This is a genomic window from Caulobacter ginsengisoli (assembly GCF_030814835.1).
GTDB classification, from domain to species: domain Bacteria; phylum Pseudomonadota; class Alphaproteobacteria; order Caulobacterales; family Caulobacteraceae; genus Caulobacter; species Caulobacter ginsengisoli.
In genome coordinates, this window is record NZ_JAUSVS010000015.1 from 1 (window position 1) to 55,374 (window position 55,374).

At 69.6% G+C, this 55,374-nt stretch carries 57 protein-coding genes, 1 tRNA gene and 1 pseudogene (1 of these 59 only partly in view); 34 read left to right on the plus strand and 25 right to left on the minus strand.

Going from position 1 to position 55,374, the window contains the following annotated elements:
- Positions 1–238 precede the first annotated feature (238 nt).
- From QO010_RS22855 to bchE, 5 genes are all read right to left on the minus strand, one after another.
- Entirely contained in the window at positions 239–1,186 is a 948-nt protein-coding gene (locus QO010_RS22855) for a hypothetical protein (RefSeq protein ID WP_307352941.1), read from the minus strand.
- A 31-nt stretch (positions 1,187–1,217) separates the two neighbouring features.
- Positions 1,218–3,185 carry a MacB family efflux pump subunit gene (locus tag QO010_RS22860; RefSeq protein ID WP_307352943.1) on the minus strand — a complete coding sequence of 656 codons (1,968 nt, stop codon included), beginning with the start codon at positions 3,183–3,185 and terminating at the stop codon, positions 1,218–1,220.
- Between the two features lie 8 nt (positions 3,186–3,193).
- A complete protein-coding gene (locus QO010_RS22865; protein WP_307352944.1) occupies positions 3,194–4,345 on the minus strand; it encodes an efflux RND transporter periplasmic adaptor subunit in 1,152 nt (383 codons plus the stop codon).
- Positions 4,346–4,725: 380 nt separating this feature from the next.
- Positions 4,726–4,956, minus strand: coding sequence for a hypothetical protein (locus QO010_RS22870; protein WP_307352945.1), 231 nt, complete (start codon positions 4,954–4,956; stop codon positions 4,726–4,728).
- A gap of 31 nt (positions 4,957–4,987) precedes the next feature.
- A complete protein-coding gene (gene bchE, locus QO010_RS22875) occupies positions 4,988–6,514 on the minus strand; it encodes a magnesium-protoporphyrin IX monomethyl ester anaerobic oxidative cyclase (protein ID WP_307352947.1) in 1,527 nt (508 codons plus the stop codon).
- A 278-nt stretch (positions 6,515–6,792) separates the two neighbouring features.
- Here bchE and QO010_RS22880 point away from each other — a divergent pair, with 278 nt between their 5' ends.
- From QO010_RS22880 to QO010_RS22890, 3 genes are all read left to right on the plus strand, one after another.
- Entirely contained in the window at positions 6,793–7,218 is a 426-nt protein-coding gene (locus QO010_RS22880; protein WP_307352949.1) for a hypothetical protein, read from the plus strand.
- A gap of 68 nt (positions 7,219–7,286) precedes the next feature.
- Complete coding sequence (locus tag QO010_RS22885; RefSeq protein WP_307352951.1) at positions 7,287–8,438, plus strand: FAD-dependent oxidoreductase; 1,152 nt, start codon at positions 7,287–7,289, stop codon at positions 8,436–8,438.
- A 72-nt stretch (positions 8,439–8,510) separates the two neighbouring features.
- The gene (locus QO010_RS22890; protein ID WP_307352952.1) at positions 8,511–11,411 is read left to right on the plus strand and encodes a DUF2339 domain-containing protein; all 2,901 of its coding nucleotides are present in this window, start codon (positions 8,511–8,513) and stop codon (positions 11,409–11,411) included.
- 199 nt (positions 11,412–11,610) lie between these two features.
- Here QO010_RS22890 and QO010_RS22895 read toward each other — a convergent pair whose 3' ends face one another.
- Complete coding sequence (locus QO010_RS22895; protein WP_307352953.1) at positions 11,611–12,795, minus strand: JmjC domain-containing protein; 1,185 nt, start codon at positions 12,793–12,795, stop codon at positions 11,611–11,613.
- 131 nt (positions 12,796–12,926) lie between these two features.
- Complete coding sequence (locus tag QO010_RS22900; RefSeq protein ID WP_307352954.1) at positions 12,927–14,456, minus strand: ABC-F family ATP-binding cassette domain-containing protein; 1,530 nt, start codon at positions 14,454–14,456, stop codon at positions 12,927–12,929.
- A 113-nt stretch (positions 14,457–14,569) separates the two neighbouring features.
- Between QO010_RS22900 and QO010_RS22905 the strand changes: the two genes are divergently transcribed.
- Complete coding sequence (locus QO010_RS22905) at positions 14,570–15,496, plus strand: bifunctional helix-turn-helix transcriptional regulator/GNAT family N-acetyltransferase (protein WP_307352956.1); 927 nt, start codon at positions 14,570–14,572, stop codon at positions 15,494–15,496.
- On the opposite strand, the gene QO010_RS22910 is transcribed toward QO010_RS22905, so the two are convergent.
- Positions 15,493–15,960 (minus strand): GFA family protein, encoded by a 468-nt coding sequence (locus tag QO010_RS22910; protein ID WP_307352957.1) that lies wholly within the window; start codon positions 15,958–15,960, stop codon positions 15,493–15,495. The two genes, QO010_RS22905 and QO010_RS22910, sit on opposite strands and share 4 nt — an antisense overlap.
- A 99-nt stretch (positions 15,961–16,059) precedes the next feature.
- On the opposite strand from QO010_RS22910, the gene QO010_RS22915 reads away from it, so the two are divergent.
- Complete coding sequence (locus QO010_RS22915) at positions 16,060–17,043, plus strand: RNA polymerase sigma factor (protein ID WP_307352959.1); 984 nt, start codon at positions 16,060–16,062, stop codon at positions 17,041–17,043.
- A 14-nt stretch (positions 17,044–17,057) separates the two neighbouring features.
- Here QO010_RS22915 and QO010_RS22920 read toward each other — a convergent pair whose 3' ends face one another.
- The 9 genes from QO010_RS22920 to rsmI form a co-directional block, all read right to left on the minus strand.
- Complete coding sequence (locus tag QO010_RS22920) at positions 17,058–17,252, minus strand: hypothetical protein (protein WP_307352960.1); 195 nt, start codon at positions 17,250–17,252, stop codon at positions 17,058–17,060.
- Between the two features lie 108 nt (positions 17,253–17,360).
- Complete coding sequence (locus QO010_RS22925; RefSeq protein WP_307352962.1) at positions 17,361–17,657, minus strand: type II toxin-antitoxin system RelE/ParE family toxin; 297 nt, start codon at positions 17,655–17,657, stop codon at positions 17,361–17,363.
- Complete coding sequence (locus QO010_RS22930; protein ID WP_307352964.1) at positions 17,644–17,895, minus strand: type II toxin-antitoxin system ParD family antitoxin; 252 nt, start codon at positions 17,893–17,895, stop codon at positions 17,644–17,646. Before QO010_RS22930 ends, QO010_RS22925 begins: the two co-directional genes overlap by 14 nt.
- 43 nt (positions 17,896–17,938) lie before the next feature.
- Entirely contained in the window at positions 17,939–19,471 is a 1,533-nt protein-coding gene (locus QO010_RS22935) for a YifB family Mg chelatase-like AAA ATPase (RefSeq protein ID WP_307352965.1), read from the minus strand.
- Between the two features lie 202 nt (positions 19,472–19,673).
- Positions 19,674–20,624 carry a hypothetical protein gene (locus QO010_RS22940; protein ID WP_307352966.1) on the minus strand — a complete coding sequence of 317 codons (951 nt, stop codon included), beginning with the start codon at positions 20,622–20,624 and terminating at the stop codon, positions 19,674–19,676.
- A gap of 96 nt (positions 20,625–20,720) precedes the next feature.
- The gene (gshB, locus tag QO010_RS22945) at positions 20,721–21,671 is read right to left on the minus strand and encodes a glutathione synthase (RefSeq protein ID WP_307352967.1); all 951 of its coding nucleotides are present in this window, start codon (positions 21,669–21,671) and stop codon (positions 20,721–20,723) included.
- A gap of 15 nt (positions 21,672–21,686) precedes the next feature.
- Positions 21,687–22,502, minus strand: coding sequence for a SirB1 family protein (locus QO010_RS22950; protein ID WP_307352970.1), 816 nt, complete (start codon positions 22,500–22,502; stop codon positions 21,687–21,689).
- A gap of 12 nt (positions 22,503–22,514) precedes the next feature.
- Positions 22,515–22,889 carry a YraN family protein gene (locus QO010_RS22955; RefSeq protein WP_307352972.1) on the minus strand — a complete coding sequence of 125 codons (375 nt, stop codon included), beginning with the start codon at positions 22,887–22,889 and terminating at the stop codon, positions 22,515–22,517.
- Complete coding sequence (gene rsmI / locus QO010_RS22960; protein ID WP_307353050.1) at positions 22,886–23,758, minus strand: 16S rRNA (cytidine(1402)-2'-O)-methyltransferase; 873 nt, start codon at positions 23,756–23,758, stop codon at positions 22,886–22,888. Before rsmI ends, QO010_RS22955 begins: the two co-directional genes overlap by 4 nt.
- Positions 23,759–23,862: 104 nt before the next feature.
- Between rsmI and QO010_RS22965 the strand changes: the two genes are divergently transcribed.
- The 12 genes from QO010_RS22965 (at position 23,863) to QO010_RS23020 (ending at position 34,459) form a co-directional block, all read left to right on the plus strand.
- Positions 23,863–24,273, plus strand: coding sequence for a hypothetical protein (locus QO010_RS22965; RefSeq protein ID WP_307352974.1), 411 nt, complete (start codon positions 23,863–23,865; stop codon positions 24,271–24,273).
- Between the two features lie 9 nt (positions 24,274–24,282).
- Positions 24,283–24,840: a hypothetical protein gene (locus QO010_RS22970; RefSeq protein WP_307352976.1), complete on the plus strand. Its 558-nt coding sequence runs from the start codon at positions 24,283–24,285 to the stop codon at positions 24,838–24,840.
- Between the two features lie 94 nt (positions 24,841–24,934).
- On the plus strand, positions 24,935–25,591 hold the full coding sequence (locus tag QO010_RS22975; protein WP_307352978.1) for a hypothetical protein: 657 nt from the start codon (positions 24,935–24,937) through the stop codon (positions 25,589–25,591).
- 58 nt (positions 25,592–25,649) lie between these two features.
- Entirely contained in the window at positions 25,650–26,768 is a 1,119-nt protein-coding gene (gene zapE, locus QO010_RS22980; RefSeq protein ID WP_307352980.1) for a cell division protein ZapE, read from the plus strand.
- Between the two features lie 309 nt (positions 26,769–27,077).
- Complete coding sequence (gene sdhC / locus QO010_RS22985) at positions 27,078–27,488, plus strand: succinate dehydrogenase, cytochrome b556 subunit (RefSeq protein WP_307352981.1); 411 nt, start codon at positions 27,078–27,080, stop codon at positions 27,486–27,488.
- Positions 27,485–27,886, plus strand: a complete 402-nt coding sequence (gene sdhD, locus QO010_RS22990) for a succinate dehydrogenase, hydrophobic membrane anchor protein (protein ID WP_307352983.1) — start codon at positions 27,485–27,487, stop codon at positions 27,884–27,886. Before sdhC ends, sdhD begins: the two co-directional genes overlap by 4 nt.
- Positions 27,873–29,660: a succinate dehydrogenase flavoprotein subunit gene (gene sdhA / locus QO010_RS22995; protein ID WP_307352984.1), complete on the plus strand. Its 1,788-nt coding sequence runs from the start codon at positions 27,873–27,875 to the stop codon at positions 29,658–29,660. Before sdhD ends, sdhA begins: the two co-directional genes overlap by 14 nt.
- 12 nt (positions 29,661–29,672) lie before the next feature.
- Positions 29,673–30,455: a succinate dehydrogenase iron-sulfur subunit gene (locus QO010_RS23000; protein WP_307352985.1), complete on the plus strand. Its 783-nt coding sequence runs from the start codon at positions 29,673–29,675 to the stop codon at positions 30,453–30,455.
- 332 nt (positions 30,456–30,787) lie between these two features.
- The gene (creD, locus tag QO010_RS23005; RefSeq protein WP_307352987.1) at positions 30,788–32,185 is read left to right on the plus strand and encodes a cell envelope integrity protein CreD; all 1,398 of its coding nucleotides are present in this window, start codon (positions 30,788–30,790) and stop codon (positions 32,183–32,185) included.
- A 49-nt stretch (positions 32,186–32,234) separates the two neighbouring features.
- Entirely contained in the window at positions 32,235–32,810 is a 576-nt protein-coding gene (locus QO010_RS23010; protein WP_307352989.1) for a hypothetical protein, read from the plus strand.
- A 66-nt stretch (positions 32,811–32,876) separates the two neighbouring features.
- Complete coding sequence (locus QO010_RS23015) at positions 32,877–34,103, plus strand: NAD(P)/FAD-dependent oxidoreductase (protein WP_307352991.1); 1,227 nt, start codon at positions 32,877–32,879, stop codon at positions 34,101–34,103.
- Between the two features lie 35 nt (positions 34,104–34,138).
- Positions 34,139–34,459, plus strand: a complete 321-nt coding sequence (locus tag QO010_RS23020) for a 2Fe-2S iron-sulfur cluster-binding protein (RefSeq protein ID WP_307352993.1) — start codon at positions 34,139–34,141, stop codon at positions 34,457–34,459.
- 377 nt (positions 34,460–34,836) lie between these two features.
- Here QO010_RS23020 and QO010_RS23025 read toward each other — a convergent pair whose 3' ends face one another.
- Positions 34,837–37,155, minus strand: coding sequence for an ATP-binding protein (locus tag QO010_RS23025; protein WP_307352995.1), 2,319 nt, complete (start codon positions 37,153–37,155; stop codon positions 34,837–34,839).
- A gap of 92 nt (positions 37,156–37,247) precedes the next feature.
- On the opposite strand from QO010_RS23025, the gene QO010_RS23030 reads away from it, so the two are divergent.
- Together QO010_RS23030 and QO010_RS23035 are read left to right on the plus strand one after the other, a co-directional pair.
- The gene (locus tag QO010_RS23030) at positions 37,248–37,652 is read left to right on the plus strand and encodes a metallopeptidase family protein (RefSeq protein WP_307352997.1); all 405 of its coding nucleotides are present in this window, start codon (positions 37,248–37,250) and stop codon (positions 37,650–37,652) included.
- A 208-nt stretch (positions 37,653–37,860) separates the two neighbouring features.
- On the plus strand, positions 37,861–38,292 hold the full coding sequence (locus tag QO010_RS23035) for an SWIM zinc finger family protein (protein ID WP_307352998.1): 432 nt from the start codon (positions 37,861–37,863) through the stop codon (positions 38,290–38,292).
- A 24-nt stretch (positions 38,293–38,316) separates the two neighbouring features.
- Here the strand turns inward: QO010_RS23035 and QO010_RS23040 are convergent, their stop codons facing one another.
- Positions 38,317–38,574, minus strand: a complete 258-nt coding sequence (locus QO010_RS23040) for a DUF1150 family protein (RefSeq protein WP_307352999.1) — start codon at positions 38,572–38,574, stop codon at positions 38,317–38,319.
- A gap of 82 nt (positions 38,575–38,656) precedes the next feature.
- A complete protein-coding gene (locus QO010_RS23045; protein WP_307353001.1) occupies positions 38,657–39,100 on the minus strand; it encodes an Hsp20 family protein in 444 nt (147 codons plus the stop codon).
- 241 nt (positions 39,101–39,341) lie between these two features.
- Here QO010_RS23045 and QO010_RS23050 point away from each other — a divergent pair, with 241 nt between their 5' ends.
- From QO010_RS23050 to QO010_RS23060, 3 genes are read left to right on the plus strand one after another with little or no spacing between them, the layout of a single operon-like run.
- The gene (locus tag QO010_RS23050) at positions 39,342–40,034 is read left to right on the plus strand and encodes a hypothetical protein (RefSeq protein WP_307353003.1); all 693 of its coding nucleotides are present in this window, start codon (positions 39,342–39,344) and stop codon (positions 40,032–40,034) included.
- A complete protein-coding gene (locus QO010_RS23055) occupies positions 40,034–41,188 on the plus strand; it encodes a M48 family metallopeptidase (RefSeq protein WP_307353005.1) in 1,155 nt (384 codons plus the stop codon). Before QO010_RS23050 ends, QO010_RS23055 begins: the two co-directional genes overlap by 1 nt.
- Positions 41,189–41,782 (plus strand): hypothetical protein, encoded by a 594-nt coding sequence (locus QO010_RS23060; protein WP_307353007.1) that lies wholly within the window; start codon positions 41,189–41,191, stop codon positions 41,780–41,782. It begins immediately after the preceding gene.
- Between the two features lie 132 nt (positions 41,783–41,914).
- Here the strand turns inward: QO010_RS23060 and QO010_RS23065 are convergent, their stop codons facing one another.
- From QO010_RS23065 to QO010_RS23085, 5 genes are all read right to left on the minus strand, one after another.
- Positions 41,915–42,184 carry a hypothetical protein gene (locus tag QO010_RS23065; protein WP_307353009.1) on the minus strand — a complete coding sequence of 90 codons (270 nt, stop codon included), beginning with the start codon at positions 42,182–42,184 and terminating at the stop codon, positions 41,915–41,917.
- A 10-nt stretch (positions 42,185–42,194) separates the two neighbouring features.
- Positions 42,195–42,782, minus strand: a complete 588-nt coding sequence (locus QO010_RS23070) for a hypothetical protein (RefSeq protein ID WP_307353011.1) — start codon at positions 42,780–42,782, stop codon at positions 42,195–42,197.
- The gene (locus tag QO010_RS23075) at positions 42,779–43,081 is read right to left on the minus strand and encodes a PadR family transcriptional regulator (protein ID WP_307353014.1); all 303 of its coding nucleotides are present in this window, start codon (positions 43,079–43,081) and stop codon (positions 42,779–42,781) included. The genes QO010_RS23070 and QO010_RS23075 overlap by 4 nt, the downstream gene beginning before the upstream one ends.
- Positions 43,082–43,278: 197 nt before the next feature.
- Positions 43,279–43,354, minus strand: a tRNA-Ala gene (locus QO010_RS23080).
- A 138-nt stretch (positions 43,355–43,492) separates the two neighbouring features.
- Positions 43,493–43,963, minus strand: a complete 471-nt coding sequence (locus tag QO010_RS23085) for a TIGR02300 family protein (RefSeq protein ID WP_307353016.1) — start codon at positions 43,961–43,963, stop codon at positions 43,493–43,495.
- A gap of 129 nt (positions 43,964–44,092) precedes the next feature.
- Here QO010_RS23085 and aroA point away from each other — a divergent pair, with 129 nt between their 5' ends.
- The 12 genes and pseudogenes from aroA to QO010_RS23145 form a co-directional block, all read left to right on the plus strand.
- Entirely contained in the window at positions 44,093–45,412 is a 1,320-nt protein-coding gene (aroA, locus tag QO010_RS23090) for a 3-phosphoshikimate 1-carboxyvinyltransferase (RefSeq protein ID WP_307353018.1), read from the plus strand.
- Positions 45,413–46,057 carry a (d)CMP kinase gene (gene cmk / locus QO010_RS23095; protein WP_307353019.1) on the plus strand — a complete coding sequence of 215 codons (645 nt, stop codon included), beginning with the start codon at positions 45,413–45,415 and terminating at the stop codon, positions 46,055–46,057.
- Between the two features lie 134 nt (positions 46,058–46,191).
- Positions 46,192–47,904 carry a 30S ribosomal protein S1 gene (rpsA, locus tag QO010_RS23100; protein WP_307353021.1) on the plus strand — a complete coding sequence of 571 codons (1,713 nt, stop codon included), beginning with the start codon at positions 46,192–46,194 and terminating at the stop codon, positions 47,902–47,904.
- 536 nt (positions 47,905–48,440) lie between these two features.
- Positions 48,441–48,722: an integration host factor subunit beta gene (locus QO010_RS23105; protein ID WP_307353023.1), complete on the plus strand. Its 282-nt coding sequence runs from the start codon at positions 48,441–48,443 to the stop codon at positions 48,720–48,722.
- Between the two features lie 9 nt (positions 48,723–48,731).
- Positions 48,732–49,133 (plus strand): annotated as a pseudogene (gene mscL, locus QO010_RS23110) (large-conductance mechanosensitive channel protein MscL); the annotation flags it as partial.
- Between the two features lie 107 nt (positions 49,134–49,240).
- Complete coding sequence (locus QO010_RS23115) at positions 49,241–50,119, plus strand: hypothetical protein (RefSeq protein ID WP_307353025.1); 879 nt, start codon at positions 49,241–49,243, stop codon at positions 50,117–50,119.
- A 37-nt stretch (positions 50,120–50,156) separates the two neighbouring features.
- Entirely contained in the window at positions 50,157–50,792 is a 636-nt protein-coding gene (locus QO010_RS23120; RefSeq protein WP_307353026.1) for a phosphoribosylanthranilate isomerase, read from the plus strand.
- A gap of 16 nt (positions 50,793–50,808) precedes the next feature.
- Positions 50,809–52,032, plus strand: a complete 1,224-nt coding sequence (trpB, locus tag QO010_RS23125) for a tryptophan synthase subunit beta (protein WP_307353027.1) — start codon at positions 50,809–50,811, stop codon at positions 52,030–52,032.
- Complete coding sequence (trpA, locus tag QO010_RS23130; RefSeq protein ID WP_307353028.1) at positions 52,029–52,871, plus strand: tryptophan synthase subunit alpha; 843 nt, start codon at positions 52,029–52,031, stop codon at positions 52,869–52,871. The genes trpB and trpA overlap by 4 nt, the downstream gene beginning before the upstream one ends.
- Positions 52,872–52,883: 12 nt before the next feature.
- A complete protein-coding gene (locus tag QO010_RS23135; RefSeq protein ID WP_307353029.1) occupies positions 52,884–53,798 on the plus strand; it encodes an acetyl-CoA carboxylase carboxyltransferase subunit beta in 915 nt (304 codons plus the stop codon).
- A gap of 40 nt (positions 53,799–53,838) precedes the next feature.
- Positions 53,839–54,729 carry an acetyl-CoA carboxylase carboxyltransferase subunit beta gene (locus QO010_RS23140; RefSeq protein WP_307353030.1) on the plus strand — a complete coding sequence of 297 codons (891 nt, stop codon included), beginning with the start codon at positions 53,839–53,841 and terminating at the stop codon, positions 54,727–54,729.
- Positions 54,730–54,949: 220 nt separating this feature from the next.
- Positions 54,950–55,374: the beginning of a bifunctional folylpolyglutamate synthase/dihydrofolate synthase gene (locus tag QO010_RS23145; RefSeq protein WP_307353032.1), read on the plus strand. Its footprint extends 892 nt past the window's final position; the window shows 425 of its 1,317 coding nt (coding positions 1–425); its start codon is at positions 54,950–54,952; its stop codon lies off the right edge, out of view.

The window sequence follows — 55,374 nt, forward strand, 5'->3', positions numbered from 1 at the left end:
ACCACTCCACCGACGGCCCGCCTGACGCTCAGAACGTCAGGCGGGCGTCCCGGAAGACAGCCTCACAATAACGGCAAGCCAACAGACAAGTGGGCTCTTGGGAACACACGGGATTTCAGGATTTAGCACTGCCGGATTGGGCGCGCCTGAAACCCCGTGTGCTCCGCAGAGCCCGCTCCACCACTTCGTGGTCCCCCTCGCCCAACGGGCGAGGAATGGCGCGAGCTAACCCAACGGCCTAGTCGCCATCCCCATCATCATCCGCCGCGGCCCCGAGCAGGGCCTGGCAGATGTAGGCGGCGGGGGCGCCCACGGCGGCCAGGCCCAGGGCCCCGACCGCCGCCTGCAGGGCGTAGATCAGCAGGTAGCGCGGCGCGAAGGCGGCGTTCAGCGAGCTGAGGTCGGGCTGAATGGCCTGCATCAGGCCCTGCGGGGGGCCGCCGGCCGGGTGGGTGGCCACGGTCAGGGCGAGGATGCCGATCCACAGCACCAGCACCGGCAGGCCGGCCACGACATAGACGCCCAGGATCTTCCAGAACCGTCCCTTGGTCAGGCCCCAGCTGGAGAAGATGCGGATGCCCTTCTCGGCGACGGTCTGGGCGGCGGCCAGCGACAGCTTGACCATCAGGAAGATCATGGCGGCAGCGCCCAACAGGCCCACGACGATGGCCGGGATCTTGGCCGAGAACGGCGCGGCGGCCAGGCCCGCCTTCAGGGCGCCGGGGCCCGCGCCGATCACCAGGGCGATGGTGGCCCCGATCACCGTGGCGAAATAGGAGACGAACAGGATGATGGCGATCACGAAGCAGGAGACCACCAGCCGCAGCTCATCGGCGCCGAAGCGCAGATAGCCCAGGGCCGAGCCCTGTGGCCGCAGGATCGCCCGGTTCACGGCGCCCAGGCTGATGGCGCCGGTCACCAGGCCGAAGGGCAGGGCGAAGACGATCTGGAAGCTGAAGATCTGGCGGGTCAGGTTCATCACCGTGGCCGGATCGGCGGTGGTCGGGCCGGCCCGCTGGATTTCCTGCATGGCCATCATCTGCGGCCCGATCATCTGGGCCATGGCCGCGATGGTCGCCGTCCCGCAGATCAGCGACCAGATGAACCAAAAGACCGCCGTCATCGGGCGCTCGCGCAGCAGCCGATAGCCGGACAATGCCGCGTCCTTGAACGAAAAATCCTGCATCTAACCCTCCATGCCGCCGCCCTGCCCGCCGCTATTCACGGGCCAGGGCCTCCACCGGATCCAGCGCCGCGGCGTTGCGGGCCGGAAGCCATCCGAACACCAGGCCGATGACCGTCGCCGTCCCGAAGGCGGCCAGGATCGACCAGGCTGAATAGACCAGTTCGAAGCTCGTCACGAACAGGCTGAAGATCCAGCCCAGCCCGAGCGACAGGCCCACGCCCGCCGCCCCGCCGATCAGGCAGACCAGCACCGCCTCGATCATGAACTGGCTCATGATATCGCTGCGCCGGGCCCCGATGGCGGTGCGCACCCCGATCTCGCGGGTGCGCTCGCTGACCGAGACCAGCATGATGTTCATCACCCCGATGCCGCCGACCAGCAGCGAGATGCCGCCGATCGAGCCGAACAGCACCGAGAAGATCAGGGTGATCTGGCCCAGCTGCCGGCGCATGGTGTCGCTGGACATCACGAAGAAGTCCTGCTTGCGGTGCTGGGCCTTGAGCAGCTGGACGATGGCCTTCTCGGCCGCCGAAGCCGAGGCGCCATCGGCCAGCCGCACGGTGATCTGGGCGACGTTGGGCTGGCGCACCAGGCGGGCCATCAGGGTGGTGTAGGGCGTCCAGACCTGCAGGTTCGAGCCCTGGAAGATGGCCGCCATGCCCTCGGGCTTTTCGGTCACCCCGACCACCCGCACCGGGACGTCGCCCAGCAGCACCACCTGGCCGACGGGGTCGGTGTCCGGGAACAGCTTGGTCGCGGTGGCGTCGTCGATCACCGCCTCCTGGGCCCCGCTGGCCACCGAGGCGGCGGTGAAGCTGCGGCCCTTGGCGATGGCGACGTTCTGGACGCGGAAATACTGGTCGCTGACCCCCAGGATGGTGCCGTTGCCCGACACGGCGCCGGCCCGCACCACCCGGCCGGTGGCGACGGTGGGGCTGACGCTGTCGACATAGGGCTGGCCTTCCAGGAGGGTGACATCGCGGGGGGTGAGGCTGCGCACGCGGCCCGCCCTCTCGTCCCCCGCCCCCTGGCCCGGGAAGATGTTGACGGTGTCGGAACCCAGCGTGCCGACACTGGACATGATCGACTTCTGGGCCCCGCCGACGATGGAGAGGATCGAGACCACCGAGGCGATGCCGATGATGATGCCCAGCATGGTCAGCACGGTGCGCAGCCGGTGGGCGTTCATGGCCAGCAGGGCCTGGCGCAGGGCGTCGCCCATGCGGTCCAGGGTCGCGGTCCAGGATTCCTTGCCGAGGTCCGCCGAAATGGGATGGGCCGGGCCGCTGGCCTGCTGCGGGCCATTGGGGCGGTCGGAGACCACCTCGCCGTCGGAGAGCTCGATGATCCGCCGGGCGTTGTCGGCCACCTTGGCGTCGTGGGTGACCAGGATGATGGTGTGGCCCTCGGCGTTCAGCTCCTTGAGGATGGCCATCATCTCGGCCCCGCTTCGGGTGTCGAGGGCGCCGGTCGGCTCGTCGGCCAGGATGACCTGGCCGCCGTTCATCAGGGCCCGGGCGACGCTGACCCGCTGCTGCTGGCCGCCGGAGAGCTGGTTGGGGCGGTGGCCCAGGCGGTCGCCGAGGCCCAGGCGGGTGAGCAGGGCCGTGGCCCGCTCGCGCCGGACCTTGGCCCCGCGGCCGGCATAGACGGCCGGGGCCTCGACATTGCCGCGGGCGTCCTGGTCGGGCAGCAGGTGGTAGCGCTGGAAGATGAAGCCGAAATGCTCGCGGCGCAGGGCGGCCAGCTCGTCGGGCAGCATCTTGCGGACATTGCGGCCGGCGACCCGGTAGGTTCCCTTGGTGGGCCGGTCCAGGCAGCCCAGGATGTTCATCAGGGTCGACTTGCCCGAGCCCGACTGGCCGATGATGGCCACCATCTCGCCGGCCTCGATGGTCAGGTTTATGGCCTTGAGGGCGTCGATCGGGGTCTCGCCGGAGGGATAGCTGCGCCAGACGTTCCTGAGGCTGATCAGCGGCGGGGGCGCTTCCTCGGTCATGGGCGGGACTACTTGGACTCAGGCTTGGGGACGCCCGAGATCTTGGCGTTCCAGGCGTCGCCCACCACCACCTTCTCGCCGGCCTTCAGCCCGCTCAGCACCTGGAAGCGGGCGTTGTCGATCACGCCCACCTTGACCTTGCGCTCGGCGGTGGTCCCGTCGGGGTTCAGCACCTTGACCCGGTAGAGGCCGTCCGCCCCGCGCTTGCCCAGGGCCCCGGCGGGGCCGGTCAGCACCCGCTTGGCCTCGCCCAGCACGATGGAGACCTGGGCGGTCATCGACGAGCGCAGCCGCCCGTCGGTGTTGGGCACGTCGAAGAGGGCGTTGTAATAGATGGCCGTGTTGGCCGGGGCGGTGAGCAGGTCGCCGGCGCTCTCGGGGGCCGGCTCGACGCTGCGCAGGGTGGCGTAGTAGCGGCGGTCGGCGTCGCCCAGGATGGTGAACCAGACCGGCTGGCCGGGCCGGACATTGATCACGTCGGCTTCCGAGACCTGGGCCCGCACGGTCATGACGTCCATCCGGGCCAGCCGCAGCAGGGTGGGGGCCATCTGGACGGCGTTCACCGTCTGGCCCTGGCGGACCAGTATGGCGGCGACCACCCCGTCGATGGGGGCGATGATGTTGGTGCGGCCAAGGTCGACCTTGGCCTTGTCCACCGCGATGCGGGACTGGCGGACCACGGCCGCCGAGGTGGCGGCGGCGGCCCGGGCGATGGCGACCTGGGCGGCGGCCTGGTCATAGGCGGCCTTGGCGGCATAGCCCTGGTCCATCAGCGATTTCGACCGCGACAGGTCCAGCTCGGCCTTGCGCAGGGTGGCGATGTCCATGGCCTGGCGCCCTTCCTGGGCGGCCAGGGCGGCCTGGGCGTTCTGCAGGGTGTTGAGCTGGATGGCGGGGTCGATGACCGCCAGCAGCTGGCCCTTATGGACCACGTCGCCCAGCTGGACCTTCAGCGACTGGATCTGGCCGGTGGCCTGGGCCCCGACATTGACCACCTCGAGCGGCTGCAGCGTGCCGGCGCTGAGCACGGTGTTCTGGACATCGCCGATGGCGACCGGCTCGGTCAGGTAGCGGCCGGCCGCCTGCTGCCCACCCTTGCCGCAGGCCGCGCAGACGAGCAGCAGCCCCGCGAGGAGGATCCTGGCCACAGTCCTGTTCATGATGGAGACGCCCGAGCCCTTAACTGAACGCTGATATGGCCCCGGGCGGCGGCGGCGGCAAGTCCGCGCCGCTGCGGCCTGTGGGCGCGATCCGTCCAGCGCTGCGGGTGGGGCGGGCGTGGGATTAAACTGGGAAGGAAGATAAGGGAAAGAAGAAGCGTAAGCGGCCGGGATGCGGCATCGTCGTGGATAGCCGCATGGGCCTGCTTGCGGCGCGCTGGCTGACCCCGCGACCAATTCTATAGAGGCGCTTCGCGCCTCAAAAGACACGCCTTGAAGACGATCCGGGGCGCGTCCGGACCACAGGCGCTTACGCTTCTTCTTTCCCTTATCTTCCTTCCAAATTTAATCCCACATCGGCCGCTCCGAGGGCTTCAAAATCAGGCCTCCGGCGGATCGCCCGCCGCCTCGTCCTCTTCCGGGTCGCCGCGCTGGGCCTCGATGACGTGCTTGCTGGGCGGATCGAACACCATGCCAAAGCCCAGCAGGGCGGCCATGGCCAGGGCGCCCTTGGCCCGCTTGCCGCCGAACTGCAGGCCAATCCAGGCGACCAGCGGCGCCAGGACCAGGAAGGCCCCCAGAGCGATCAGGATTTGCAGCCAGCCCGGCATGGGATTCCTCCGACCGGGCGGATATAGGGCGTCAGGACACCTTGACCAGGGCCAGCCTGGCCGGCCGGGTCTGCATGGACTGCTCGCCGGCGTCCTGCGGCGCCCCCCAGAACTCCGCCAGGGTCGGGCCGTCCTTCACGCGGCGGTCGCGGAACAGGAAGTTCCACAGCTCGAACGGCCAGACCCGGCGGCCCATCTGGTAGTACCAGCGCTGGGCGCGGCGCACGCTGGGGTCCTTCAGGGTGAGGACACGCCACAAAGCGCGCGGGCGCAGCTGCATGACGGCCTCGGCGAACTTGACCCAGAGCAGCACCCGCCAGGGCGGCATGTGGCGGGTGGCCAGGACCTGGTGCTTGTAGTCCCAGCGGCGGCGGTCCAGCTGGATCACCGTCCGTCCCGCCGCCAGCCGGAAGAAGGGCGTCCAGCGGTGCGGGGTGACATAGAGCAGCTGCACCTGGTCGGGATCGTAGGCCAGCAGCTGGCGCAGGCCGCGCCAGTGGTCGGCGTCGGTCTCCTCCTCGAACCCGACCACCCAGCTGGCCATGGAGAGGATGCCGTGTTTCCGCAGCAGCCGCACCGCCTCGCGGTCGGTGGCCGTGGCCCCGCCCTTGCGGATCATCTGCAGGGTGGCCTCGTCGGTGCTTTCGAGGCCCAGCAGGAAGCGCTCCCAGCCGGCCTGGCGGTAGAGATGCAGGATGTCGGCGTCGCGGACGATGTCGTCGGCCCGGGTCGAGCCGACCAGGATCAGCTTGACGTTCTCGGCGATCAGCGCCTCGAGGAAGGCCTTCCAGACGCGGCGCGAGGAGGTGGGGTTCTCGTCGGCGAAATTGATCACCTCGACCCCGTGGTTGCGGGCCAGGTCCGCCAGCTCGCGGGCGAACTTCACCGGGTCGCGATGGCGCCACTTGGTCCAGAAGCCGCGCTGGCCGCAGTAGTTGCAAAGGTGCGGGCACCCCCGCGAGAACTGCGCCACCACCGCCCGCTTGCCGCCCCAGTAGCTGTAGCGGGCGTGGTCGATCAGCTCCCAGCCGATGCGGCAGGCGTCCAGGTCCTGGATCATCGGGGCCGGGCCGGTGCTGCGGGCCCGGCCCTCAGCTGTGCGGAAGGCGACGCCGGGGATGTCCGATAGCGGGCGGTTGTTTTCGAGGGCCGCCATCACGCGCCGGCCGGTCTCCTCGCCCTCGCCGATGACGATGACGTCGACCTGAGGCTCCTCGTCCAGCACCTCGCGCCAGTGATAGCTGGGAAAGACCCCGCCGTAGACGATCCAGGCGTCCGGCAAGACCTGGGCGACGGCCCGCGACAGCGCCGCAATCACCGGATGGCCCGAGGTCGAGCCGGAATGGCCGAACAGCACCGCGTCGGGGCGGTAGGTGACCACCTCGCGCAGGATCGAGGCCGTCGACATCGGCCCGAACTCGGCGTCGAGCAGCTTGACCCTGTGCCCGTCATCGATGAGCGGCCCCCCCACCGCCAGCAGGCCCAGCGGCGGCAGGTGGTCGTCGGGAATGCGGCTGCCAATGGAGGGGTGCGGGGCGTTGATCAGCAGGATGCGCATGGGGAAGCTCCTTGGCGTTGGGCCAAGGTCGGCTCCCGGGCCTGGGCGGGGAACCGGGCAGGGTTGGGCGATGTCGTGACAGGGCCGGACGAGTGCGGACGGTGTGGCGCCGAACCGGACGTTTGAGAGCGCCTAGCTGGGGGATGTCGTCAACCTCTTTCCAAACCGGCGCGACAGGAGGACAACTATGCGTAGCAGCGTCATTGGCCAGGGCGTTAAGTTGCGCGACAATCGCCCTGTTGGATGCGGCAAAACGCAACCCAGGGAGGGTCTTTTGAATGAAAGAATCTGAATTAGAAGCCGCCGTAATCGCTGCCTATAAGAAGCGGTACAATTGGAAGTCGGTCATCGTATCGGCAATGACGCACAATGTTGCGGGTGGATCGCTCGTTGTTGTTGATTACATTGACGAGGAGGATAAGGAAGGTGACGAGGCCTGTTATGCCACCGATCCTTCCAATATTAGAATATTCAAAACCACGGCAGAACTGACGAATTACATACAGAGTAGGGGTTCTTTCCGGGAATGGATATTTACCGGGCAGGGCGTTGCGGCGACGGCGTTCCTGATATGTTTGATCTCGGTGATCGTGCTGACCATGGTCCAGACTAAAAATCAGGCGGCGCTCGATGCATTGGAAAAAATACTGATCCTTGCGGCGGGATTTTTCTTCGGAAATAACGCTGCCGGGCGCCGGGGCTGACCAGCATAGATGGGCCTTGGATTTCTTTGTGAGGCTGCTGGCCCAGTGCTTGCCCGAAAGAGGCTAATTTGACCCGAGCATCATACGACACCGCCGTCATCGGCGCCGGCGTGTTCGGGGCCTGGACGGCCGAGCGGCTGCGGGCCGCCGGGCAGAGGGTGCTGTTGGTCGACGCCTGGGGGCCGGCCCATGCGCGGGCCTCTTCGGGCGGGGAATCGCGGCTGACGCGGACGGCCTATGGGGCGGACGCCATCTACAGCCGGATGGCGCGGGAGTCGCTGGCCGACTGGCGGGCGCTGTCGGATGGGGCCGACCTGCCGCTGCTGCACCGGACCGGGGTGCTGTTCTTCTTCGACCGGGACGATCCCTACGCCCGCGACAGTCAGGCGCTGCACGCCGAGTTGGGCTTGCCGATGCAGACCCTGCAGCCGGATGAATTGGCTCGGCGCTATCCGCAGGTCGATTGGGCCGGGGTGAAGTTCGGGCTGCTGGAGCCGGAGGGCGGCATCCTGATGGCCCGGCGGGCGGTGCAGACCCTGGTGGAACGGTTCGTGGCCGCCGGGGGCGTCTATGGGCGCGACGCTGTCCTGCCGCCGACCAATTCCGATTGGCTGGAAACCGCCGATGGCGGCCGCATCGGGGCCGCCAGTTTCGTCTTCGCCTGCGGGCCCTGGCTGCCCAGGCTGTTTCCCGACCTGCTGGGGAACCGGATCTTTCCGACCCGGCAGGAGGTCATGTTCTTTGCCCCGCCGGCCGGGGATGCGCGGTTCGGGCCGGACGCCCTGCCCGGCTGGGTCGATTTCAATGGCGGCGACATGGTCTATGGCATGCCCGACCTGGAGGGGCGGGGCTTCAAGCTGGCCATCGACCGCCACGGCCCGCCGGTCGATCCGGACCGGGGCGACCGCATGGTGACCAAGGCCGGGCTGGAGGAGGCCCGGGCCTATCTGGCCCGCCGTTTTCCGGCCCTGGAGGGCGCCCAGCTGGTCGAGACCCGGGTCTGCCAGTACGAGAACAGCCATAACGGCGACTTCCTGATCGACCGCCATCCGGCCTGGGACAATGTCCTGCTGGTCGGGGCCGGGTCGGGGCACGGCTTCAAGCATGGCCCGGCGGTCGGACGGCTGGCGGCGGAACTGCTGCTGGATCCGGCGGCGGGGCCGCAGCCGCGCTTCGCCCTGGCGGCCAAGGGTTCGAGCCAGCAGCGCAGCGTGCACTGATGTGTGAGTGAGTATTCACTTGCATTGTTTCGGCCCGTGTGACAGGGTCATCCATCCTTTGCGGAGCGGACGATGATCTGGTTGTTCACCCTGGGCCTGGCGGCCTGGATTCTGCGGCTGTCGCTGGACCTCAACCAGCACCGCTCGCTGACCCGCCGGCTTTCCGAGCGGCTGGAGGCCCTGGAAGACAGGCAGATCCCGGTCGCTAAACCCGCTGCCCAAGCCGAGCCGGTCGAGGCGCCGCCCCCGCCGACCGTCGGCGTCCTCGCCGAGGATCGCGCGCCGCCTGGGGTGTTGATGCAACCCGAGCCCGAGCCGCCGCCAAGGCTGGTCCCGCCAATCTCGCCCGGCCGCCCGCCGGTCGACCTGGTGCGGCTGCTCAGCGAAAAGGGCCTGGCCTGGCTGGGCGGCGGGGCGCTGGTGTTGGGCGGGCTGTTCCTGGTCGGCTACGCGGCCCAGCGCGGCCTCTTCACCCCGCCGGTGCGGCTGGTCAGCGCGGTGCTGGGCGCGCTGGCCATGCTGGCGGCCTCGGAATGGCTGCGGCGGCCGGGCCCGGCCCAGAACAGCCTGGTCGCCGCCATCCTGGCCGGGGCCGGAGCAGGCGGGCTCTACGCCACCGTCTGGGCCGCCTGGGGGCTCTACCGCTATCTGCCGGGCGGGCCGGCGGTGCTGCTGATGACCGGCGTCTCGACCCTGCTGCTGGGTCTTTCCCTGAGGCACCGCCAGCCTTTGGCCCTGCTGGCTCTGCTGGGGGCTTTCGCCGCCCCGGAGATCGCCGGGCGCGGGATCTGGAGCGAGGAGGCCCTGACCCTGCACCTGCTGCTGGTCGTGGTCGCCGGCTTCGCGGTCGCCGTCGGACAGCGCTGGAGCTGGACGGCCCTGGCCACCGTGCTGGGCGTCGCCGGAGTCTGCCTGCTCGACGCCGGCGTCATCAGCCCCACCCGCGAGATCGCCCTGAACCTGGTCACGCCGGTGCTGGCCCTGGCCTATGCCGGGCTGAACGCCCATCGCGGCCCGGCCCGCCCCTTCGGGCTGATCGCGCCGCTGGCGCTGGGCCTTTCGGCCTTCAGCCTGATGCTGTTCTGGGTCGCCCATGCCGCCCTCTGGCTCGCCCCCGTGGCCCTGGCCGCGCTGGCGCCCCTGGCGGGCCTGGCCATCGGCCGGACCTGGACGCGCTGGGAAGCCCTGATCGCGCCCGTGGTCCTGGCCGTCCTGGGCCTGACCATTGCCGTCGGGATGGCCTTCGAGGCCGAGCTGATGACGGTCCGGCTCGAGGGCGCCGGCCTGGCGATCGCCCTGGTCGCAGCCGGCCTGTTCGCCCGGCGCCAACCCCTGGCGGTGGTATCCGCCGCCGCCGGCGCCCTGCTGCTGATGCTGCGCGGGGCCTATGGCCTGGACCCGCTGCCGGCCGCCCTGGCGCTGGAAGCCGGGGCGGCTGTGCTGATCCTGGCCGCCTGGCCGCAGGCGCGCCATACGCCCAACGTCTTTGGCGATCCCGCCGGCGACCTGGCGCTCGGGGCCTGGAGCCTGGCCGCCGGCCTGGCCCTGGTCGCGGCCATCCGGCTGGGCGCGCGGCCCGAGGCGGTTCCGGCCCTGGAGGCCGCCTTGGCGCTGGGCGTCATCCTGCTGCAGCGCCGGCTCGCCTGGCGGGGCCTGGCCGCCGCCGCCCTGGCGGCCGGGGGCGCGGCGGTCGCCGCCTCGCTCGATCCGCGCTTCATCGGCCCGGCCCTGGCGTCGGCCAATGGCGCGGGGCTGGCCGTGCTGGCCTGCGCCCTGGCCGCTACCCTGCTGGCCGTTTCCAGCCGGCTGCCCAGACTGCCCCAGGACCAGACCGCCCCCCGCCAGTCGCTCGCCGCCGGCGCGGTGATCCTGGCCCTGATCGGCGCCTTCATCGGCCTGCGCTGGTGCGCCTCCGGCCAGGGACTGGGGCTGAGCCTGTTGCTGGAAGCCTCCCTGCGCACCCTGCTGATGAGCCTGGCGGGCGCGGCCCTGCTGCTGGTCACGCGCGACCGGCGCGGAACCATCGCCCGGCTGGGGCCGCACGCCCTGCTGCTCCTGGCCGCCGTGCACGGCGTCCTCTGCCAGCTGTTGATCTGGAACCCCCTTTGGGGAATCTGGCGCGAGCCCATCGAGACCCTGCCGCTGCTGGGCAGCCTGGCCCTGGCCTATCTGGCCTCGGCCGGCGCCTTCGCCCTGGCGGCCTCGCGGACCCGCGAGCCGGTCCCCGCCCGGATCTATGGAACGCTCGCCGCCCTGTTCGGCCTGACCTGGGCCCTGCTCACGCTGCGCCATACCTTCCATGGCCCCGACCTGACGGCCGGGATCAGCCCCTTCGCCGAGCGCATCGCCCAGGCAGCCCTGCTGCCGCTGCTGGCCCTCGGGCTAGACTGGATCGACCGGCGCGGACGCCTGGTCCGGGCGACCCAGGCCGTGCGCTGGCTGGGCCTGACCCTGGCCCTGACGATCACCGGCCTGATCGCCTTCCCCTGGTGGGGCGCCGACCCCGCGCCGATGGGCGGGCTGGGCCTTGGCCTGCTGGCCTTGGCGCTGCTGGCCGGCCTGGCGGCGATAACCTGGGCGTCGGGGCGCATCGAGCGGGACCGCGCCCCGATCCTGGGCGAGACCGCCCTGGTGCTGGCGGCCGGCCAGGCCCTGCTGCCCGTCACGCTGGCGGTGCGCTGGGCCTTCCATCCCCACGACCCGGCGCACGGGGCCGGCCTGCCGCTGGAGACCTGGGCCTATTCCGCCGTCTGGGCGGTGGGCGGCGCGGCCCTGCTGGCCCTGGGCTCGGGCTTGAAGGAACGCGCCCTGCGCTGGACCGGCCTGCTGGTGCTGCTGGCCACGGCGGCCAAGGTGGCCTTCTTCGACACCGCCAACCTCGAGGGCGTGGCGCGGGCCGGCTCCTTCCTGGCGGTCGGGGTGCTGATGGTCGCGGCGGCGGTGATCTCGCGCCGTCTGACCCGGGTCAGTTAGGGCGGGTCAGGCGGGTTTGAACCGGGGCGATATCCACATCTTCCCGAGCGTCCTGGCGAAGGCCAGGACCCAAGCGGGGTCGGCCACCCTGTCCGCGCCACCTCAGGACCCTCCGCTTGGGCCCTGGCCTTCGCCAGGGAGACCGGGGATGGAGAGAGCAAACCTGACCCATTCCAGGCGGGAAATGCCCTAGGGCGGGTCAGGCCGCGACCAGGAAGCCGGCGTCGACGAACCGCTGGGCCAGGGCGATGCGGACGTCGTCGCCGATCTCGCCGGGGATGTCGCGCACCTGGAACTCGCTGGCCCCGGCGATGAAGACCACGGCCGCCTCGGCGCCGCGATGGATATGGATGTGGCCGCCCGGATGGCTGAAATCCAGCCGCTCGGCGTTGCCGATCAGATGGCCGACGGCCAGGGGATGGCGGCGCAGCCGGCTGGCCAGCGTCAGCGGCGAGGGGGCCGGCTGCTGCTCCAGCCGCTCCAGCTTGCTCACCGCCCGTGAGGAGCGGCGCTGCAGGGCCTGGCCGACGAAGGCGTCCGAGCGGCACAGCTCCAGCAGCTGGCCCAGGGCGCCCCTGACCTGGCCGGGCAGGTCGCCGAAGCTGTTGCCGTGCACCTGCAGGCCCAGCCGGTTGCCCACCCCCACCCGCAGGCGGCGGTCCAGGTCGGACATATGGTCCAGGGCGGCGATGATGGTCTCGCGCAGGGTCAGCGGCCGGAAGCCGATCGACACATGCAGCGCGTCGCTGAGGGCGTCGACCCGGTGGGCGGTGCCGCAGGGCAGGTAGAGCAGGTCGCCGGGCGCGACCTCGACCACGGTGTGGGGGTCCAGGGCCGGCGGACCCTCGGCAATGCCGCGCCAGGGGTTGGGCAGGGGCGGCGGATCGGTGTTGATGAACCAGCGCTTGGACCCGACCAGCTGGATAACGATGATGTCGTACTCGTCGTAGTGAACCTGGGCCTGGCCATCGCCCCGGCTCCAGAACACCGCCGCCTCGACCGGCTGGTGCAGGATCACCTCCAGGGCGCGGATGAATTTCGCCAGCTGCGGGGTCAGGCCGTGGACCTCCGGGACCCGGACGGTCCAGCCCAGGGCGTGGTGGGCGTCGACCGTGGCCTTGAAGGCCGCCGCGTCGGGGACCGGGGCGGGCCGGGGCGGCTGGCCCCGGGGCCGCTCGGCGTGGCAGGTGATCTTCGGGGCCAGCCGGTCGAAGGCGTCGAGGATGACGGCGGCAGGATCGGGTCCCAGCAGGGTGCGGCGATGGTCGGCGTCGCCGCCCTCGACCTTGATGAAGCCCTGGCCCAGCACCTCGTCGAGGAAGCGGTCCACCGGCAGGGGATCCAGGACCCGCTGCAGGGCGGCCTGGGCGTCGGCAAGGATCATCTCGGCTCTCAAGCGTGGGCTATACGCGTCTCGCCGCGAAGCTACCGATGTCCCCGAACCGGGTTCAAGTGACATCCCGTTCACGTGGTGGCCTGGCCGGGTGGCGGAATGTCGCACCCTTGGGGGCGCGGCTAGCCCTGCGCGTCGAAGAAGGCGTCCGGGCCCTCGACCTCGACCAGCCGGCCCTTGCGGATTTCCAGGAAGCGGGTGGCGGCGGTGCGGGTGAAGTAGCGGTCGTGGCTGACGAACAGGCAGCTGACCTCCGCCTCTTCCAGCTGGGCCTCCAGCGCCTCCTGGCCCTCGATGTCCAGGTGGTTGGTCGGCTCGTCGAGCAGGTAGAGGTTGGGGCGCTCCAGCTTGAGGCGCAGGAACATCAGCCGCGAGCGCTCGCCATGGCTCAGCACGCCGATCGGCTCGCGGGTGCGGTGGAAGGCAAAGCCCGCCTGGGCCAGCAGGCGGGCTGCCTCCTTGTCGGTGGCCTCGGGGGCGGCGGCGACATAGTCGATGAGGGTGGATTTGAGCGGCAGGCCGCTCATCGTCTGGTCGAACCAGGCCAGCCGCGCGGCCGGATTGAAGCGCACCGTCGCCTGGCCGTCGTAGTGCTCGCGGGTCGGGTCGAAGGCGGCGGCGAGCGCGCTCAGCAGGGTCGACTTGCCCGCCCCGTTGGCCCCCAGGATGGCGATGCGGTCGCCGACCCCGACGCTCAGGCGGTCGATGTCGAACAGCCGTCGGCCGTCCGGGGTCTTCACCGTCAGGCCCATGACCCGCACCGCCACCTTGGCCTCGATGTCGCCCTCGGCCAGCTCCAGCCGCCGCTCGCGGGCCCGGTAGGTTTCGGTGGCGCCCTCCTCGATGCGGGCGATGCGGGTCTCGATGGCGGCCTTGCGCTTGTTGAGGTCGGGGTTCTTGACCGCCCAGACCTTGTAGCGGGCGGCGGCGGCCTCCAGCCGGGCCACCTCCTTTTCCTCAAGGCGGCGCTGGGTGGCGGCGGCGGCGTCGCGGCGCAGCAGTTCCTCGCGGGCGGCGGCGAAGGGGGCCTTGAAGCTGTGCAGGCCGTCGGCGCGCAGGAAGAGGGTGCGGTCGGTGACCCGGTTGAGGAACTCGCGGTCGTGGCTGACGATCAAAAGGGGGATGTCGAAGTCCTCGGTCAGCCAGCGCTCCAGGGTGGCGATGTTGCCCAGGTCCAGGTGGTTGGTCGGCTCGTCGAGGATGAGGATGTCCGGCTCCTCCAGCCGCGCCGCCCCGGCGATCAGCATCAGTCGCTGCCAGCCGCCCGACAGTTCGCCGAACCGCTGCCCGGCCATCTCGTAGGAGACGCCGATCTCGTCCAGCAGCACATCGATCCGCCAATCCTCGTCGGCGGCGCCGATGCGGCCCAGCGAGCGGGCCAGCACCTCGCGGACGGTGAGGTCGGCCAGGTCCGGGGGCGTCTCCTGCGGCAGGGTGCCGACTCTTAAGGAGCGGGAGCGGACCACCTGGCCGGCGTCCAGCTCCAGCTCGCCCGACAGGCATTTCAGCAGGGTCGACTTGCCGGCCCCGTTCTCGCCGACCAGGGCGGTGCGGGCGCCGTCCAGCAGGAAGGAGACATTCTGGAACACCGGCTCGGCCCCGTAGTGGAACCCCGCCCCCTCCATGCCCAGAACGGCGTTGCGCGGCGCCATGACCCGATCCCCAACCTGGCGGGGTTGTTCCGGGCGGGGCCTGGGCTGTCAAGCCGAAGCAGATAGTTGACTCCGTCAATTATCTGGCTTTCCCTGTGGCCAGGAGGTTCGCCATGTCCGCCGCCGTCCAGGATTCCGTCGCCGCCGTCCGCCGTTTCACCCGCTTCTACACCCGCGCGGTGGGAGTGCTGGACCGCGACTATCTGCATTCGTCCTACACCGTGGCCGAGGGGCGGGTGCTGTTCGAGATCGCCCAGAACCAGGCGGGGACCACGGCCAAGGCGGTGGGCGAGATCACCGGCATCGACGCCGGCTATCTCAGCCGCATCGTCGGCAGGTTCGAGCGCGACGGGGTGGTGCGGCGCGAGCGCTCGACCGCCGACGGCCGCAGCCAGCTGCTGCGGCTGACCGAGCATGGCCGGCAGGTCTTCGCCGGCTTCGACCGCCGCTCGGCCGCCCTGGTCGAGGGGCTGATCGACCACCTGCCGCCGGCCGGCCGCCAGCGGCTGGTCGGGGCGCTGCGGGAGGCCCAGGGGCTGCTGGAGGCGGATGAGATCGCGCCGGCGGTGCTGCGGCCCAACGCCGTGGGCGACCTGGGCTGGGTCGTCGAGCGGCACGCCATTCTCTACAGCCAGGAATACGGCTGGAGCGGCATGGAGTCCCTGTGCGCCCGGGTGGTGGCCGATTTCGCGGACGCGCAAGGCTCCGACCCCGCCCATCACCGCTGCTGGATCGCCGAGCGGGCCGGCGAGCGCCTCGGCTCGGTGTTCATGGTCAGGGAGGACGAGACCACCGCCCGCCTGCGCCTGCTGCTGCTCGAGCCGGCCGCGCGGGGCGAGGGGTTGGGAAAGCGGCTGGTGGAGCAATGCCTCACCTTCGCCCGGGAGGCCGGCTTCCAGGAGGTGGTGCTGTGGACCCACGCCAAACTGACGGCGGCGCGGGCCATCTACGCCCGGGCGGGGTTCCAGGTCGAAGAGGTCTGGACCCATGACGACTTCGGCCAGGCGGAGGTCAGCGAGACCTGGCGGGTGAAGCTCTAGCCCAGCAGCGCCTTGCGCCGCGCCAGACTGTCGGCGGGCCACTGCTTCTCCATGTCGTAATAGATCTCGAACGCCGGCTGGTCCTGGGGGAGGCCCACCCAGGGTACCTTGGAGCGGGTGAAGATGTGGGCGTCGGGCGTGATGGCGTGCGGCTCGTCCAGGGTGGAGACCCGCAGGAAGCTCATCACCCGGCGGCGGCCATAGTCGCTCCACAGCGCCGTCTGGCACCTGGCGCAGCGATAGATGTCGTGCGGCCGGCCGCTGGCGGTGGGCATGGTCACGACCACCGGCGCCTCGCCCTCCAGCGCGATACGGTCGGTCTCGATGATGGCGTTGATCGCGAAGGCCCCGCCCGTCTGGGTCTGGCAGTCGCGGCAGTGGCAGCAGTTCACGAACATCGGCCGGCTGGTCATCCGGTAGCGGACGGCGCCGCAGAAGCAGCCGCCGGGGAAGCTGTCGGTCATCGCGCGCGCCTTTCACAATCCTGCCGGTATTCTGGCCGGCTGGTATCCTGGAGGGCGCCCCGTTCGTCTGGCAATCGTAGAAAATCTCGGGAGGCTGCCTTGGACGACATCGACGACACGACCGCCCGCGCCCTGCGCACGGCCTGGTTCCGCTATCTGGACACGCTCGAACCTCTGCGGGCGCCGCTGCACGCCTACTGCCTGCGGCTGACGCGGGATATCTGGGACGCCGAGGACCTGGTCCAGGACGTGCTGCTCAAGGGCTTTGGCATGATCGGCCGCGGCGACCTGCACGGGCCGGGCAGTCCGGTGGCCAATCCCAGGGCCTATCTGTTTCGCTGCGCCACCCACCAGTGGATCGACGCCCAGCGCCGCCTGGCCCGCCAGCGCGCTCTGCCCGCCGACCCGCCGCCGGCCCCGGCCCCGCCGCCCGAGACCGCGCGGCTGGGCGGTGAGGCGCTCTTTGCCGTCGCCTCGCCCCAGGCCCGGGCGGCGGTGATCCTCAAGGACGTCTTCGACTTCACCCTCGAGGAGATCGCCGACGCCCTGCGCACCACGGTGGGCGGGGTGAAGTCGGCCCTGCGGCGCGGCCGCGAGGCCCTGGCGGAACAGGCGATGACGCCGCAGCCCTCCGGCCGGCCAGGCGCCTCGCCGGAACTGGTCGACCGTTTCGTCGACGCCTTCCGGTCCCGCGACGTCGCCCGGCTCACCGCCGTCCTCACTGAAACCTGCTCGATCGAGGTCCCCGGCGTCGGCGGCGGCCGCGGCCGCCGTGGCGGCTGGGCCGAGGCCAGCGTCGGCCACGAGACCCACCTGCGCGCGGCCGTCTATCGCGGCGAGACGGTCATCCTGTTCCTCGACCCCGAGGACCGCCTCTACGACGTCGCCCGCCTGGAGGAGGCCGACGGCCTGGTCAGCCGCCTGATCCACCACTGCTTCTGTCCCGACACGGTGCAGGCGATCGGCGGAGAGCTGGGCGTGGAGACGGTGTCCTTGGGCTATCATCAGCAACCGGAGACCCTGGTGCGGATGATCGCGACGACGACGTTGCCTTGGGGCTCGGAAGGGTTGGGCGCGGAATAGCCTCCGCCTGAAGTTCAAAGCCCGCGCAGCACGACCCCGGCGGTCAGCAGCGCAAAGGCGGCGGTCAGGGTCTCGACCACATGGCCGCTGACCCAGGGAATGGCCACGCCGCCGAAGTGGGCGATCAGCGCGGCGAGGGCCAGCGCCACGGCGATGGCGAACACCGGCATGGAGGGGGCGGTCAGAACGAAGGCGGGACGGGCGGCCATGGTCAGGCTCCTGGGCGCGTCCAGGCAGACCGGACGCAGGTCACCATGCGCTCCGGAGGCTGCTGCGGCAATGCGGGCCCCTCTTCCGGACCCGGCGCCCTTTCCGCCTTACCCGACCGGCCGCTCCAGCCAGTCCTCGCGGCCATGCCGCACCCGCAGGATCAGGACGCCCTCAGCATCGATCCGGTAGACCACGATGTGGGCCCCGTAGGGATGCACCCGCACGGGCGGGACGATTTCGAACCGCTCCCGCGCCGCGCGGGGATTGGCTGTCAGGAAGTCGAAAACCGCTTCCAGGCCCGCATGGTAGCGTTCGGCCTGGGCCTGACCGAACGCCCTGGCGCCGGCGACGAAGATTTCGATGACGTCCTCTTCGGCCTTACGGCTGAGCCTAGGGCGTTTCATCCCCGGCGACCTGCCGCCGCGCCGCGTCCAGCAGGTCCCGCATCGAGCGCTCGCCCACGCCGCTCTGGAGCGCTTCGCTGACCAGGGCCTGCATGGCGTCGATCTTGCCGGTGCGTTCCTGGTCGCGGCGGATCAGGTCGCGGACATAGTCGCTGGCGTTGCTGTAGCGGCCGGTTCGGGCCTGGCCCTCCACCCAGTCCTTGAGCGCGTCGGGCAGGGAAACATTCATCGTGGCCATGGGCGCTCCTTGCCATCAAATGTCCTTCCAATGGCAAGGTTTGTCAAATTTTGAGGGCGGCCAACGGGCCGGAGTCGGCCTCCGCTCCCGGCCCCACCCGCCGATAGGCCAGCGCCTCCGCCACATGCACCCGCCGCACGCTTGGCGCCCCCTCCAGGTCGGCGATGGTGCGCGCCAGCCGCAAGGCCCGCGTCCAGCCCCGCGCCGTCAGGTGGCCGGCCTCGGCGGCTCTGGCCATCAGGGCGCGGGCGGGCTCGTCCAGGGCGCAGGCCGTGTCGAGGGCCTCGCCTTCCAGGCGGCTGTTGAGGCAGCCGCGGTTCTCCTGGATGGCCCGGGCGGCGGCGACGCGGGCGGCGACCTCGGCGCTGCCTTCGGCGGGCGGGGGCAGGGAGAGGTCGGCGGCGGTGACCGGGGGGACGTCGACCTGCAGGTCGATGCGGTCGATGAGGGGGCCGGAGACGCGGCCCTGGTAGTCGCGTTGGCATCTGGGGGCCTTGCCGCAGGCGCCGCGGCCCAGGCCCCCATGGCCACATTTGCACGGGTTCATGGCGGCGACGAGCTGGACCCGGGCGGGGTAGCGGACGTGGGCGTTGGCGCGGGCGACCAGGACTTCGCCGGTTTCGAGGGGCTGGCGCAGGGCGTCGAGGGCCTGGGGATGGAATTCGGGCAGTTCGTCGAGGAAGAGCACGCCGTGATGCGCCAGGCTGACCTCGCCGGGCTTGACCCGCACCCCGCCGCCGGTCAGGGCGGCCATGCTGGCGGAGTGGTGCGGGGCGCGGAAGGGGCGGGCGCGGTTGAGGGTTCCCTTGGCGATCTGGCCGGCCACCGACTGCACCATCGAGGTTTCAAGCAGCTCCGGCGCGGTCAGCGGCGGCAGGATGCCCGGCAGCCGCTGGGCCAGCATCGACTTGCCCGAGCCGGGCGGGCCGACGAACAAGAGGTTGTGGCCACCGGCCGCGGCGATCTCCAGGGCGCGCTTGGCGTTCTCCTGGCCCTTGACGTCGCGCAGGTCGGGCCCGGCCTGGGCCTCGGCGATATCGCCCGGTTTGGGCGGGCCGATCACCTGGGCGCCGCGGAAATGGTTGACCAGGCTGATCAGCGAGCGCGGGGCCAGGATGGCCGCCCCCTCGCCGGCCCAGGCCGCTTCCGGTCCGCAGGCCTCGGGGACGATGATGCCCATGCCCATGGCCGAGGCGGCCATGGCGGCGGGCAGGGCGCCGGCCACCGGGACGATGGAGCCGTTGAGGGAAAGCTCGCCGATCGCCGCCCAGCCCTCCAGGCTGTCGGCGGGGAGGATGCCCAGCAGGCCCATGACGGCGAGCGCGATGGGCAGGTCGTAGTGGCTGCCCTCCTTGGGCAGGTCCGCCGGGGCCAGATTGACCACGATCCGGCGGGGCGGCAGGGCCAGGCCCAGGCCCGTGAAGGCGGCCCGCACCCGCTCGCGGCTCTCGGAAACGGCCTTGTCGCCCAGCCCGACCAGCACGAACGCCACCTGGCCGCCCGAGAACTGAGCCTCGACCTCGACCCGGCGCGCCTCGACCCCTTCGAAGGCCACGGTGACGACCCGGGCGGCCATGTTCCAACCCCTTGAAACCCCTAGACTTATCCACAAGGCCAGCACGGATCGCGGCCCGGATCAAGAACAAAAATAGAACTTAAGGGGAAAGTGAGTTGAAACAGTCACCTAGCCGACACAATTCACCCAGTTTGGGTCATGGTCAACCTAACCCGGCGTCAGGCTTGAGGCCCGGCGCGGCGCCCACTTTTTCCAGTCCGTCTCACACGCGTCCGTCGGCGCAGCTGCCGGGGCTGTCGTTACGCAGGGCGCAGATGATCTTGTCGGCCGCGGCCGGCGCGTAGGTCGCCCGGATCCGCTCTTCCAGCCAGTTCCACTTGTCGCGGCTGTCCTCGACCGCGGCGGCCCAGGCGCGGTCGAAATTGCCGTTCTTGCCCCGCTCGGCGTCGGCGCCGTCCTTGTTCAGATAGTCGTGCTTGACCCGGTTGTAGCGCGAGAGAAGGCCGTAGTTGCAGAAGGCCATCTCCGGCTTGGCGGTGAAGCAGCCGGTGATCAGTCCCCCCGGGAAGCCCTCGCCCCGATAGCGCGGATCAAGCCAGCGGGCGCGGCCGGCATTGCCCAGGCCGGGCGGATTTTTCACGGTGATATCGCCCGAGGTCCGGTCGACCCAGTTGGAGTGGGAATAGAAGTCCTGGGCGGCGTGCAGGGCCAAGCCCATATCCTCCAGCACGTTGCACTTGGCCCGGCCCTTGGTCCCACGATAGCTGCAGTCGTTGGGCTTGGAGGTCATCTGGTCGGCCCGGACCATCCAAATGCCATTGTAGTTCTGGACCAGGGCGCCGGCGTCCTTCACCGCCTCGTCCAGCCTGGCGAAGATATAGCGGCGGCAATCCTCGATCGTCCGCTGGGCGTCCGCGCGACTCTGCGGATAGTCCTTGACGGCGTAGTAGTCGCCCCCGTCGCAATGGTTCTCGTGCCGGAACATCAATCCGCGGCTCACATCGTCGGGCGATCCGACCGCGCCGTATTGCCCGTTCTCGCCGGCCATCTCGGCCAGGGTCCAGGGCTGCAACAGGCCGCCCAGGGCGTCGCGGGTGATCCGCTCATGCTCGGCGTTCTGGCCCAGGCTCCGAAGCGTGCCAAACCCCTGGGCCGACCCGGTCAGCCCGATCAGGATGGCCGCCGACAGTCCCGCAATCGCTAACCCACGCATGTACGCCCCCGTTCATGGTTGTGGAGGGCGCAGAATTAACCATTTTGGGTAGAGATACAAGTTTGGCGCGAAGAGGGTCGGGTAGACGACCCAGGCTCAACGCCCGGCGCAGATCGCCTCGATCCTGTCGAACAGCGCCGCCGTCACGTCCGGCCCGCCGAACCGCTTGAGCTGCTGGGCGCCGGTGGGGGAGGTGACGTTGATCTCGGTCAGGTAGTCGCCGATGACGTCGATGCCGACGAACAGCAGGCCCCGCCGCTTCAACTCCGGGCCGATGATGGCGCAGAGTTCGTGGTCGCGTTTGGTCAGCTCGACCGCCTCGGCCCGGCCGCCGCGGGCCAGGTTGGAGCGCACCTGGCCCTCGGCCGGCACGCGGTTGATGGCCCCGGCCGGCTCGCCGTCGACCAGCAGGATGCGCTTGTCCCCCTTCGACACCGCCGGGATGAAGGCCTGGGCGATGACCTGCTCGCGGCCGATCATGGCGTGCAGTTCCAGGAGGGCGTCGAGATTGGGATCGTCCTTCCTCAGCCGCACCACCCCCGAGCCGCCGCCGCCGTAGAGGGGCTTGAGCACCATGTCGCCATGGCGTTCGCGGAAGTCGTAGATGGCCTCGACGTCGCTGGTGATCAGGGTCGGGGGCTGCACGCCGGGAAAGCCGGTGACGAACAGCTTTTCGGGGGCGTTGCGCACCTCGGCGGGGTTGTTGACCACCAGGGTTTTGGGATGGACCACCTCCAGGAAGTGGGTGGCGGTGATGTAGGCCATGTCGAAGGGCGGGTCCTGGCGCATCAGCACCACGTCGATGTCGTCGGCCATGTCGATGACCTGCCAGGGGCCGAGCGTGGCGTGGTCGTCGCGGGCGTAGCGCACCTCGACCGAGCGGGCCCGGGCGAAGACGCGATTGCCTTCCTGGCTCAGCTTCTCGGGGCCGTAGACCCACAACTTATGCCCTCGTTGTTGGGCCTGCAGCATCATCAGGAAGCTGGTGTCGGTGTCGATATTCACCCGCTCGATGGGGTCCATCTGGACGGCGACGCGAAGGCTCATCGGGCGGTTTTCTTTCTAGTTGAGTCTGAGCCGGACCCGCTCGCGCGCAGCCCGGGCGGCGGTGGCGGCCCCGCCATCCAAGATTTGGGCTCGGGTCAGCGCTTGCAAGGCCCCCGCCAGCGCGCCCTGGCCCTCGCGGGCGGCGGCGACGTCCAGCCAGGGGCGGTGATCGTGCGGATCGAGCAGGGCCCGGCGCAGGGCCGAACGCTCGGCGCGCACCCAGTCGGCCCGCTGCTGGGCCCGGGCGAAGATGTTGTTCTGCAGCCGGATCAGCACCTGGCGGTCGCTGACGGGAGCCATCAGGGCGTCCAGCCGGTCGGCATAGTCGGGGGTCAGGCCGGCCCGCAGCGCCCGGCGCTGCAGCTCGGAGGGCAGGACGATGCGGCCCTCGCTGAACGGGTCCAGCGCCATGGGCCCCTCGCCGGTCTCGATGCGCAGCAGGAAGTGGCCGGGGAAGTCGACGCCGTTCACCGGCAGCTGGCAGCCGCGCGCGGCGTGCAGATACATCACCCCCAGCAGCACCGGCAGGCCCTTGCGGCGATCGGCCAGGGCGATGATGTCGGCGTTGTCGGGGTCTTCGTAGGTCAGGAAGTCGCCATTGAGCCGCAGGTCGCCGGCGAGGGCCTCGGCGATGGCCTCCTCGGGGGATTCGCGGTCCAGCCGGCCGGCCAGGCGGGCGACCGCGGCGGCGGCCATCTCGCGGGCCGGCTCCAGCGGACGCTCCGGATCCTCGTGCACGGCGCAGGCCAGGGCCGCCTCGAAGAGAGGAAAGGCTTCGTCCGTTGTCTGGCCGGCCTGGGCCAGGACCTGTTCGGCCTCATCGCGCGTCATTGGGGGGCTCTTCTACCCTCCCTGCCAGGCGTCGGGAATATGTCTCGGCCAACGGCCGGGGGCCAGCGCGATCAGGTCGAGCCGCACCATGACCCCGGCCAGGGACGATCGGGTGGCCGCGACCCGCTCGGCGGCTCTGCGGATGCGCTCGCGCTGGGCCGGATAGACGGCCTCGAGGGCGGCTTCGAGACTGGTGCGGCGCTTGACCTCGACGGCGGCGAGAACCTTGCCGCGCAGGGCCAGGATGTCGATCTCGCCCTGCCGCGCGGCCAGCCGGAACCCCAGGATCCGATAGCCCTTGGCCATCAGCAGCAGGGCGGCCTGGACCTCGGCCCAGCGGCCCTCGCCACGGGCCTTGAGGCCCCGCAGGCGGCGGACCTCGCTCACTTCGGATCCTTCATGGCCAGGGCCTGGCGATAGAGCTCGCGGCGATTGAGGCCCAAGGCCTTGGCGACTTCCGAGGCGGCCTCGCCGGGGGCCAGACGGGTCAGGGCCTCGCGCAGGGCGGCGTCGGCGTCGGCGAGGGTGGAGGCCACTTCCGCGCCGGGCCCGACCAGCACGACGATCTCTCCCTTGGGGGCGTCGAGCTTCGGATTGGCGGCCAGCTCGGCGAGCGTGCCCCGGATGCAGGTCTCGTAGAGCTTGGTCAGCTCACGGGCCACGGCGGCGGGGCGGTCGGGGCCGAAGATCCCGGCCATGTCGGCCAGGCTGGCGGCCAGGCGCGGGCCGCCCTCGAAGAAGATCAGGGTGGCCCTGAGGTGGGCCATCTCCGCGAGCCAGGTCTTGCGGGCGGCGGATTTGGGCGGCGGGAAGCCGGCGAACAGGAAGCGGTCGCTGGGCAGGCCCGCTATGGTCAGGGCCGCCAGCGCGGCGGAGGCGCCGGGGATGGGAAACACCGGCAGGCCGGCGGCTATGGCCTGCCGGGCCAGATGCAGGCCGGGATCGCTGACCAGCGGCGTGCCGGCGTCGGAGACCTGGGCGACCCGGCCGCCCTCGGCGATCAGGTCCAGCGCCTGGGGGCCCGAGCGCTCGGCGGAATGCTCGTCATAGCGGAGCAGCTTCTTCTTCAGGCCATAGGCGGTCAGCAGCTTGGCGGTGACCCGGGTGTCCTCGGCCAGGACCAGGTCGGCGGCGTTCAGCACGTCCAGGGCTCTGAGGGTGATGTCGCGCAGGTTGCCGATGGGCGTGGCCACCAGATACAGCCCCGGCGCCAGCGGGGCGTCGGACAGGGGCGGCGGGGGCGGGTGGTTGGCCAGGGCGGTGATCCTCAGGGAGGAGGGAAGTTGCCAGCCGGACGGCCCAGGTCAAGCTTGACCTGTCGAGGTTCCGGCGACCCAATGGCCCACGGAAGGAGACGCGCATGAAAAAGGCGATCCTGGCGTTGGCGGCAGCGAGCCTTGCCAACACGGGCGGCCAAGCCTTGGCGGCGCCCAGTCCCGAGGCCGTGAGCTTCCAGAATGAAGTCTGCTCCGTCCTGGCTGAGCCGCCTCGCTGGAACATGACCCGGGATGAGGCGAGCTGGAAACGGGCCAGCGAACTGAGCATGTCCTACGAGCGCGGCTGGCGGGAGGTTCGGCTAGGCTGGCCGGCCGGGCGTTCGAGCTGCCGCAAGCGCGGTGGCGGGGTCCAATACCTGAGCGTGACGGCCGACCGGGGCTTCGCCCGGCTTGGGCGCTGGACGGACTATGGGGCCATCGACTGCTACTATGAGCGGACAGAGGGCCGGTGGCGCCAGATCGCCTGCCTCGATATCGTGATCACCGTCAACTAAAGGGCGTTGATGGCAGACCCCGTTCGGCTCGCCCGTCACAGCCCCCTCATCGCGGCGCTTCTCGAAGACGCCGGCTGGGTCTCGCCCGGCCGGGGCGGACGGCCGCTGTACGTAATCGGCTTCCGAAGCTGTGGCGACACGGTGCGGCTGAAGGCGGCGCTGTTCGACGACCTGATCGCGGCCGGGGTCGACATCCGGCTGATCACCATCGCCCGGCCCGACCAGGACGGCGTCGCCAAATCCACGGCGATCGAGCGCACGACCGTCGCCGAGCTGTGGCTGCACCGCAGCTGGGCCCTGGCCGAGCGCTGGGAGAGGGCGCCGCTCGCCGACTGGACGGCAGAGGGCGTACCGCCGGCCGACGGCGATTCCTTTCGCAGCCTGGCGGTCGAGGCGGGCCGTGAACTGATCGAGGCGCTGACGCCGCTGTTGCTGGACGAGGGCGTCACCCCGGACCGGTTCCGCTACCCGACCCTGATCTGGCCGGAATGGGATGGCGGCTGGTGGGGGCTGGTCTGCGAAGAGGCCGCCACCTGGCGCGTGGTGCGGAACGTGTTCGGTCTCTAGCCGGCGGCGCCCGCCAGCCACCGGTTGAGGTAGCCAGGCTTGACCCCAGGCCGTCTTGGCCTGACCTAGAAGGCCTGATTGACGAAAGCCGCCGATGAAGAAGCTGATCCTCTGGCTGATCCTGGCCCTCACGGTGGTCCTGGCCATCGGCTTTGCCTGGTGGTGGTTCGACGGGCGCTGGCGGCCCAAGACCATCACCAAACACCAGGCCGAGATCGCCGCCCTGCTGGACAGGGCCGGCTGGGTGGCGCCGGGCAACAGCGGCCCCAGGCTCTACATGATCGGTTTTCGGAGCTGCCCCGACTGCATCCGCTATCGGGCGGAGGAGTTTCCCAAGCTGCTCAAGGCCGGGGTCGATATCCGGCTGATCATGGTGGCGCGGCGCGACAGGAACGGCGTCGTCCGCTCCAGCCCGGCCGAGCGCACGACGGTGGCGGAGCTGTGGTTGAACCGCCGCTGGGAGCTGGCCGAGCGCTGGTGGGACGCCGACCTGGAGACCTGGATCGCCGGCGATATTCGCCCGGCCGACGGCGACACCGCCCGCACCGCCGTGGTCGAGGCCGGCCGCGACTTTGTCGACGAACTGGCCCCGCTGCTGGCCGACAATGGGGTGAGGGGTGGCGATGGGCGCTACCCCACCCTGATCTGGTGGACCAAGGACGGGGTCATGCGGGCCTGCGTCTGCGAGCGGCCGCAGACCTGGCGGTTCGTGCGGGCGGAGGTGGGGGTCAAGCGGCCCGTCACCTATTGAGCCGACCTATTGAGCCGGCCGATTGTGCTTGGCCCCGGCGCGGGCTAACCGGGCAGCGATGACGCAAACGGTCCGCACCGCCTATCGCGAGCGCCTGGCGCGGGGCGAGATCCAGCCGGACACCGCCCAGGCCGGGGCGCTCGACGCCCTGGCCCGGCTGGAGGCGGACCTGGACCAGGCGGGCGAGCCGGGCTTTTTGCTGTTCGGGCGCAAGGCCAAGAGCCAGCTGGGGGTCTATCTCTGGGGGCCCGTCGGGCGGGGCAAATCCATGCTGATGGACCTGTTCTTCGACTCGGCGCCGGTGACCCGCAAGCGGCGGACGCATTTCCATGTGTTCATGGCGGAGGTTCATCGACTGGTGGGCGAATGGCGGGCCGGCGATGCGGCCGCTCGCAAGGCGAGGTTCGGCGAGGCCAAGGGGGACGATCCCATCGGCCCCACCGCCCGGCTGATCGCCGGCGAGGCGCGGCTGCTGTGTTTCGACGAGCTGCAGGTCACCGACATCGCCGACGCCATGATCTTAGGAAGGCTGTTCGAGGCGCTGTTCGAGGAAGGCGTGACCCTGGTCGCCACCTCCAACCGCCCGCCGGACGAGCTCTACAAGGACGGCATCAACCGCCAGCTCTTCCTGCCCTTTATCGCCATGCTGAAGGCGCGGATGCAGATCGTCGGGGTGCGCGGCCCGACCGATTTCCGCCTGGACCGGCTGCGGGCCGCCCGGACCTGGTTCTCGCCCATCGACCCCGACAATGAGGGCGGCTTCGACCGGCTGTGGCGCGAGATGCTCGACGGCCATGACGAGCCCGGCGCGACCCTGGAAGTGCTCGGACGGCATCTGCATCTGCCAAGAGCCAGCGGCGGCCTGCTGCGGGCCAGCTTCGCCAGCCTCTGCGACCATGCCCTGGGCCCCCAGGACTACCTGGCCCTGGCCCAGCGCTTCCACACCGTCTTCCTGGAAGACGTCCCCACATTGGTCCCCGCCCGCCGCGACGCCGCGCGGCGGTTCGTCACCCTGATCGACGCGTTGTACGAGGCCGAAGCCAAGCTGGTCGTCCTGGCCGCCGCCGAACCGGGGGCGCTGTATCCGGCGGGGGATGGGGCGTTCGAGTTCGAGCGCACGGCCTCGCGGCTGGAGGAGATGCGCTCGGCGGACTGGCTGGAACGGGTTAGGGAGTAAGCTCTCCTACAATCCTCACCCGGAGGGGGAGGGGGACCGCCGCGAAGCGGTGGTGGAGGGGGTCAGCCACTACATCCACCTTTGCAGGTTCCCTCGGCCGATCCGCCGCGTTCTTTCCTGACGCCTGGATGTAGGCTCAAACCCCCTCCACCACGCCTTCGGCGCGGTCCCCCTCCCCCTCCGGGTGAGGATTGGCGCTGGGACTTCGCGAATCGATCACCCTGCCTCGCGCAATAAGGAAGCCCCCATTCGTTGACACCCCGGCCCTCGGGCTTAATACCGGGGCCCTATGATCGCGAAAGCTCCCTCATGACCCAAGCCTCGCCGGGGGCGCGCGAGCGCCCCATGTCGCCCCATCTGCAGGTCTGGCGCTGGCATGTGACCATGCTGACCTCGATCCTCCACCGGATGACCGGAGTCGGTCTCTATGTCGGGGCGCTGATCGGGGCCGGCTGGGCCCTGGCCCTGGCCTCGGGGCCGGACGCCTATCACGGCTATATGAGCCTGCTCGCCTCACCGCTCGGGCGGCTGGTGCTGTTCGGGCTGACGGTGGCGCTCTTCTACCACCTGGCCAACGGCCTGCGGCACCTGGTCTGGGACAGCGGCAAGGGGCTGGATATCAAGACGGCCAACTTCAGCAGCATCCTGATCATCGCCTTCGCGCTCGCCGCCTCGGTCGCGGTCTGGGCCATCGCCTTCAGCATCGGAGCGGTCAAGTGAGCGGCTACCGCACCCCCCTCAAACGCGCCCGCGGCCTGGGCGCGGCCCATCACGGGGCCGGCCACTGGATCGGCGAGCGGGTCAGCTCGATCGCCCTGGTCCCCTTGAGCCTCTGGGCGGTGTTCGCCGCCCTGAAGCTGGCCCTCTACGACTACGACTCGGCCCTGACCTGGGTCCATGAGCCGCTGAACGCGGTGCTGCTGGTGCTACTGTTCGCGGTCAGCTTCATCCATATGCACAGCGGCCTGCGGGTGGTGGTCGAGGACTATATCCACAAGCCGTTCAGCAAGGCGGCGCTGCTGATCCTCAACCTGTTCGTCTGCGGTCTGGGCGGCGGCCTGGCCATCTTCGCGATCCTGCGGGTCGCGCTCAGCGGAGCCCCCTATGTCAGCCTATAAGTTCATCGATCACCGCTTCGACGTGGTGGTGGTCGGGGCCGGCGGCTCGGGCCTGCGCGCGGCGCTGGGCTGCGCCGAGGCCGGCCTGAAGACCGCCTGCGTCACCAAGGTCTTCCCGACCCGCAGCCACACCGTGGCCGCCCAGGGCGGCATCTCGGCCTCGCTCGGCAACATGGGCGAGGATGACTGGCGCTGGCACATGTACGACACCGTCAAGGGGTCGGACTGGCTGGGCGACCAGGACGCCATCGAATACCTGACCCGCAACGCCCCGGCCGCCGTCTATGAGCTGGAGCACTGGGGCGTGCCCTTCTCGCGCACCGAGGACGGCAAGATCTACCAGCGGGCCTTCGGCGGCATGACCCGCAACTATGGCGAGGCCCCGATCCAGCGCACCTGCGCGGCGGCCGACCGCACCGGCCACGCCATGCTGCACACCATGTACGGCCAGTCGCTCTCCAAGTCGGTGGAGTTCTTCATCGAGTATTTCGCCCTCGACCTGATCATGGACGAGGGCGTCTGCCGGGGCGTCACCGCCTGGAAGCTGGACGACGGCACCCTGCACCGCTTCCAGGCCCAGCAGGTCATCCTGGCCACCGGCGGCTATGGCCGCGCCTACCAGAACGCCACCTCGGCCCACACCTGCACGGGCGACGGCAACGCCATGGCCCTGCGCGCCGGCCTGCCGCTGCAGGACATGGAGTTCGTGCAGTTCCACCCGACCGGCATCTACGGCGCCGGCTGCCTGATCACCGAAGGCGCCCGCGGCGAGGGCGGCTACCTGACCAACAGTGAGGGCGAGCGCTTCATGGAGCGCTACGCCCCCAGCGTGAAGGACCTGGCCCCGCGCGACATGGTCAGCCGGGCCATGACCATCGAGATCCGGGAGGGCCGCGGCGTCGGCCCCGGCAAGGACCACATCTTCCTGCACCTGGACCACCTGGATCCCAAGGTGCTGCACCAGCGCCTGCCGGGCATTTCCGAGACGGCCAAGATCTTCGCCGGGGTGGACGTCACCAAGGCCCCGATCCCCGTCCTGCCGACCGTGCACTACAATATGGGCGGCATCCCGACGAACGTGAACGGCGAGGTGCTGACCCTCACCGCCGGCAACCCCGACACCGTCGTGCCGGGCCTGATGGCCGTGGGCGAGGCGGCCTGCGTCTCGGTGCATGGCGCCAACCGGCTGGGCTCCAACAGCCTGATCGACCTGGTGGTGTTCGGCCGGGCGGTCGGCCTGCATTGCGGCGCGACCCTCAAGGCCGGGGCGACCCAGCCGGAGCTGAAGGACGCCTGGACCGACGGCCACCTGGCCCGTTTCGACGCTTTGAGAAACGCCAAGGGCGGGCGCTCGACCGCCTCCCTCCGTCTGGAGATGCAGAAGGCCATGCAGGAGGACGCCGCCGTCTTCCGCACCGGCGAGACCCTGCAGTCGGGCGTGCAAAGGCTGGCCGCCGTCCAGGCCGCCCGCAAGGACATCGCCGTGTTCGACCGGGGTCTCATCTGGAACAGCGACCTGATGGAGACCCTGGAGTTCGACAACCTGGTCGGCCAGGCCATCGTCACCGTCAACGGCGCGGCCAACCGCACCGAAAGCCGGGGGGCCCACGCCCGCGAGGACTTCCCCGACCGCGACGACGCCAACTGGATGAAGCACACCCTGGCCTGGTTCGACGACGCCACCGGGGCGGTGAAGATCGATTACCGCCCGGTCCACAGCTACACGCTCACCAACGACATCGACTACATCCCGCCCAAGGCGCGGGTGTACTAGGACGGCGCCCAGATGGTTCAGCTCACGCTTCCGAAGAACTCCAAGGTCGGCAAGGGCCGGCACTGGTCCGCGCCGGCCGGGGCCAAGAAGGTCAAGACCTTCCGCATCTACCGCTACGATCCCGAGGGGACCGAGAACCCGCGCTGGGACAGCTATGACGTGGACGTCGACGCCTGCGGCCCGATGCTGCTGGACGTGCTGATCCACATCAAGAACACCATGGACCCGACGCTGTCGTTCCGGCGCTCGTGCCGGGAAGGGGTCTGCGGCTCCTGCGCCATGAACATCGGCGGGCGCAACACCCTGGCCTGCACCCATGGCTGGGAAGAGGTCCCCGGCGGCGACATCCAGATCAGCCCGCTGCCCTCGATGCCGGTGGTCAAGGACCTGATCCCGGACCTGACCATGTTCTACGCTCAGTACGCCTCGATCGAGCCCTGGCTGCACACCGAGACCCCCGAGCCGCGCACCGAATGGCGCCAGACCATCGCCGACCGCGAGAAGCTGGACGGCCTCTACGAGTGCATCCTCTGCGCCTGCTGCACGACGTCCTGCCCCAGCTACTGGTGGAACGGCGAGAAGTATCTGGGCCCGGCCACTCTGCTGCACGCCTATCGCTGGATCATCGACAGCCGCGACGAGGCGACCGGCGAGCGGCTGGACGCCCTGGAAGACCCCTTCAAGCTCTACCGCTGCCACACCATCATGAACTGTGCGCAGGTGTGCCCCAAGGGGCTGAACCCGGCGCTGGCGATTGCGGAGATCAAGAAGCTGATGGCGGAGCGGGTGCTGTAGCGGCTCTCTGAAAATCCTCCCCCGGAGGGGGAGGGGGACCGCGCCGAAGGCGTGGTGGAGGGGGTCAGCCACTACATCCACACCCGGAGGTTCCCTCAGCCGATCCGCCGCGTTCTATCCTGACGCCTGCATGTAGGCTCAAACCCCCTCCACCATGCTCCGCATGGTCCCCCTCCCCCTCCGGGGGAGGATTCTCGCCGAGGCTTCGCCCCTACATGGGCGGAGTGGGTTGTGCGGTTTCGTCCGCACCCGTCCCGGCCTTTGTCGAACTTGCCCGCATCGCTGCACACGGGGCCGTGATCTGCTGACCTGACCAACCCAGGGGCAAGACCATGAGCGAGCCGAGCACCATCACCATTCCCATTCCCGGCCGCGGCCGAGGGGCCACCGGCTGGGGGGCCAAGGCGTTGCTGGTGGCGGCCCTGGCCGGGCTGATGGTCATTCCGGCCCTGTTCGTCTTCGCCCTGGTCTCCGAGCGCACCCAGCGGTCCAACCAGGTGGTGGCCGAGGTCTCGGCCCTGCAGGGTGGATCGCAGCAGGTGCTGGGGCCGCTCTTGGTGGCGCCCTACGCCCTGGCCCCCGACAAGGAGGGCAAGCAGGCGACCGGCTGGTATGTGGTCTCGGCAGAAACAGGCGCGGCCAACGCGACGATCCATACCAGCGTCAAGCGGCGGGGCATCTTCGAGGTGCCGGTCTATCGGGCCGATACGACCCTGGACGCGGCCTTCGCGCCGGTCCCGCAGAGCCTGGCCCTGCCGGCCGGGGCGGTGGTCGACTGGAGCCGGGCCCAGATCGTGGTCGGCTTCTCCGACCTGCGCGGGGCCAAGGCCGACGTCACCGCCACGGTGACCACCCCGACGGGGCAGGCGAAGCTGGCCTTCGCCCCGGCCTCGGGCCTCTATCTGAGCGACCAGCCGACCGGCTTTGGCCTGGTCGCGGCCCCGGCCGGCCCCTTGATCACCGGCGGGCGGGTGCAGGCCCAGCTCAGCTTCACCGGCGCCCAGCGGCTCAGCATCGTGCCCTTCGCCAAGTCGACCCGGGTCGATGTGACCGGCGACTGGAGCGCCCCCAGCTTCGACGGCGGCTTCATCGCCGACAACCACCGCATCGACGCCAGCGGCTTCCACGCCCTCTGGACCCTGCCCTTCATCGCCCGGGGCCTGCCGGCCGCCGGCGACGTCGGCAGCCTCTCCTTGAGCGCCCTCTCCAGCAAGGACGTCGGGGTGACCCTGGCCCGCATCGCCAACCCCTATCAGAGCGTCACCCGCTCGCTGAAATACGCCATCCTGTTCGTCGGCCTGGTCTTTCTGACCTTCTTCTGCTTTGAGGCGCTGTCGGGCCGGCGGCTGCACCCGGCCCAGTATCTGATGGTCGGCCTGGCCCAGATGATCTTCTACCTGCTGCTGCTCAGCCTCTCGGAATATGTCGGGTTCGATGTCGGCTTCGCCCTGGCGGCGACGGCGACGGTGGGGCTGATCGGCCTCTATGCCGGGGCGGCGTTCCAGGGCCGGCGGTATGCCGTCCAGGCCCTGGTGGTGTTCAGCCTGCTCTATGGCCTGATCTACCTGCTGATGCGGCTCGAGGACTTTGCCCTGCTCGCCGGATCGCTGGCCGGCTTCATCGGCCTGGCGGCGGTGATGTGGCTGACCCGGAAACTGGACTGGTACGGCGCCCGCCCCGGCGCCGGCCCGGTGACCGTCGAACCCTCGTCCCCAGCCGGAGCGGTTTGACGGGTGATCCCCTCCGGTTCAGTGTCCAAGGGGGGCGCCGGAGGGGATCATGCCTGACAGGCAGAAGCAGCGCCGCCCGCCCCTCTGGAGCTGGGCGGCCTTGCTGTGGGGCCTGGCCGAGGGGTTCCTGTTCTTCGTCGTGCCCGATGTGATCATCAGCGGCGTGGCCCTGAGCAAAGGCCTGCGGGCCGGGCTGATCGCCTGCCTGCTGGCGGCGGCCGGAGCCGGCCTGGGCGGCGGGGCGATGTATGTCTGGAGCCAGCGTGACCCGGCGGCGGCGCTCTCCGCAGTCGCGGCGATTCCCTCGGTCTCGGACGCGATGATCGCCCAGGCTCGAACCGACATCGCCCGCGACGGCTGGCTGGTCGCGGCGCTCAAGGGGCCGATGAGCAGCACGCCCTACAAGGTCTATGCGATGCTGGCCCCCAGCTCGGGGGCCTCGCTGCCGGCCTGGATGGCGGCGGCGTTTCCGGTGCGGCTGCCGCGGTTCATCGTCGTGGCGCTGGCCTTCGCCCTGGCGCGGCGGCTGGCGCAGGGACGAATATCGAGGCGGGGGCTGACAATCCTCTTCAGCGCCGGCTGGGTGCTGTTCTATGGGTGGTTCTGGGCAGTACACCCCAGCTAGAAGGGGGGCCAACTGACTTGTCAAAAAGTGACGCCCGCGTCATGAACGCGGACTAGGAGGAAAGCCGTGAGTTCAGGACCCCGCGTGGTGATCATCGGCGCCGGCCATGCCGGCGGCTCGGCGGCCGGCTTCCTGCGCCAGTACGGCTTCGAGGGCCCCATCGTGCTGGTCGGCGAGGAGCCGATCGTTCCCTATCAGCGCCCGCCGCTGTCCAAGGCCTGGCTGAAGGGCGAGGCCGACGCCGATAGCCTGAGCCTCAAGCCGGCGGAATGGTACGCCGAGAACGGCGTCGACCTGAGACTGAACACCGTGGCTGCCAGCCTCAATCGCGGCGCCAGGACGGTGACGCTGAACACCGGCGAGACCCTGCAGTACGATGTCCTGGTCCTGGCCACCGGCGCCCGGGCCCGCAAGCTGCCCATTCCCGGCGCCGACCTGAAGGGGGTGCTGGAACTGCGCACCGCCGCCGACGCGGAGGACCTCAAGGCGGCGCTGGGGCCGGACAGGCGGCTGGCGGTGATCGGCGGCGGCTATGTCGGGTTGGAGGCGGCGGCCTCGGCCCGGGCCCTGGGCTCGCACGTCATGGTCATCGAGCGCGAGCCCCGGGTGCTGGCCCGGGTGGCCTGCGAGGTGCTGTCGAACTTCTTCCAGGACTATCACCGCGCCAAGGGCGTCAAGTTCGAGCTGGGGGCGGGTGTCCAGGGCTTCGAGGGCGAAGACGGCCAGATCCGCCGGGTGGTGCTCTCCGACGGCCGCAAGGTCGACTGTGACGCCGCCCTGGTCGGGGTCGGGGCCATGCCCAATGTCGAGCTGGCCAAGGAAGCGGGCCTCGCCTGCGCCGACGGGGTCATCGTCGACCTGCAGGCCCGCACCAGCGATCCGGCGGTGTTCGCTATCGGCGACGTCACCCACCGGCCCCTGCCGCTCTATGACCGCAACTTCCGCCTCGAAAGCGTGCCCAATGCGCTGGAACAGGCCAAGCAGGTCGCCTGCGACATCGTCGGCCGCCCGGCCCCGGCGCCCGAGGTCCCGTGGTTCTGGTCGGACCAGTATGACCTGAAGATGCAGATCGCCGGCATTCCCTTCGACGCCGATTCCATCCTGGTGCGCGGCGATCCGGCGAGCGCCAAGTTCGCGGTCTTCCATTTGAAGGGCGATTTGATCCAGGCCGTGGAAGCGGTGAACGCGCCGCCCGAATATATGGCCGGAAGACAGCTGATCGGGAACCGCAAGCCCATCTCGCGAGAGAAGCTTGCGAACCCGGCTATTTCCATGAAAGAGGTCGCGGCTTAAAGGCCGCTAGAGCACCAGAGAGGCGTTGGGGACGAATGGCGAAGATCACCTATGTCGAGCACGACGGGACCGAGCATGTGGTCGACGTCAAGCCGGGCATGAGCGTCATGGAAGGCGCCATCAAGAACAACATCCCCGGCATCGACGCCGACTGCGGCGGCGCCTGCGCCTGCGCCACCTGCCACGTCTATGTGAAGCAGGAATGGCTGGACAAGACCGGCAGCCCCTCGGCCATGGAAGAGTCGATGCTGGACTTCGCCGAGAACGTCGAGCCCAACAGCCGGCTGTCGTGCCAGATCAAGGTGAGCGATGAGCTGGACGGCTTGGTGGTGACCATGCCGGAAAGCCAGCACTAAGCGGCCCAATCGACATTCAGGTCTGTCGGGTGCGTCGTCGAGCGTTTGCGGCTTCACCCGAACCTCTGCGTCTCGTCGAGGCGTGGGTATTTGGGGTCGCTTCGCGACAGGAAGATAAGGGTAGGGAAGAAGAGGAAGCGGCCGGGACCCAACGGTTGAGGCGCGCGGCGGGCCGTCCTCTGGCGGGGTCTTGTTGAGGCGCGATGCGCCTCGATAGGTATCAGCGGATCAGCGACGACTGGTCTGAGGACAGCGCCGTCGCTTGCACTTCTTCCCTACCCTTATCTTCCTGTCGCGAAGCGACCCTAAAAACCCACATCCATGCCGCCCGCGGCGTTGGCGGCCCAGTCCCTGCGAATGTCGATCGGCCCTAGGGGTTAAAGTCCCAGCTCCTGCTGCGCCGCGCCCAGCTGGGCCGTTTCCGGCAGGTGGCAGGTGAACACCGCCCCGGCGCCGGGTTCGCTCTCCAGGTCGACCCAGCCGCCGTGCAGTTCCACGAGCGCCTTGACCAGGGCCAGGCCCAGGCCGGGGCCGCCGCGTTCGCGGCCGACGAAGCGGTCGAAGATGTGGGCCTGGACGTGGAAGGGGATGCCGCGGCCGGTGTCGCTGACCTGGAGGCGCACCTCGCCGGCCGCGCGGACGGCGGAAATGGTCACCGTGCCGCCGGGCGGGGTCTGGCGCAGGCCGTTTTCGACCAGGTGATCGAGGATCTGGCCCAGCCGCTGGGCGTCGCCGCGGATCAGGCCCACCGCCTCGCCGCCTTCAGTGACGATGCTGATCTGGCTGGCTTCGCTGTCATGGGCCCGGCGCTGGGCGGCGCCGGCCAGCAGCTCCTCGACCTTGATGTCGCCGATGTCCAGGGCCAGTTCGCCGGCGTCGATGGCGGCCATGTCCAGCACGTCGTCGATCGAGCGGGCCAGCTGGGTGGCGGCGGTGCGCACCGAGGCGACATGGCCCCGGGCCCGCTCCGACAGGCTCTCGCCGGCCCGCTCCAGCAGTTCGGAATAGCCGATGATGGTGGTCAGCGGGGTGCGCAGTTCGTAGCTGACATTGCCGACGAACTCGCGCTTGAGCCGTTCGGCCTCGTTGAGCGCCGCCGAGCGGTCGGCCAGGGCGCTTTCCATCCGCCGCTTTTCGGTGATGTCGGCGAAGGCGATCAGGGTGGCGCCGTCGGGCAGCGGCCGCGACAGCCAGGAGGCGATGCGGTCGTCGCTGGTGCGCAGTTCGCCCGAGGCGGGCGCGCGGGCCTGGGGATCGGGATCGGCGATGCGGCCCTTCAGTTCCAGCCAGAAGGTCTGGTCGTGCAGGCGAGGCGCGGCCAGCTCGACCACCCGCTCGAAATGCACGACCCCGGCGAAGTCGGCGGGGGCGGCCTTCCAGAAGCCGACGAAGGCCTCGTTGTGCAGGCGCAGCCGCCCGTCGGCCCCGAACACCGCGACGGCGTCGCTGAGCTTGTCGAGGGTGGCCTGCTGGACGTTGACCAGGCCGCGATACTCGGCCTTCAACTTCAGTTCGTCGGTGATGTCGCTGAACAGCAGCAGCAATCCGCCCATCGGGTGGGGCTGGTGGACGACGCGCAGGGTGCGGCCGTTGGGCAGGCTCCAGGGATCGTCGGCCTGGGGCTTGAGGGCCTCGTAGCGGGCCAGTTCCGACGCCTTCCAGGCGGCATAGTCGGCGGTGGCCGGCAGGCGCTGGCGCTGGCGCAGGCGGTCGAGGACCTCGCCATGGGTGGGCCGCTCCGCGAGCCAGGCCGGCTCCAGGTCCCAGAGCTCGGCGAAGGCGGCGTTGTGGAAGGAGAGGCGGCGGTCCTGGCCGAAGATGGCCACCGCCTCGGCGATGTGGTTGAGGGTCTCGTCATGGGCCTGGACGTGGCGCTGCAGGGTCTCGCGGGTCTTCTCGACCTCGGTCTGGTCCTGGGCGATCACCCCGACCCCGCCGCCTTCCAGCGGCTCGGCGACGATCTTGAAGGCGCGGCGCCGGCCGCCGATGGCCAGCCATTTGGTGGCCTCGCGGCGCTGGCCCAGGTTGGCGGCCTCGCTGGCCAGGCTGTCGGTGGAGCGGTCGAGGCTGAGGCCCCGGGCGATGGCGTCGGCGCAGTCGTCGGCCTCCACGGCGGTCAGCCAGGCCTTGTTGGCCCACAGCACCCCGCCATCGGCCCCGGCGATCCAGGCCGGCTCGGCCCGGGCGTCGAGGAAGGCGGCGAAGCGGGCGGCGGTGGGCAGGCCGCTGTCGCCAGCCTCCAGCGCCGTCAGCCGCAGCCAGGCCAGGGCCCCGGCGGCCCGGCCCTCGACCGAGACCACGCCGCGCGTTCCCCGGGCCTCGAAGGCGCAGGGCTCGCCGCGCTCGAAGAGGGCGCGCAGCCGGCGGGCATGGTCGGGATCGGCCCGCATCAGGGCGTTGATCACCCCCTGCGGGTCGCTGGCCTCCAGCCCGAACAGGGCCGCGCAGGCCGCCAGGCTCTCGGCCCCGGAGGCCAGCACCGCCCGGCCGTCCTCGACCGCCACCAGGGCGCTGTCGAAGGCCTCGGCGGAGGCCTGGGCCGCCTCGGTGCGGGCGCGGGCCAGGGTCAGCTCGGCCTGCAGGGCGCGGACCCGCTCGTCGGTCCGGCGGCTCTGGGCGAGCATCCACAGCGTGGCCCCCACGGCCAGACAGATGCAGCCAGCCGCGGCGGCGAGGATCAGAAAGGAAGGGGTCATGCCCTTTGGCCCCGAATCATGGGGGTCAACATAGGCTGGGTTGGCCGCTCTGGCGAAGGGGCGGTCGGTCGCGGCATGATGGGGCCATGACCATGCCGCCGATTTGGGCCCAGAGCCCCGCCCCGTCCATCGCCGACTTCGCCGTGCTGGCCCAGGCGGCGTTCGATGGTTTGCCCCCCGAATTTCGCGCCCTGTCCGGCGAGGTGGAGATCCGGGTGCTGGATTTCGCCGACGAGAAACTGCTGGATGAGATGGGCATCGAGGACGCCTTCGACCTCACCGGCCTCTATGACGGCGTCGACCTGGCCCGCCGCTCGGTGTTCGAGGCGACGCCGCCCAGCCGGGTGTTTCTGTATCGCCGGCCCATCCTCGACGAATGGGCCGAGCGGGGCGATGTCAGCCTGGAATTTCTGGTGACGCATGTGCTGGTCCACGAGATCGGGCATCACTTCGGGCTGTCGGACGACCAGATCGAGGCCATCGAGGCGTCGGAGTAGGTTTTCCAACCCACCCTTCAACCGTCATCGCCGGGCTTGTCCCGGCGACCCATGAACTCGGTGGTTCAGCCAGGCCCTCGGACAGTCCGCAGACAACCGTCCGCTCCGGTGTTCATGGGTGGCCGGGACAAGCCCGGCCATGACGGATTTTGGGGTAGGGTGCAGCTGCCCTGGTCCAAACCATGAACGAATCGGCTATGGAGGCGGCATGAACGAAGCCCTGGTCGATGAGGCGGCGGTCCGCGACGGCATGCCCGAGATGCGGCTCTCGCGCGCCGACAACTATCAGCAGAAGGGCTGGGTCGAGCTGATCCAGGCCGAGCCCGGGCGGATCACCGCCCATGTCACCGGCGAGACCGGCAACATCTATGTCGTGGAGTTCGGGGCGCGGGACGCCTCCGATTGCCGTTGTAGTTGCCCCGACTTCGCCGAGAACGGCCTGCGCTGCAAGCATGTGGCGGCGACGGCCAAACAGGTGGCGCTGACCGATCCGGACGACCTGCGAAAGATAAGACAGCGCCTGGAGCGGCTGCGCGATCAGCTGGATATGGAGGGGGTCGACGATCCTGACGCGGATGTCGATCGGGCCCGTCGCGATCCAGCGCTGTTGAAGGCGCTGGAGGGCGGACCGGCGGACTAGAAACCGCCGACCCGCCTCAGGGGTTTAGTGAACCGAGACCGGGGCCAGTTCGTGGGCCAGGGCGGCGGCGACGGCCGAGCCCTTGTCGACCAGCACGGCCAGGCGGGCGCCATCGGCGCGGTGCACGGCGTAGAGGGTCTGTTCCGGGTCCAGCTCGGCGGCCTGGTCAGGAATGATCGGCGATTCAGCCAGAATTTCCGACGCCTTGACTGGTCGGACATAGACCAGATCGGGCGCGCCCAGGGCGGCGAAAGCTTCAGTGGTAAGCAGTTGGGGTGTCATCTAGACCACCTCCTTCATAAACTTGAACGCGCCAGTTTGCCGCCGGTTCGGCCGGCACAGCGGTTCTAGGCAAAAGCCGGGTTCAGCCGGCGCTCTTGATCGGTATTTTCACAATCCGGCGTTCGGGTTCCGGACGGGTCAGGTCGATATGCAGCAGGCCATGTTCGAGCAGGGCCTGTTCGACCACCATGCCCTCGGCCAGCACGAAGCTTCGCAGGAAGCCCCGGGCCGCGATGCCGCGGTGCAGGTAGGCGCGGTCCTTGCCCGGCGTCTCGGCGCCGTCGCCCCTCCCCTCATTACGCCGTCCGGCCACGATCAGCTGTTCGCCCTCAAGGGTGACTTCCAGCTGGTCGGGCGAGAAGCCCGCCACGGCCAGGGTGATGCGCACGCCGCCGTCGTCGCGTTCCTCGACATTGTAGGGGGGATAGCCCTCGGCCGCGGCCTTGGCGGCCCGCTCGATCAGCGAGCGGGTATGCTCAAAGCCGAGCAGGAAGGGACTGTCGAAAAGCAGGGTTCGGGTCGTCATGCTCAATCCTTCGAGTCCTCGTCAAAGCGACTCCCGCGGTTCGGCCCGAATTCGGCGCCGGCCACGGTCAGACTTAAAGGTGGCGATTGTGAACCCGCCGTTCAAGGCGTGGACTTCAAGGCGCCGCCGAAGCGGCAAAGACTGACGTTCGGCGAGAATCCGATAGCGCGTTCGCCAAATCGCCGACTAGAGTGGCGGGACGCCCTGGGGTTGGGGCTGCCGATGTCGGTGGGGGAGTTTCATGAAGCGCTTGATCGTGGCCCTGGCGTGCCTGGCTATGGCCGCCTGTACGACAACCAACGTCAAGACCTCGACCCAGACCCTGTCGGTCCCCAAGGCCGGCGCCAGGGTGCTGCTGGTCCAGCCGGACGTTCAGCTCAGCGTCCTGACCATCGCGGGGATTCCTGAACCTAAGGCCGACTGGACCAACGCGGCGCGGGACAATCTGCGTAGCCAGATCCAGAGCAGCCTGGCGGCGGGCAATCATCCGGTCAGCAACGTCAAGCCGGACGAGGCCATGGAGGGCAAGGTCGGCCAGTTGCTGCGGCTGCATGAGGCGGTCGGGCTGTCGGTGTTGATGTTCAACTACAGCGGCTTTTCGCTGCCGACCAAGCCGCGGACCGGGCCCTTCGACTGGACCCTGGGCGAGGGCGCCCAGGCCCTGGGTCAGACCTACAATGCCGACTACGCCCTGTTCGTCTATGCGCGGGGCTCCTATTCCAGCGCCGGCCGCAAGGTCGCCATGGTCGGCGCCGCCTTGCTGGGCGTGGGGATCGCCCCCGGCAGCCAGCAGGCCTTCGCCTCGCTGGTCGACCTGAAGACCGGCCAGATCGTCTGGTTCAACATGGCCACCGCCGGACCCGAGGCCGACATGCGCTCGCCCGAAGGCTCCAAGGCCCTGGTCGCCGCCCTGCTCAAGGGCGCGCCGCTCTGATGCGACTGCGTAACGTCCTGCTGGCGGCCAGCGCCTGGGCCGTGGCGGTCACACCCGTCTTCGCCGAGCCGCGCCCGCCGCACAGCCGGCCGGTGCTGAGCAGCGACGAGGGCGGCATCTGGGACCTGCTGGACCGGGCCGAACTCGACACCCGCAACTCGGCCGAGCTCGACAAGGACCCGGTGCTGAACGCCTATGTCCAGGGCGTGGTCTGCAAGGTGGCGGGGGACTATTGCGCGGACCTGCGGGTCTATCTGCTGGACCGGCCGTATCTGAACGCCATCACCGCGCCCAACGGCTATGTCGAGGTCTGGTCGGGCCTCATGCTGCGGGCCGAGACCGAGTCGGAGCTGGCCTTCGTGCTGGGCCACGAGATCACCCACTTCACCGAGAACCACGGCATCGAGCAGTGGCGCAAGGCCAGGGCCCAGGCCAATGTGGCCATGCTGGCCTCCATCGTCTCGGGCCCGCTGGGCCTGCTGGCGGCGCTGGGCGCGGCGGCCTCGCTGAGCGCCTACAGCCGCGAGGACGAGCGCCAGGCCGACCGCGAGGGCCTGGAGCGGGCCGTGGCGGCCGGCTACGACGCCGGCGGCGGGGCGGCCATGTGGACCTGGGTGATCGACGAGGCCAAGGCGTCCGACTTCAAGAAGGTGCGCGAGGGCCCGGCCCGGGCCAGCATCTTCAACACCCACCCCATCGACCAGGAGCGCATCGCCACCCTGACCGCCCTGGCCAAGGGCCGGCCGGCGGGCGCGGGGGCCGACAAGGCCGTCTACCGGGCGGTGATCCGTCCCCACCTGGCCAGCTGGCTGCGCGACGACCTGCGCCGGCGCGACTATGGCCAGAGCCTCTATCTGATCCAGCGCCTCTCGCAGCTGGGGACCGACATGGGCGTCCTGAACTATTTCAAGGGCGAGGCCTACCGCCTGCGCCGCGGCGCCGGCGACGACGCCCTGGCCCAGGCGGCCTATGAGGCGGCGGTGACGCAGATCGACGTGCCGCCCGAGGCCTTCCGCGAACTGGGCAACCTCTATGTCCGGGCGGGCGACAAGGCCCGGGCCAGGACGGCGTTCGAATCCTATCTGTCCCGGGCGCCGGAGGCCCAGGACCGCTGGCTGGTCGAGACCAGTCTCAAGACTCTCGAGGGGACTTAGATGATCCGAAAGATTCTCATCGCCGGAGCGGCTCTGCTGGCCATGGCGGTCAGCGCCTGCACGACCATTCCCAGCGTGCCGGCCGGCCCCTTCGCCGTCGGCGGCAACCAGGTGACGCTGGACCGGCAATGGTCGGACGTGACCATCTTCTCGCCGGGCGGCCGCAAGAGCCTCAAGCAGCTGTCGATCGACGGCCCGCTGCTGGACAACCTCTATGTCAGCAACGGCCTGGCGCCGGGCGCCTACCTGCTCAAGCCCGCCAAGAAGGAAACCCCGACCCCGACGGTGCGGGCCGGCATGACCCCGACCGAGCAGGTCGAGTTCGTCACCGACAATCTCTCGGTCCTCGGCTACCAGCGGATCGAGGTCGCCTCGCTCAAGCCCGGCAAGACCGCCAATGGCCAGCAGGCCATCCGCGCCACGATCACCGCCAAGACCAAGGCCGGCCTGGACATCTCGGTCCTGGCCCAGATGCTGCAGGTCAAGGACCGGCTCTATCTGGTGATGTATGTGGCGCCGACCGAGCACTATTACGGCGCCAGCCTCAAGAACGCAGAGTCGGTGATGGACTCGATGGCGCCCACCGGGAGCTAGGGGCCGTATCGACGTTCAGCGATCCGCCCAGTCCTCACCTCAACACCCGTCATGGCCGGGACAAGCCCGGCCATGACGGTTGAGGGGTGGTTTGAAGTCCAAACCAATCGACTGTCGATACGGCCTAGAGCGCTATTTCTCGCTCAGCCGGCGGCGATGATAGGCGGTGCGCTGGGCGATGGCGAAGCCGATCAGCACCCAGCCGGCCAGCATCAGGCCCACGAAGGCCAGGCCCGGCGCGGAATGCAGCACCGGGATGTCCTGGCTGCGGACCCACCAGACGCCGATGGCCGAGAGGCCGATGGCGCCCAGCCCGCCCCAGCGCAGGGGCCTGGCGACCTGGCCCAGCTCCTTGGCGTAGGCGGCGCGGCCTTCAGGGGTTGAGAGGTCGGGCGGCGGCATGAGGGCGCTCCTAATGGGGCCGGTAGGTGAAGGCCTCGCCCAGGGCGTGGCCCAGCAGCAGGGCCGCCAGCAGCCCGCCCAGGGCCAGCACGGCCAGGTTCATGGGTCTGAGGCGCAGCTTCATCTCATAGATCAGGCCGGCGATGTGGCGTCCGCCCCGGAAGGTGACGCCCAGATTGGCCCAGAGCGCCAGGGCTATGGCCCCCAGGATGACCCCGGGAGCGACGGCGTTGAACAGTCGGGCCCGGCCGGGTTCGGCCAGCCAGTAGGCGATGGGGGCGAAGAAGACGCCGACGCCGATCTGGTCCAGCAGGGCGGCGGCCACGAAATAGAAGGGCAATACCAGGGCCACGATGCCGAACAGGGCCGCAAAGCCGTCCGGCGGCGCCTCGCCCTCGCGGCCGCGCCAGGGCAGCAGGGTGCGGGTCAGAAGCTCTCCAAACGCCATGCTCAGCACTCCCCAAAGCCAGTCCATCCGCGCCCGCCCATCGGGCGCGGCCGAAAGTTCCGCCAGGGCCGCCCGGACCCAGTCGGCATGCTTGCCGCCGGCCTCGGTCAGCAGCCCGGCCAGGAGGCGCTCGAGCAGACCAGGTTTCATGTCCAGCCCAGCCGGCTGAGAACCGGCGCGGCAGCCGGCGGTCGGCCGGCCGTGAGCGCCTGGGCCTTGCCCTCGGCGGTCAGCCGATAGAGATGCCGGGGCGGGCGGCCCGGTTCGGGCGAATCCTCCCAGCGGGTCTCCAGCCAGCCGCGCTCGGTCAGCCGGATCAGCAGCGGATACAGCGTCCCCGACTTCAGCCCCGTCTCGCGGGAGAGGTCATAGCCATGCCGCCAGTCGCCGCCGGCGGTGAGGGCGGCGAGCAGGGATCGGGTCTGACGGGTCCAGCGGATCTCGGCCATGAGGCTTAATCTACATATGTCGGATTTGGAGTCAACACATCCCGCTTCCCCAGCGAAAGCTGGGGCCCATGAGTGCGGATGGGCTTGAAGCGCCGGCGTGGCTGACAGCCCTCACGGGCCCCAGCTTTCGTTGGGGATACAGAGTTTTGTTTGCTGGAAATGGAAAGGGCCGCCCGGCTTTACCGGACGGCCCTTGTTGGTGGAGCTAAGCGGAGTCGAACCGCTGACCTCTTGAATGCCATTCAAGCGCTCTACCAGCTGAGCTATAGCCCCGAAGATCGGGTCGCCGCCGGGTGTGGCCGGCGGCGAGGGCGGGGTAATAGGCTGAGCGGCTCATCCGATCAAGCCCGCCACCCCGCGATTTTTTGCCCCGCCCACTGAAAATCCAGCGGGAGAGGGGCGAAAGGGACCTCAGATGTCCTCGTCGCCCTCTTCCGGCAGGCCCTCGATCTCGTCGTCGAAGTCCTCGTCCTCGTCGTCTTCGAGGAAGGGAACGTCGTCGGCTTCTTCTTCCAGGGTCTCTTCGGCGAAGTCGACGCCCAGGTCGTCGGCCGGGGCCGGCGGGGTCACCGCGTCGGGATCGGCCTCGTCGTCGTCGGCCTCGACCGGCTCGACGGCGGCGGCGTCGTCGATCTCGGGGGTGTCATCGACCTCGTCCTCGAAGCCATCGGGCTCCTCGGGCGTGGGCTTCACTTCTTTTTCTTCGGCGTCCTCGTAGTCGGCGGGGCCGGAACGGGCCCGGACCCGGCGCGAGCGCAGGGCTTCTTCGGGGTCGAAGTCCTCACCGCACTTGGGGCAATGGGCCGGGCGGCGGCCCAGGTCGTAGAACTTCGATTGGCAGTTGGGGCAAATCTGTTTTGCGCCCAGTTCGGGATTGGCCAATTTGGCGATCCTTGAAAGGGGAAAATGGCTTGGTGCGGAAAGCGGCGGCTCCCTTGCCACGCGAGCGAGGCGCTGTCAAAAGCAATCCCCCTTGTCTCCACTTATAGACCCGAAGGCGCTTCCAGGATCATGACTGCCGCCACCATGACCGCCCGTCCGGGCGGCCCGCTGAACGGCCATGTCCGCCTGCCCGGCGACAAGTCGATTTCCCACCGTGCTTTGATCCTCGGGGCCCTGGCCAGCGGGGTCACCGAGATCGACGGCCTGCTCGAAGGCGAGGACGTGCTGGCCACCGGACGGGCCATGCAGGCCTTCGGCGCTCATGTCGAGCGGCTGGGCGAAGGCCGCTGGCGGGTCGAGGGCCAGGGGGGCTTCAAAGCCCCCACCGAGACCATCGATTGCGGCAACGCCGGCACCGGGGTGCGGCTGATCATGGGCGCCGCCGCGGGTTTCGATTTCGAGGCGACCTTCACCGGCGACGCGTCGCTGCGGAAGCGGCCGATGGGCCGGGTGCTGGATCCGCTCAAGGCCATGGGCGCGCATTATCAGGCCATGGAGGGCGGGCGGTTGCCGCTCACGCTCAAAGGGGGCGGGCTGAAGGGCATCCAATACCGCCTGCCCATGGCTTCGGCCCAGGTGAAGTCGGCGGTGCTGCTGGCCGGGCTGCAGGCGCACGGCGAGGTGGTGGTCATCGAGCCGGAAGCCACCCGCGACCACACCGAGCGGATGTTCCGCGCCTTCGGCGTGACCGTGGATGTGGAAGACACCGCCGACGGCCGGGTGATCCGCATGGCCGGCGGCCAGCCGCTGTCGGGGACGAAGGTGTTCGTGCCGGGCGATCCGTCCTCGGCCGCCTTTCCGCTGGTCGCGGCCCTGGTCACGCCGGGGTCGAGCGTCACCATCGAGGGCATGCTGCTCAATCCGCTGCGGGCCGGGCTGGTCGACAGCCTGATCGAGATGGGCGGCGACATCACCATTTCCAACGAGCGCGAGGCCGGCGGCGAGCCGGTCGGCGACGTCACCGCCCGCCATTCGGCGCTGAAGGGGATCGTCGTGCCGCCCGAGCGGGCCCCGGCGATGATCGACGAATACCCGGCCCTGGCCGTGGCCGCCGCCTTCGCGACCGGCGAGACCGTCATGCGGGGCGTGGGCGAAATGCGGGTCAAGGAGAGCGACCGCATCGCCCTGATGGCCCAGGGGCTGGAGGCCTGCGGGGTCGATGTCGAGGAGGAGCCGGAAGGCTTCATCGTCCGCGGCAATGGCCAGCCGCCGCGCGGCGGGGTGACGATCGAGACGGAAGGCGACCACCGCATCGCCATGAGCTTCCTGGTCATGGGCCTGGCCGCGCAGTCGGCGGTGACGGTGGACGAGCCCGGCATGATCGCCACCAGCTTCCCGACCTTCGGCGCCATGATGCGTGGGCTCGGCGCCAGCCTCGAGGAGGCCTGAGTGGGATTCCTGATCGCCGTCGACGGGCCGGCCGCCTCGGGCAAGGGCACCATCGCCGCCAAGCTGGCCAGGCTCTACGGCTATCCGGCGCTCGACAGCGGGCTGCTCTACCGCGCCGTGGGCGTGCGGCTGCTGGCCGAGGGCGGCGATCTCTCCGACGTGGCGGCGGCGACGGCGGTAGCCCGCACCCTGGACCCCGCCGAGCTGGAAAAGCCCGAGGTCCGCACCCGCGCGGCCGGCGAGGCGGCCAGCCGGGTCGCCATCCACACGCCCGTCCGGGAATGCCTGCGCGACTTCCAGCGGGCCTTCGCGGCGCAGGAGCCCGGCGCGGTGATCGACGGTCGCGACATCGCCACGGTCATCGCCCCCTGGGCCCCGGCCAAGCTGTTCGTCACCGCCAGCCCCGAAGTGCGGGCCGAACGCCGCTGGCGCCAGCTGACGGCCCAGGGCGAGGCGGTCGAATACGCCGACATCCTGGCCGACATCCGGATCCGGGACGAACGCGACAGCGGCCGCAGCGACTCGCCGATGGTCCGGGCCGACGACGCGGTCTTGCTCGACACCAGCGAAATGACTATAGACGGCGCCTTCGATGCGGCCCGCCGTATCGTCGAGGCGGCGCGCGCCAACTGGTCGGGTAACTGACCGAGCGGCAAATCCAATCGCGCCAGGACCTCGCGGCCGCGGGACGCTTTTTACCGACATCAACCACCTGACGCCCGGACTCTCCGCGCAATTGTGCGCGTGGCCCGGCCAACCTAAGAAGACCGATAGACCGTATGACCGACGTATCCTCTTTCAACCCGACCCGCGACGACTTCGCGGCGATGCTCGATTCCTCGATGGGCGGCGGCAACGATTTTGCCGAAGGCACCGTCATCCAGGGCAAGATCGTTGGCATCGAGAAGGACTTCGCCATCGTTGACGTGGGCCTGAAGACCGAAGGCCGCATCCTGCTGAAGGAATTCGGCGTCGACGAGAACGGCAAGGCCATCGTCGGCATCGGCGCCACTGTCGAAGTCTTCCTGGAGCGGGTCGAAAACGCCCTGGGCGAAGCGGTGATCAGCCGCGAAAAGGCCAAGCGCGAAGAAGCCTGGACCCGCCTGGAAGCGGTGTTCGAGCGCAACGAGCCGGTCGTGGGTTCCATCGTCGGCCGGGTCAAGGGCGGCTTCACCGTCGACCTGGGCGGCGCCAGCGCCTTCCTGCCGGGCTCGCAAGTCGACATCCGCCCCGTGCGCGACGTCGGCCCGCTGATGAACAAGGAACAGCCCTTCGCCATCCTGAAAATGGACCGTCCGCGCGGCAACATCGTCGTCTCGCGCCGGGCCATCCTGGAAGAAGCCCGCGCCGAACAGCGCACCGAGCTGGTCAGCCAGCTGCAAGAGGGCGAAATCCGCGAAGGCGTGGTCAAGAACATCACCGACTACGGCGCGTTCGTGGACCTGGGCGGCATCGACGGCCTGCTGCACGTCACCGACATGAGCTGGAAGCGCGTCTCGCACCCCAGCCAGGTCCTGGCCGTGGGCGACACCGTCAAGGTGCAGATCGTCAAGATCAACCCCGACACCCAGCGCATCTCGCTCGGCATGAAGCAGCTGCAGTCCGATCCCTGGGATGGCGTCGAAGCCAAATACCCGGTCGGCTCGCGCTTCACCGGCCGGATCACCAACATCACCGACTACGGCGCGTTCGTTGAACTGGAAGCCGGCGTCGAGGGCCTGGTCCACGTCTCGGAAATGTCCTGGACCAAGAAGAACGTCCACCCCGGCAAGATCGTCTCCACCAGCCAAGAAGTGGACGTCATCGTGCTGGACGTCGATCCGTCCAAGCGCCGGGTGTCGCTGGGCCTCAAGCAGGCCATGCCCAACCCGTGGGAAGCCTTCATCGAGGCCCACCCGATCGGCTCGACCGTCGAGGGCGAAGTCAAGAACGCCACCGAGTTCGGCCTGTTCGTCGGCCTCGACAACGACATCGACGGCATGGTGCACCTGTCGGACCTGGACTGGAACGTGTCGGGCGAAGAAGCCATGGCCAAGTTCAAGAAGGGCGACATGGTCAAGGCCAAGGTCCTGGACGTCGACGTCGAGAAGGAGCGCATCAGCCTGGGCGTCAAGCAGCTGGCCGGCGATCCGATGGCCGGCGACACCTACCGCAAGGGTCAGACCGTCACCGTCACGGTGACCGAGATCACCAGCGGTGGCATCGAGGTCAAGTTCGGTGAAGACGACGCCGCCATGACCGCCTTCATCCGCAAGTCGGACCTCAGCCGCGACCGCCAGGAGCAGCGCCCCGAGCGTTTCGCCGTCGGCGACCGCGTCGACGCCCAGATCGCCAACATCGACAAGGCGGCGCGTCGCGTCTCGCTGTCGATCAAGTCGCTGGAAATGGCCGAGGAAAAGGAAGCCATCGAGCAGTTCGGCTCGTCGGACTCCGGCGCCTCGCTGGGCGACATCCTGGGCGCGGCCCTGCGCGAGAAGGCCCAGAAGGACTAACTTCAGTCCTGAACTGAAAATGATTGCGGCGGCTCCGGGAAACCGGGGCCGCCGTTTTCGTATGATGGCCTGCGCCTTCACTCGAACGCCCGCGGCTCGCACGCTCTGCGCAAAGTGTGGCGGGAAGGAAGACAAGGGGAAGAAGAAGCGTGAGCGGCTGCGCCAGGGATGCGCCGCCGCGGGCCGTCTTCAAGGCCGGGGATTTATTGAGGCGCGAAGCGCCTCCCTAACGATCGGCGTTTTGGGGAGTAGCTTGGGAAAGCACCTCAGCTTGCGCTTCTTCTTCCCCTTGTCTTCCTTTCCAGTTTAATCCCACGCCCCATGCCGCCCGCCGCGTTGGCGGCCAAGCCTCCCCGTTCGTGCTTTTCGTGTTTTTCGTGGTTCATTCTTGCAGCGCCTGACGGCAATCCAAGGCCGGCAAAGGCGTCTGTCTCGTTTTTAACCCATGCAACCCCTTGAAGAATCCCGACTCCTTGGGCAATGGTCGCCTCACTGCCTCGCGGCGCTCCCCCCGCGCGCTCCTCATGGGATACCCTATGATCAAGTCCGAGCTGATTGCCCGGCTCGCCGCCGAGAACCCTCACCTCACCCAGCGTGACGTGGAGCGGGTGGTCACCGTGATCCTGGAAAAGATGATCGGGGCGCTGGAAGATGGCGGCCGGGTCGAGCTGCGCGGCTTCGGGGCCTTCTCGGTCCGCTCGCGCCCGGCCCGCGCGGGCCGCAACCCGCGCACCGGCGAGGCGGTCGATGTGCGCGCCAAGCATGTGCCCTTCTTCAAGAGCGGCAAGGAGCTCCGGGCGCGCCTCAACGCCGATTAGGAGTTCTTCATGAGCGTCTTCAAGGAATTCCGCGAGTTCATCGCCCGCGGCAACGTCATCGACCTGGCCGTCGGGGTGATCATCGGCGCGGCCTTCAACGGCATCGTCAAGAGCCTGGTCGACGAGGTGGTCATGCCGCCGATCGGCCTGGTGCTGGGCAAGATCGATTTCTCGGACCTGAAATGGGTGCTGCAGCCCGCCAATGCCGCCACCAAGACGGCCGAGGTCGCCATCCAGTACGGCGCCTTCATCAACACCGTCATCCAGTTCGTGATCGTGGCCTGGGTGGTGTTCCTGATGGTCAAGGGCGTCAACGCCATCCGCCGCAAGGACGCCGCCGCCCCGGCCCCCGCCGAGCCACCCGCCCCGACCCCGACCGAGGCCCTGCTTTCCGAGATTCGCGACCTGCTGAAGGGCGAGCATCCTGCGCCGTCGGCCGCCACCGCCTCGCCGGCCAAGGCCGCTCCCGCCGCCAAACCCGCTGCCCGCAAGGCGCCGGCCCGCAAGAAGACCAGTTGATGCGTTTCCGCCTGTTCGCCGGCCTGGCTCTGACCCTGGCCCTCGCCGGCAGCGCCTTCGCCGCCGGCGAGCCCGTGCGCATGCCGAACAAGAACCTGCTGGACCTGCAGTCGCAGCCGGAGCGGGTCGGCGACCACTGGCGCTTCCTCAGCATCACGGAGGATATCGTCGCCGGTCCCCGGCCAAGCCGGCAGACCAATCGCCAGACCTTCGACCTTGAGGTGATTGGCCTTTCGGGCGGAGCCATCACCCTGCGCTACACCCTGCGCGAGGTCGAAATCGTCGACGACAGCCAGCCGGGCATCGACAAGGCGGTGAAGGCCTATCTGGGCATCCCCATCGAGTTCGAGGCGCGCCAGGGCTACGAGCCCGACCGTATCACCAACTGGCCGCAGGTGCGGGGGGCCTATTTCAAGGCCCTGGACCGCCTGGCGCCGGGCGATGCGACCGAGCGCCAACAGCTGGGGGACTATTTCGACGTGCTGGAAGCCGATCCCGAGGAGCTGGCGCGCGCCGTACTGGGCGACGTCTTCGTCCTGGCCGGCATGCAGCAGGCCGCCGCGCCCCGCGACCGTTTCGTGATCGAACCGCGCAGCATCGACCTGGGCGCCGGCCACACCCTGGTGCTGAGCGGCTGGATGGGCCTGGACAGCGAGGACCCCGGCCGGTGCCAGGCGACCTGGAGCCGCGAAACCCGCCGGGTGACCGATGCCGGCCCGCAGAGCGTGGACAGCGACCTCAACACCACCGCCACCCTTTCCACCCGCGACGGCTGGGGGCTGTCGCTCAAGGAGGTCGAAGTGACCAAGATCGGCGCCGAAACCGAGAGCAAGACCATCGTCCTGACCCGCCAGGGCGCCGCTCCGGGCTGCGGCTGATGCGCATCCGCCCAGCGCCGCCGGCCGCAGGCTGAGCATGGCCGGCGCGAAGATCTGCGGGCTTTCGACCGCCGAGACGGTGGCTGCGGCGCTGGAGGGCAGGGCCGAGTTCATCGGCTTCATGTTCTTCCCCAAGAGCCCCCGCGTCGTCGATCCCGAGACGGCGGCGCGGCTGGCGGCGCCGGCGCGGGGGAAGACAAGGATCGTGGCGGTGACGGTCGATTCCGACGACGCCCTGCTCGACCACCTCGCGGTGCTGAAGCCCGACCTCATCCAGCTGCACGGCCAGGAAACGCCCCAGCGCGCCGCCGCCATCCGCGCCCGCACCGGGGCCGGGCTGATCAAGGTGCTGCCGGTCGCCACCGCCCATGACATCGACGCCGCCAATCACTTCGACGGCCTAGTCGAGCACCTGATGTTCGAGGGCAGGCCGCCGCCCGACGCCGACCGGCCGGGCGGGATCGGGGCGAAATTCGACTGGGGCCTGCTGGCCGGGCGTCGCTGGCAGAAGCCGCATTTTCTGGCAGGCGGCCTCAACCCCTGGAACGTTCAGGAGGCCCTGGATCAATCGGGCGCGCCCATCGTGGACGTTTCCTCTGGCGTGGAGCGCGGGGCTGGCCTAAAGGACCCCGGCCTCATTTCGGCCTTCCTGGAAGCGGTCCGCCGCGCCTGAGCACAAGACGCCCAAGTTGACGACGCCCGTTACCGCCAAGCCCAACGACTGGACCGCCTATCCCGACGCCACGGGCCGCTTCGGAGACTATGGCGGCCGCTATGTCGCCGAGACCCTGATGCCGCTGGTCCTGGACCTGGACGGCGCCTACGAGGCGGCCAAGGCCGACCCGGCGTTCCAGAGCGAACTGAACGGCTATCTGACCCACTATGTCGGCCGGCCCAGCCCGCTGTATTTCGCGGCGCGCCTCAGCGAGAAGTTCGGGGCCCGCATCTGGCTCAAGCGCGAGGAGCTGAACCACACCGGCGCGCACAAGATCAACAACTGCATGGGCCAGATCCTGCTGGCCATGCGGATGGGCAAGACCCGGATCATCGCCGAGACCGGCGCCGGCCAGCATGGCGTGGCCACGGCCACGGTCTGCGCCCGCTTCGGCCTGCCCTGCGTGGTCTATATGGGCGCGGTGGATGTCGAGCGGCAGAAGCCCAACGTCTTCCGCATGAACCTGCTGGGGGCCGAGGTGCGGCCCGTGACCAGCGGCGCGGCGACCCTCAAGGACGCCATGAACGAGGCCATGCGCGACTGGGTGACCAATGTCGCCGACACCTACTACCTGATCGGCACGGCGGCGGGGCCGCATCCCTATCCGGCCATGGTCCGCGACTTCCAGTCGGTGATCGGGACCGAGATCCGCGAGCAGATCCTCAAGGAAGAGGGCCGGCTGCCCGACGCGGTCGTGGCCTGTGTCGGCGGCGGCTCGAACGCCATCGGCACCTTCCATCCCTTCCTGGCCGACGAGAGCGTGCGCATCTTCGGGGTCGAGGCCTCGGGCCACGGCCTGGACACCGACAAGCACGCCGCCTCCCTGACCGGCGGCCGGCCGGGGGTGCTGCACGGCAACAAGACCTATCTGCTGCAGGACGCCGACGGCCAGATCCTCGACGCCCACTCCATCTCGGCCGGGCTCGACTATCCGGGTATCGGGCCAGAGCACAGCTGGCTGCACGATGTCGGCCGGGCGCAATACCTGACCTGCACCGACAACGAGGCCCTGGCCGCCTTCCAGTACACGGCCCAGCTCGAGGGGATCATCCCCGCCCTGGAATCCAGCCACGCCATCGCCAAGCTGGGCGAAGTCGTCGAGCGGGTCGGCCGGGACAGCGTCATCGTCCTCACCCTCTCGGGCCGGGGCGACAAGGACGTCAACACCGTGGCCAACGCCCTGGGGCTGACCATTTGAGCCGCAACCGTCTAGACCGCCGCTTCGCCGAGCTGGCGAAGGAAGGGCGCGCCGCCTTCGTCGCCTACATCATGGCCGGCGACCCCAACGCCGCCACGGCCCAGGCCATCCTGGACGGCCTGCCCGCCGCCGGGGCCGATGTCATCGAGCTGGGCCTGCCCTTCTCCGATCCGATGGCCGAGGGCCCGACCATCCAGCGGGCCGCCCAGCGGGCCCTGAAGGCCGGCATGACCGTCGCCGGGACGCTGGCCATGGTCGCCCAGTTCCGGCGGCGCGACGCCGACACCCCCATCGTGCTGATGGGCTATCTCAATCCGATCCTCTCCAAGGGCTATGAGCGCTTCGCCGCCGAGGCGCACCTTGCCGGGGTCGACGGCCTGATCATGGTCGACTGCCCGCCGGAAGAGGCCGACCCGCTGGCCGACGCCCTGGAGGCGCACGATATCAGCTTGGTGCGGCTGGCGACGCCGACCACGGACGACAAGCGCCTGCCGGCCGTGGTCCGCCGGGCCTCGGGCTTTGTCTATTACGTCTCGGTGGCCGGGGTGACCGGGGTCAAGCTGGCCGACGCCGACACCGTGGCGCCCGCCGTGGCGCGGGTGAAGGCGGCCAGCGGGCTGCCGGTGGCGGTGGGGTTTGGCATCCGTACGCCTGAGAAGGCGGCCGAGGTGGCCCGGGTGGCCGACGGGGTGGTCGTCGGTTCGGCCCTGGTTGATGAAATAGCAGGCGGTCTGGACGAAATTTCCGGGGCGCCGAACGAAAACGTGACCGAGAGAGTTCTTTCCTTGGCCGCCGCACTGGCTAAGGCTGTGCGTTCGGCGCGAGTCAGGACCGCTTGAGGCGACTGAGCGATGGCTATGGCTGACCACAAGAACGACAAGCCGGGCAAAGGCCCGGGCCGCGAGAGCTGGCTGGCCCGCATCGCGCCCGGCGTGCGCGGCGCGTTCACCCGTCGGGAGACGCCCGAGAACCTCTGGGTCAAATGCCCCGACACCGGCGAGATGATCTATCGCCCCGACCTGGAGGCCGCCCAGTGGGTGACCCCGGCCGGCCGGCATATGCGTATCGGCCCGACGCAACGGTTTAAATACACCTTCGACAACGCGACGTTCGAGGTGCTGCCGACCCCGGCGGTATTCGAGGACCCGCTGAAATTCTCCGACGGCAAGTCCTACAAGGACCGCCTCAGCGCCGCCCGCAAGGCGACCGGCGAGACCGACGCGGTGGCCATCGCCGCCGGGACCATCGGCGGCCAGGGCGCGGTGGTGCTGGTCCAGGACTTCGCCTTCATGGGCGGCTCGCTGGGCATGGCGGCCGGTGAGAGCTTCATCGCCGCCGCCCGGGCCGCGCAGGAACGCCAGGTTCCGCTGGTCGCCTTCACCGCCGCCGGCGGGGCGCGGATGCAGGAGGGGGCCCTGTCGCTGATGCAGATGGCCCGCACCACCCTGGCCATCCAGGAACTGAAACAAGCCAAGCTGCCCTACATCGTGGTGCTGACCGATCCGACCACGGGCGGGGTGACGGCCAGCTACGCCATGCTGGGCGATATCCATCTGGCCGAGCCGGGCGCGCTGATCGCCTTCGCCGGGCCCCGCGTCATCGAGCAGACCATCCGCGAGACCCTGCCGCCGGGCTTCCAGCGTTCGGAATACCTGGTCGAAAAGGGCATGGTCGACCGGGTGACCCCGCGCAGCGAGCTGCCGGCGGTGCTGGGTTCGATCCTCAAGACCTTGATGCTGGGCCGCGGTCGTTCGATCGCGGCTTAAGTTTTTCCAAAGCCGCGCGGGGGCGTCGGCGGGGGGATGCATGTCGAGTAAAGATCGCAAGCCGTCGAGGCCTGACGAAACCCCGGAAAGCGGAAACTGGCTGTCGCGCACCGCGCCGGGCGTGCGCCGGATGCTGGCGCGCCGCGAAACGCCGGACGAGCTGTGGGTCAAATGCCCCGATACGGCTGAGATGATCTACCGCCCCGACCTGGAGGCCGCCCTGTGGGTGACCCCGGCCGGCCGGCACATGCGTATCGCCCCGGCGCTGCGGCTGGCTTTCACCTTCGACGATGGGGTCTATGAGCGGCTGGAGACGCCGCGCGCGCCCCAGGACCCGCTCGGCTTCCCCGACAAGACATCCTATCCCGACAAGCTCCTGGCCGCCCGCAAGGCCAGCGGCGAGGACGAGGCCATGGCGCTCGCCGCCGGGACCATCGGCGGACAGCGGGCCGTGGTGGCGGTGCAGAACTTCGCCTTCATGGGCGGCTCGCTCAGCCCGGCGGTCGGCGAGGCCTTCATCGCCGGGGCCCGGGAAGCGGTGGCCCGCAAGGCCGCCTTCATCGTCTTCACCGCCTCGGGCGGGGCCCGCATGCAGGAAGGCACGCTGTCGCTGATGCAGCTGGCCCGCACCACCCTGGCCATCCAGGAACTGAAACGCGCCCGCCTGCCCTACATCGTCGTCCTGACCGACCCGACCACGGCCGGGGTGATGGCCAGCTACGCCATGCTGGGCGACATCCACATCGCCGAGCCGGGGGCGTTGATCGCCTTTACGGGCGCGCGGGTGATCAAGCAGACCATCGGCCAGACTCTGCCCGAGGGCTACCAGACCGCCGAATTCCTCGAGGACCACGGGGTGATCGACAGGATCGTGCCGCGCGGGGAGATGGCGGCGACGCTGGGGTCGATCCTGCGGGTGCTGCTGAAATAAAAGAACCCTTCCTCCTCGATGGAGGAAGGGCAGGGTTGGTGGTGTGCGCTCGGAGCCTGGGTGAAAAGCTCAGGGTGGCGACCACGCCTCCCCGCGCTCTTCCGGAAGCGCTGTGCCACCACCACCATCCCCGCCCTTCCTCCATCGAGGAGGAAGGGAGTCTCTTTTCTTTGACGCCTCGTGCGAGCAAAACCGCCTCCTCGCTGAGGGGATTCGCGCGATGTCCGACCACCTGCTGCCGCATGACGCCGCGCTGGAGCGGCTGCGGCGGCTGCATCCCAAGGTCATCGACCTGTCGCTGGAGCGGATGGCGCGGCTGTGCCGGGATCTGGGCGATCCGCAGGACCGCCTGCCGCCGGTGATCCATGTGGCCGGCACCAACGGCAAGGGCTCGACCGTCGCCTATCTGCGGGCCATCGCCGAGGCGGCGGGGCTGAGGGTGCATGTCTTCACCTCGCCGCACCTGGTGCGGTTCGTCGAGCGTATCCGGCTGGCCGGGACCTTGATCACGTCACAGGCCCTGGCCGATCTGCTGGACCGCGTCGAAGAGGCCAACGCCGGCCAGAGCATCACCTTCTTCGAATTCGTCACCGCCGCGGCCTTCCTGGCCTTCGCCGAGACCCCGGCGGACCTCTGCATCGTCGA

Coding starts and splice junctions, on each gene's coding strand:
- QO010_RS22880 (WP_307352949.1), top strand. CDS start 6,793: ATGAAAGAATCTGAATTAGAAGCCGCCGTAATCGCTGCCTATAAGAAG.
- zapE (WP_307352980.1), top strand. CDS start 25,650: ATGACGCAAACGGTCCGCACCGCCTATCGCGAGCGCCTGGCGCGGGGC.
- QO010_RS23050 (WP_307353003.1), top strand. CDS start 39,342: ATGAAGCGCTTGATCGTGGCCCTGGCGTGCCTGGCTATGGCCGCCTGT.
- aroA (WP_307353018.1), top strand. CDS start 44,093: ATGACTGCCGCCACCATGACCGCCCGTCCGGGCGGCCCGCTGAACGGC.
- QO010_RS22975 (WP_307352978.1), top strand. CDS start 24,935: ATGAAGAAGCTGATCCTCTGGCTGATCCTGGCCCTCACGGTGGTCCTG.
- QO010_RS23060 (WP_307353007.1), top strand. CDS start 41,189: ATGATCCGAAAGATTCTCATCGCCGGAGCGGCTCTGCTGGCCATGGCG.
- QO010_RS23055 (WP_307353005.1), top strand. CDS start 40,034: ATGCGACTGCGTAACGTCCTGCTGGCGGCCAGCGCCTGGGCCGTGGCG.
- QO010_RS22905 (WP_307352956.1), top strand. CDS start 14,570: ATGTCCGCCGCCGTCCAGGATTCCGTCGCCGCCGTCCGCCGTTTCACC.
- QO010_RS22930 (WP_307352964.1), bottom strand. CDS start 17,895: ATGGCCACGATGAATGTTTCCCTGCCCGACGCGCTCAAGGACTGGGTG.
- QO010_RS23140 (WP_307353030.1), top strand. CDS start 53,839: ATGTCGAGTAAAGATCGCAAGCCGTCGAGGCCTGACGAAACCCCGGAA.
- QO010_RS22895 (WP_307352953.1), bottom strand. CDS start 12,795: ATGATCCTTGCCGACGCCCAGGCCGCCCTGCAGCGGGTCCTGGATCCC.
- creD (WP_307352987.1), top strand. CDS start 30,788: ATGAGCGAGCCGAGCACCATCACCATTCCCATTCCCGGCCGCGGCCGA.
- QO010_RS23010 (WP_307352989.1), top strand. CDS start 32,235: ATGCCTGACAGGCAGAAGCAGCGCCGCCCGCCCCTCTGGAGCTGGGCG.
- QO010_RS23040 (WP_307352999.1), bottom strand. CDS start 38,574: ATGACACCCCAACTGCTTACCACTGAAGCTTTCGCCGCCCTGGGCGCG.
- QO010_RS23075 (WP_307353014.1), bottom strand. CDS start 43,081: ATGGCCGAGATCCGCTGGACCCGTCAGACCCGATCCCTGCTCGCCGCC.
- QO010_RS22950 (WP_307352970.1), bottom strand. CDS start 22,502: ATGACGCGCGATGAGGCCGAACAGGTCCTGGCCCAGGCCGGCCAGACA.
- QO010_RS22970 (WP_307352976.1), top strand. CDS start 24,283: ATGGCAGACCCCGTTCGGCTCGCCCGTCACAGCCCCCTCATCGCGGCG.
- QO010_RS22870 (WP_307352945.1), bottom strand. CDS start 4,956: ATGCCGGGCTGGCTGCAAATCCTGATCGCTCTGGGGGCCTTCCTGGTC.
- QO010_RS23135 (WP_307353029.1), top strand. CDS start 52,884: ATGGCTATGGCTGACCACAAGAACGACAAGCCGGGCAAAGGCCCGGGC.
- QO010_RS22965 (WP_307352974.1), top strand. CDS start 23,863: ATGAAAAAGGCGATCCTGGCGTTGGCGGCAGCGAGCCTTGCCAACACG.
- QO010_RS22890 (WP_307352952.1), top strand. CDS start 8,511: ATGATCTGGTTGTTCACCCTGGGCCTGGCGGCCTGGATTCTGCGGCTG.
- QO010_RS22855 (WP_307352941.1), bottom strand. CDS start 1,186: ATGCAGGATTTTTCGTTCAAGGACGCGGCATTGTCCGGCTATCGGCTG.
- sdhA (WP_307352984.1), top strand. CDS start 27,873: ATGTCAGCCTATAAGTTCATCGATCACCGCTTCGACGTGGTGGTGGTC.
- QO010_RS23045 (WP_307353001.1), bottom strand. CDS start 39,100: ATGACGACCCGAACCCTGCTTTTCGACAGTCCCTTCCTGCTCGGCTTT.
- bchE (WP_307352947.1), bottom strand. CDS start 6,514: ATGCGCATCCTGCTGATCAACGCCCCGCACCCCTCCATTGGCAGCCGC.
- QO010_RS22925 (WP_307352962.1), bottom strand. CDS start 17,657: ATGAAACGCCCTAGGCTCAGCCGTAAGGCCGAAGAGGACGTCATCGAA.
- QO010_RS23025 (WP_307352995.1), bottom strand. CDS start 37,155: ATGACCCCTTCCTTTCTGATCCTCGCCGCCGCGGCTGGCTGCATCTGT.
- QO010_RS22935 (WP_307352965.1), bottom strand. CDS start 19,471: ATGGCCGCCCGGGTCGTCACCGTGGCCTTCGAAGGGGTCGAGGCGCGC.
- QO010_RS23020 (WP_307352993.1), top strand. CDS start 34,139: ATGGCGAAGATCACCTATGTCGAGCACGACGGGACCGAGCATGTGGTC.
- QO010_RS22900 (WP_307352954.1), bottom strand. CDS start 14,456: ATGGCGCCGCGCAACGCCGTTCTGGGCATGGAGGGGGCGGGGTTCCAC.
- QO010_RS22865 (WP_307352944.1), bottom strand. CDS start 4,345: ATGAACAGGACTGTGGCCAGGATCCTCCTCGCGGGGCTGCTGCTCGTC.
- QO010_RS22910 (WP_307352957.1), bottom strand. CDS start 15,960: ATGACCGACAGCTTCCCCGGCGGCTGCTTCTGCGGCGCCGTCCGCTAC.
- QO010_RS23030 (WP_307352997.1), top strand. CDS start 37,248: ATGCCGCCGATTTGGGCCCAGAGCCCCGCCCCGTCCATCGCCGACTTC.
- QO010_RS23115 (WP_307353025.1), top strand. CDS start 49,241: ATGCGTTTCCGCCTGTTCGCCGGCCTGGCTCTGACCCTGGCCCTCGCC.
- QO010_RS22860 (WP_307352943.1), bottom strand. CDS start 3,185: ATGACCGAGGAAGCGCCCCCGCCGCTGATCAGCCTCAGGAACGTCTGG.
- QO010_RS23105 (WP_307353023.1), top strand. CDS start 48,441: ATGATCAAGTCCGAGCTGATTGCCCGGCTCGCCGCCGAGAACCCTCAC.
- QO010_RS23065 (WP_307353009.1), bottom strand. CDS start 42,184: ATGCCGCCGCCCGACCTCTCAACCCCTGAAGGCCGCGCCGCCTACGCC.
- QO010_RS23035 (WP_307352998.1), top strand. CDS start 37,861: ATGAACGAAGCCCTGGTCGATGAGGCGGCGGTCCGCGACGGCATGCCC.
- QO010_RS23070 (WP_307353011.1), bottom strand. CDS start 42,782: ATGAAACCTGGTCTGCTCGAGCGCCTCCTGGCCGGGCTGCTGACCGAG.
- QO010_RS22940 (WP_307352966.1), bottom strand. CDS start 20,624: ATGCGTGGGTTAGCGATTGCGGGACTGTCGGCGGCCATCCTGATCGGG.
- rpsA (WP_307353021.1), top strand. CDS start 46,192: ATGACCGACGTATCCTCTTTCAACCCGACCCGCGACGACTTCGCGGCG.
- QO010_RS22920 (WP_307352960.1), bottom strand. CDS start 17,252: ATGGCCGCCCGTCCCGCCTTCGTTCTGACCGCCCCCTCCATGCCGGTG.
- sdhC (WP_307352981.1), top strand. CDS start 27,078: ATGACCCAAGCCTCGCCGGGGGCGCGCGAGCGCCCCATGTCGCCCCAT.
- gshB (WP_307352967.1), bottom strand. CDS start 21,671: ATGAGCCTTCGCGTCGCCGTCCAGATGGACCCCATCGAGCGGGTGAAT.
- QO010_RS23120 (WP_307353026.1), top strand. CDS start 50,157: ATGGCCGGCGCGAAGATCTGCGGGCTTTCGACCGCCGAGACGGTGGCT.
- QO010_RS23000 (WP_307352985.1), top strand. CDS start 29,673: ATGGTTCAGCTCACGCTTCCGAAGAACTCCAAGGTCGGCAAGGGCCGG.